This window comes from Cellvibrio sp. QJXJ, assembly GCF_024452345.1.
Classification (GTDB): domain Bacteria; phylum Pseudomonadota; class Gammaproteobacteria; order Pseudomonadales; family Cellvibrionaceae; genus Cellvibrio.
In genome coordinates this window covers 3,861,681-3,919,351 of the sequence record NZ_CP101662.1, presented here as the reverse complement: position 1 = coordinate 3,919,351, position 57,671 = coordinate 3,861,681, and the positions used below count along the sequence as shown (strand labels likewise).

The 57,671-nt window shown below is 49.6% G+C and carries 59 protein-coding genes and 1 pseudogene (2 of these 60 cut by a window edge); 24 read left to right on the top strand and 36 right to left on the bottom strand.

Translation table 11 applies throughout. The features are described from left to right. Window positions 1-290, bottom strand: partial view of an IS21 family transposase gene (gene istA / locus NNX04_RS16920; protein ID WP_261946239.1) — the start only. The gene continues 1,252 nt to the left of window position 1, outside the view; only the first 290 of its 1,542 coding nucleotides appear in the window; the start codon lies at window positions 288-290; its stop codon lies off the left edge, out of view. A 172-nt stretch (window positions 291-462) separates the two neighbouring features. Between istA and NNX04_RS16915 the strand changes: the two genes are divergently transcribed. The 3 genes from NNX04_RS16915 to NNX04_RS16905 are packed head-to-tail and all read left to right on the top strand — an operon-like array spanning window position 463 to window position 2,900. After that, window positions 463-822, top strand: coding sequence for a diacylglycerol kinase (locus NNX04_RS16915; protein ID WP_261946552.1), 360 nt, complete (start codon window positions 463-465; stop codon window positions 820-822). Between the two features lie 34 nt (window positions 823-856). Beyond that, entirely contained in the window at window positions 857-1,525 is a 669-nt protein-coding gene (locus tag NNX04_RS16910) for a response regulator (RefSeq protein WP_007645454.1), read from the top strand. Next, complete coding sequence (locus tag NNX04_RS16905; protein ID WP_261946551.1) at window positions 1,515-2,900, top strand: sensor histidine kinase; 1,386 nt, start codon at window positions 1,515-1,517, stop codon at window positions 2,898-2,900. Before NNX04_RS16910 ends, NNX04_RS16905 begins: the two co-directional genes overlap by 11 nt. Before the next feature lie 27 nt (window positions 2,901-2,927). Here NNX04_RS16905 and NNX04_RS16900 read toward each other — a convergent pair whose 3' ends face one another. The 12 genes from NNX04_RS16900 to dmeF form a co-directional block, all read right to left on the bottom strand. Then, the gene (locus tag NNX04_RS16900) at window positions 2,928-3,476 is read right to left on the bottom strand and encodes a hypothetical protein (protein ID WP_261946550.1); all 549 of its coding nucleotides are present in this window, start codon (window positions 3,474-3,476) and stop codon (window positions 2,928-2,930) included. A 28-nt stretch (window positions 3,477-3,504) separates the two neighbouring features. Next, window positions 3,505-4,047 (bottom strand): recombinase family protein, encoded by a 543-nt coding sequence (locus NNX04_RS16895; RefSeq protein WP_410004063.1) that lies wholly within the window; start codon window positions 4,045-4,047, stop codon window positions 3,505-3,507. A 400-nt stretch (window positions 4,048-4,447) separates the two neighbouring features. Further along, window positions 4,448-4,798, bottom strand: coding sequence for a DUF3147 family protein (locus tag NNX04_RS16890; RefSeq protein WP_261946548.1), 351 nt, complete (start codon window positions 4,796-4,798; stop codon window positions 4,448-4,450). A 687-nt stretch (window positions 4,799-5,485) separates the two neighbouring features. After that, the gene (locus NNX04_RS16885; RefSeq protein ID WP_261946547.1) at window positions 5,486-6,793 is read right to left on the bottom strand and encodes an MFS transporter; all 1,308 of its coding nucleotides are present in this window, start codon (window positions 6,791-6,793) and stop codon (window positions 5,486-5,488) included. A gap of 90 nt (window positions 6,794-6,883) precedes the next feature. After that, a complete protein-coding gene (locus tag NNX04_RS16880) occupies window positions 6,884-7,240 on the bottom strand; it encodes a DUF6488 family protein (RefSeq protein ID WP_261946546.1) in 357 nt (118 codons plus the stop codon). Between the two features lie 26 nt (window positions 7,241-7,266). After that, window positions 7,267-8,112 carry a HupE/UreJ family protein gene (locus tag NNX04_RS16875; protein ID WP_261946545.1) on the bottom strand — a complete coding sequence of 282 codons (846 nt, stop codon included), beginning with the start codon at window positions 8,110-8,112 and terminating at the stop codon, window positions 7,267-7,269. A 16-nt stretch (window positions 8,113-8,128) separates the two neighbouring features. Next, window positions 8,129-11,269 (bottom strand): efflux RND transporter permease subunit, encoded by a 3,141-nt coding sequence (locus tag NNX04_RS16870; RefSeq protein ID WP_261946544.1) that lies wholly within the window; start codon window positions 11,267-11,269, stop codon window positions 8,129-8,131. A 33-nt stretch (window positions 11,270-11,302) separates the two neighbouring features. Next, window positions 11,303-12,532, bottom strand: a complete 1,230-nt coding sequence (locus tag NNX04_RS16865) for an efflux RND transporter periplasmic adaptor subunit (RefSeq protein WP_261946543.1) — start codon at window positions 12,530-12,532, stop codon at window positions 11,303-11,305. 37 nt (window positions 12,533-12,569) lie between these two features. Then, on the bottom strand, window positions 12,570-13,781 hold the full coding sequence (locus NNX04_RS16860) for a TolC family protein (protein ID WP_261946542.1): 1,212 nt from the start codon (window positions 13,779-13,781) through the stop codon (window positions 12,570-12,572). Window positions 13,782-13,908: 127 nt separating this feature from the next. Then, on the bottom strand, window positions 13,909-14,904 hold the full coding sequence (locus NNX04_RS16855; protein WP_261946541.1) for a M56 family metallopeptidase: 996 nt from the start codon (window positions 14,902-14,904) through the stop codon (window positions 13,909-13,911). Between the two features lie 3 nt (window positions 14,905-14,907). Further along, window positions 14,908-15,285: a BlaI/MecI/CopY family transcriptional regulator gene (locus tag NNX04_RS16850; RefSeq protein WP_261946540.1), complete on the bottom strand. Its 378-nt coding sequence runs from the start codon at window positions 15,283-15,285 to the stop codon at window positions 14,908-14,910. Between the two features lie 56 nt (window positions 15,286-15,341). After that, window positions 15,342-16,295 (bottom strand): CDF family Co(II)/Ni(II) efflux transporter DmeF, encoded by a 954-nt coding sequence (dmeF, locus tag NNX04_RS16845; RefSeq protein WP_261946539.1) that lies wholly within the window; start codon window positions 16,293-16,295, stop codon window positions 15,342-15,344. 67 nt (window positions 16,296-16,362) lie between these two features. Here dmeF and NNX04_RS16840 point away from each other — a divergent pair, with 67 nt between their 5' ends. The 11 genes and pseudogenes from NNX04_RS16840 (at window position 16,363) to NNX04_RS16790 (ending at window position 24,763) form a co-directional block, all read left to right on the top strand. Beyond that, window positions 16,363-16,638, top strand: coding sequence for a metal/formaldehyde-sensitive transcriptional repressor (locus NNX04_RS16840; RefSeq protein WP_261946538.1), 276 nt, complete (start codon window positions 16,363-16,365; stop codon window positions 16,636-16,638). Between the two features lie 26 nt (window positions 16,639-16,664). Beyond that, the gene (locus NNX04_RS16835; protein WP_261946537.1) at window positions 16,665-17,189 is read left to right on the top strand and encodes a nucleotidyltransferase family protein; all 525 of its coding nucleotides are present in this window, start codon (window positions 16,665-16,667) and stop codon (window positions 17,187-17,189) included. A gap of 16 nt (window positions 17,190-17,205) precedes the next feature. Further along, window positions 17,206-17,823 (top strand): class I SAM-dependent methyltransferase, encoded by a 618-nt coding sequence (locus NNX04_RS16830; protein ID WP_261946536.1) that lies wholly within the window; start codon window positions 17,206-17,208, stop codon window positions 17,821-17,823. A gap of 38 nt (window positions 17,824-17,861) precedes the next feature. After that, on the top strand, window positions 17,862-18,365 hold the full coding sequence (locus NNX04_RS16825; RefSeq protein WP_261946535.1) for a GNAT family N-acetyltransferase: 504 nt from the start codon (window positions 17,862-17,864) through the stop codon (window positions 18,363-18,365). 38 nt (window positions 18,366-18,403) lie between these two features. After that, window positions 18,404-18,778, top strand: coding sequence for a VOC family protein (locus tag NNX04_RS16820; RefSeq protein WP_261946534.1), 375 nt, complete (start codon window positions 18,404-18,406; stop codon window positions 18,776-18,778). Window positions 18,779-18,970: 192 nt separating this feature from the next. Next, the gene (locus NNX04_RS16815; protein WP_261946533.1) at window positions 18,971-20,332 is read left to right on the top strand and encodes a DUF4041 domain-containing protein; all 1,362 of its coding nucleotides are present in this window, start codon (window positions 18,971-18,973) and stop codon (window positions 20,330-20,332) included. Window positions 20,333-20,527: 195 nt separating this feature from the next. Next, entirely contained in the window at window positions 20,528-20,803 is a 276-nt protein-coding gene (locus tag NNX04_RS16810) for a hypothetical protein (protein ID WP_261946532.1), read from the top strand. A 569-nt stretch (window positions 20,804-21,372) separates the two neighbouring features. Beyond that, a pseudogene (locus tag NNX04_RS16805) lies at window positions 21,373-22,251 on the top strand (serine/threonine protein kinase); the annotation flags it as partial. A gap of 81 nt (window positions 22,252-22,332) precedes the next feature. Next, window positions 22,333-23,142 carry a serine O-acetyltransferase gene (gene cysE / locus NNX04_RS16800; protein WP_007638205.1) on the top strand — a complete coding sequence of 270 codons (810 nt, stop codon included), beginning with the start codon at window positions 22,333-22,335 and terminating at the stop codon, window positions 23,140-23,142. A 231-nt stretch (window positions 23,143-23,373) separates the two neighbouring features. Further along, on the top strand, window positions 23,374-23,772 hold the full coding sequence (locus NNX04_RS16795) for a hypothetical protein (RefSeq protein WP_007638206.1): 399 nt from the start codon (window positions 23,374-23,376) through the stop codon (window positions 23,770-23,772). Window positions 23,773-23,866: 94 nt separating this feature from the next. Continuing rightward, window positions 23,867-24,763: a hypothetical protein gene (locus tag NNX04_RS16790; RefSeq protein WP_261946531.1), complete on the top strand. Its 897-nt coding sequence runs from the start codon at window positions 23,867-23,869 to the stop codon at window positions 24,761-24,763. 99 nt (window positions 24,764-24,862) lie between these two features. On the opposite strand, the gene mscL is transcribed toward NNX04_RS16790, so the two are convergent. The 7 genes from mscL to NNX04_RS16755 all read right to left on the bottom strand — a co-directional run bounded on the left by mscL (window position 24,863) and on the right by NNX04_RS16755 (window position 32,229). Continuing rightward, window positions 24,863-25,270 (bottom strand): large-conductance mechanosensitive channel protein MscL, encoded by a 408-nt coding sequence (mscL, locus tag NNX04_RS16785; RefSeq protein WP_007638209.1) that lies wholly within the window; start codon window positions 25,268-25,270, stop codon window positions 24,863-24,865. 110 nt (window positions 25,271-25,380) lie between these two features. Then, the gene (locus NNX04_RS16780; protein ID WP_007638210.1) at window positions 25,381-25,572 is read right to left on the bottom strand and encodes a CPXCG motif-containing cysteine-rich protein; all 192 of its coding nucleotides are present in this window, start codon (window positions 25,570-25,572) and stop codon (window positions 25,381-25,383) included. A 15-nt stretch (window positions 25,573-25,587) separates the two neighbouring features. Further along, window positions 25,588-27,069 carry a 4-hydroxy-3-polyprenylbenzoate decarboxylase gene (gene ubiD, locus NNX04_RS16775; RefSeq protein ID WP_040391213.1) on the bottom strand — a complete coding sequence of 494 codons (1,482 nt, stop codon included), beginning with the start codon at window positions 27,067-27,069 and terminating at the stop codon, window positions 25,588-25,590. Between the two features lie 227 nt (window positions 27,070-27,296). Continuing rightward, a complete protein-coding gene (gene rho, locus NNX04_RS16770; RefSeq protein WP_007638212.1) occupies window positions 27,297-28,556 on the bottom strand; it encodes a transcription termination factor Rho in 1,260 nt (419 codons plus the stop codon). A gap of 404 nt (window positions 28,557-28,960) precedes the next feature. Further along, the gene (trxA, locus tag NNX04_RS16765; protein WP_040390936.1) at window positions 28,961-29,290 is read right to left on the bottom strand and encodes a thioredoxin TrxA; all 330 of its coding nucleotides are present in this window, start codon (window positions 29,288-29,290) and stop codon (window positions 28,961-28,963) included. Between the two features lie 119 nt (window positions 29,291-29,409). Beyond that, window positions 29,410-31,848, bottom strand: coding sequence for a response regulator (locus tag NNX04_RS16760; RefSeq protein WP_261946530.1), 2,439 nt, complete (start codon window positions 31,846-31,848; stop codon window positions 29,410-29,412). 84 nt (window positions 31,849-31,932) lie between these two features. Continuing rightward, window positions 31,933-32,229 carry a hypothetical protein gene (locus tag NNX04_RS16755; RefSeq protein WP_007638217.1) on the bottom strand — a complete coding sequence of 99 codons (297 nt, stop codon included), beginning with the start codon at window positions 32,227-32,229 and terminating at the stop codon, window positions 31,933-31,935. A gap of 340 nt (window positions 32,230-32,569) precedes the next feature. Here NNX04_RS16755 and NNX04_RS16750 point away from each other — a divergent pair, with 340 nt between their 5' ends. The 8 genes from NNX04_RS16750 to NNX04_RS16715 all read left to right on the top strand — a co-directional run bounded on the left by NNX04_RS16750 (window position 32,570) and on the right by NNX04_RS16715 (window position 40,748). Next, window positions 32,570-34,207 carry a glucan biosynthesis protein gene (locus tag NNX04_RS16750; protein WP_261946529.1) on the top strand — a complete coding sequence of 546 codons (1,638 nt, stop codon included), beginning with the start codon at window positions 32,570-32,572 and terminating at the stop codon, window positions 34,205-34,207. After that, on the top strand, window positions 34,182-36,137 hold the full coding sequence (mdoH, locus tag NNX04_RS16745) for a glucans biosynthesis glucosyltransferase MdoH (RefSeq protein ID WP_261946528.1): 1,956 nt from the start codon (window positions 34,182-34,184) through the stop codon (window positions 36,135-36,137). The genes NNX04_RS16750 and mdoH overlap by 26 nt, the downstream gene beginning before the upstream one ends. 95 nt (window positions 36,138-36,232) lie before the next feature. Then, window positions 36,233-36,823 carry a hypothetical protein gene (locus tag NNX04_RS16740; protein WP_261946527.1) on the top strand — a complete coding sequence of 197 codons (591 nt, stop codon included), beginning with the start codon at window positions 36,233-36,235 and terminating at the stop codon, window positions 36,821-36,823. 77 nt (window positions 36,824-36,900) lie between these two features. Beyond that, window positions 36,901-37,314, top strand: a complete 414-nt coding sequence (locus NNX04_RS16735) for an ApeI family dehydratase (protein WP_261946526.1) — start codon at window positions 36,901-36,903, stop codon at window positions 37,312-37,314. 6 nt (window positions 37,315-37,320) lie between these two features. Beyond that, entirely contained in the window at window positions 37,321-38,058 is a 738-nt protein-coding gene (locus NNX04_RS16730) for a glycosyltransferase family 2 protein (RefSeq protein ID WP_261946525.1), read from the top strand. Then, on the top strand, window positions 38,058-39,053 hold the full coding sequence (locus NNX04_RS16725) for an LpxL/LpxP family acyltransferase (protein WP_261946524.1): 996 nt from the start codon (window positions 38,058-38,060) through the stop codon (window positions 39,051-39,053). Before NNX04_RS16730 ends, NNX04_RS16725 begins: the two co-directional genes overlap by 1 nt. After that, window positions 39,046-39,525, top strand: a complete 480-nt coding sequence (locus NNX04_RS16720; protein WP_261946523.1) for an ApeP family dehydratase — start codon at window positions 39,046-39,048, stop codon at window positions 39,523-39,525. The genes NNX04_RS16725 and NNX04_RS16720 overlap by 8 nt, the downstream gene beginning before the upstream one ends. Next, window positions 39,522-40,748 carry a beta-ketoacyl-ACP synthase gene (locus tag NNX04_RS16715; RefSeq protein WP_261946522.1) on the top strand — a complete coding sequence of 409 codons (1,227 nt, stop codon included), beginning with the start codon at window positions 39,522-39,524 and terminating at the stop codon, window positions 40,746-40,748. The genes NNX04_RS16720 and NNX04_RS16715 overlap by 4 nt, the downstream gene beginning before the upstream one ends. 37 nt (window positions 40,749-40,785) lie before the next feature. Here NNX04_RS16715 and NNX04_RS16710 read toward each other — a convergent pair whose 3' ends face one another. The 7 genes from NNX04_RS16710 to NNX04_RS16680 all read right to left on the bottom strand — a co-directional run bounded on the left by NNX04_RS16710 (window position 40,786) and on the right by NNX04_RS16680 (window position 47,168). Continuing rightward, window positions 40,786-41,514 carry a 3-ketoacyl-ACP reductase FabG2 gene (locus NNX04_RS16710; RefSeq protein WP_261946521.1) on the bottom strand — a complete coding sequence of 243 codons (729 nt, stop codon included), beginning with the start codon at window positions 41,512-41,514 and terminating at the stop codon, window positions 40,786-40,788. Window positions 41,515-41,562: 48 nt separating this feature from the next. After that, on the bottom strand, window positions 41,563-43,884 hold the full coding sequence (locus NNX04_RS16705) for an MMPL family transporter (protein ID WP_261946520.1): 2,322 nt from the start codon (window positions 43,882-43,884) through the stop codon (window positions 41,563-41,565). 22 nt (window positions 43,885-43,906) lie between these two features. After that, a complete protein-coding gene (locus NNX04_RS16700) occupies window positions 43,907-44,575 on the bottom strand; it encodes a hypothetical protein (RefSeq protein ID WP_261946519.1) in 669 nt (222 codons plus the stop codon). Between the two features lie 20 nt (window positions 44,576-44,595). Beyond that, window positions 44,596-45,033, bottom strand: coding sequence for an acyl-CoA thioesterase (locus NNX04_RS16695; RefSeq protein ID WP_151055836.1), 438 nt, complete (start codon window positions 45,031-45,033; stop codon window positions 44,596-44,598). After that, entirely contained in the window at window positions 45,033-45,311 is a 279-nt protein-coding gene (locus tag NNX04_RS16690) for an acyl carrier protein (RefSeq protein WP_151055834.1), read from the bottom strand. The genes NNX04_RS16695 and NNX04_RS16690 overlap by 1 nt, the downstream gene beginning before the upstream one ends. Window positions 45,312-45,408: 97 nt before the next feature. Then, window positions 45,409-46,203, bottom strand: a complete 795-nt coding sequence (locus NNX04_RS16685; protein WP_261946518.1) for a lysophospholipid acyltransferase family protein — start codon at window positions 46,201-46,203, stop codon at window positions 45,409-45,411. After that, window positions 46,200-47,168 (bottom strand): chorismate transformation enzyme, FkbO/Hyg5 family, encoded by a 969-nt coding sequence (locus tag NNX04_RS16680; RefSeq protein WP_157152419.1) that lies wholly within the window; start codon window positions 47,166-47,168, stop codon window positions 46,200-46,202. The genes NNX04_RS16685 and NNX04_RS16680 overlap by 4 nt, the downstream gene beginning before the upstream one ends. 186 nt (window positions 47,169-47,354) lie before the next feature. Between NNX04_RS16680 and NNX04_RS16675 the strand changes: the two genes are divergently transcribed. Then, the gene (locus NNX04_RS16675) at window positions 47,355-47,624 is read left to right on the top strand and encodes a phosphopantetheine-binding protein (protein WP_007638238.1); all 270 of its coding nucleotides are present in this window, start codon (window positions 47,355-47,357) and stop codon (window positions 47,622-47,624) included. Window positions 47,625-47,641: 17 nt separating this feature from the next. Beyond that, window positions 47,642-49,036 (top strand): AMP-binding protein, encoded by a 1,395-nt coding sequence (locus tag NNX04_RS16670; RefSeq protein WP_261946517.1) that lies wholly within the window; start codon window positions 47,642-47,644, stop codon window positions 49,034-49,036. 63 nt (window positions 49,037-49,099) lie between these two features. Here NNX04_RS16670 and NNX04_RS16665 read toward each other — a convergent pair whose 3' ends face one another. The 9 genes from NNX04_RS16665 to NNX04_RS16625 all read right to left on the bottom strand — a co-directional run. Next, the gene (locus tag NNX04_RS16665) at window positions 49,100-50,740 is read right to left on the bottom strand and encodes an NAD(P)/FAD-dependent oxidoreductase (RefSeq protein ID WP_261946516.1); all 1,641 of its coding nucleotides are present in this window, start codon (window positions 50,738-50,740) and stop codon (window positions 49,100-49,102) included. 3 nt (window positions 50,741-50,743) lie between these two features. After that, a complete protein-coding gene (locus tag NNX04_RS16660) occupies window positions 50,744-51,577 on the bottom strand; it encodes a beta-ketoacyl synthase chain length factor (protein WP_261946515.1) in 834 nt (277 codons plus the stop codon). Next, complete coding sequence (locus tag NNX04_RS16655) at window positions 51,574-52,725, bottom strand: beta-ketoacyl-ACP synthase (protein ID WP_410004062.1); 1,152 nt, start codon at window positions 52,723-52,725, stop codon at window positions 51,574-51,576. The genes NNX04_RS16660 and NNX04_RS16655 overlap by 4 nt, the downstream gene beginning before the upstream one ends. Window positions 52,726-52,929: 204 nt before the next feature. Beyond that, entirely contained in the window at window positions 52,930-54,090 is a 1,161-nt protein-coding gene (locus NNX04_RS16650) for a DUF3570 domain-containing protein (protein ID WP_261946513.1), read from the bottom strand. Continuing rightward, window positions 54,077-54,301, bottom strand: coding sequence for a DUF4266 domain-containing protein (locus NNX04_RS16645; RefSeq protein ID WP_007638246.1), 225 nt, complete (start codon window positions 54,299-54,301; stop codon window positions 54,077-54,079). The genes NNX04_RS16650 and NNX04_RS16645 overlap by 14 nt, the downstream gene beginning before the upstream one ends. Continuing rightward, window positions 54,298-54,813, bottom strand: a complete 516-nt coding sequence (locus tag NNX04_RS16640; RefSeq protein WP_261946512.1) for a TlpA family protein disulfide reductase — start codon at window positions 54,811-54,813, stop codon at window positions 54,298-54,300. The genes NNX04_RS16645 and NNX04_RS16640 overlap by 4 nt, the downstream gene beginning before the upstream one ends. A gap of 34 nt (window positions 54,814-54,847) precedes the next feature. Further along, a complete protein-coding gene (locus NNX04_RS16635; protein ID WP_040390941.1) occupies window positions 54,848-55,510 on the bottom strand; it encodes an outer membrane beta-barrel domain-containing protein in 663 nt (220 codons plus the stop codon). Beyond that, on the bottom strand, window positions 55,480-56,262 hold the full coding sequence (locus tag NNX04_RS16630; RefSeq protein WP_261946511.1) for an SH3 domain-containing protein: 783 nt from the start codon (window positions 56,260-56,262) through the stop codon (window positions 55,480-55,482). The genes NNX04_RS16635 and NNX04_RS16630 overlap by 31 nt, the downstream gene beginning before the upstream one ends. A gap of 83 nt (window positions 56,263-56,345) precedes the next feature. Next, on the bottom strand, window positions 56,346-57,671 hold the end of the coding sequence (locus tag NNX04_RS16625; RefSeq protein WP_261946510.1) for a hypothetical protein. 1,566 nt of this gene lie beyond the right edge of the window; only the last 1,326 of its 2,892 coding nucleotides appear in the window; its start codon lies beyond the right edge, outside the window; the stop codon is at window positions 56,346-56,348.

Below are 57,671 nucleotides of genomic sequence, written 5' to 3'. Positions count from 1 at the left end.
GAGCCTTCAAACCCCAACGCACGTAAATCAGCGTGCATCTGTTTGAGTGAACGACGCTGCTTGCGGGAGGTGCGTGCAGCATCGACCAACCACTGCCGCAACTTATCGGCAAAGGCATCAAGCTTACTGGGTGTTTGTCGCTTGGGATAAACCGGTTCGCTGATCTCATTGCGCAGGTAGCGGCGAACGGTGTTGCGGGAAAATCCGGTACGTCGTGCAATCTCCCGTAACGAGAGTTTGTCACGGAAATACCAACGTCTGATCTTGCTCAAAATGGCCACGTTAATCACTCCTATCTCCCGCTCAAAAAACAAGCAGGATAGTCGGTTACGTGGGTCAATTTTCGACGCAAATATGCGGGTTTAGTGGGTCAGTTTTAAACGCAAATCAACACTTAAGGCTCCCTTAAGTAAAAGGCGGTAATGTGTAAGTAGTTAGATTTATCAATTGAAGAGGTAATGGATGAAATCCAGCGCACAAGGTTTCAAGCGACTATATTTGGCCGCGCGTTATTCATGGCAAGGGTTTAAAAGTGGTTGGCGATCTGAGGCGGCGATCCGGCAAGAAGTTGTAGCAGCATGCATTCTTGTCCCATCGGTATTTTTTCTGGATATAACCAATGTTGAACGTGCCGTGCTAATGCTAAGCGTCCTGATGGTTTTGATTGTCGAACTATTGAATACCGGCATTGAGATGGTTGTTGATCGTATAGGCAGTGAATTTCACGAGCTCAGTGGAAAAGCCAAAGATTTAGGTTCATGTGCTGTGTTGATGAGTCTCTTGGCCGGTACCGCCACATGGGCAGTAATTTTATGGCCGTAGAAATTATACGCAATGATGAGGTGACGGAAGCACCATGAGAATTCTGTTAGTAGAGGATGATCAGCTCTTGGCGGATGGGTTGATTACTGCCCTGACTCGAATGAACTACCGAGTGGAGCACTGTACGACAGGGGGACAGGCTATAAGGGCCGTTGCCGGTAGTATATTTGAGGTGATGATATTGGATCTGGGCTTGCCAGACGGATTGGCATTGCATGTTATTAAATCATTACGTAACAATAAGCGCGCAGTCCCCATTCTTGTCTTGACTGCATGGGATCATCTTGAAACCAAAATAGAAGCTCTGAATGCAGGGGCTGATGATTACGTATTAAAACCCTGTGATGTGCGAGAGTTGGAGGCCCGCATTAGAGTTGTCGTTCGTCGTCATCAGGATCGCCGTATAGATCAGCTTCGGTGTGGCGATTTATTATTGGATTTATCCACTCACGAGTGTATTTATGATGAAAGCAAAGTCAATCTTACCAATCGGGAATTCTTGATCCTCAAAGAATTTATTCTGCACCGCAACAAAATTCTAACAAGGCAGCACCTTGATGAGCTCAGCCTGGGTTGGTCAGGTGAAGCTGAGAGTAATTCCGTTGAGGTTCATATTCATAACATCCGTAAAAAAATTTCGTCAGAAATAATAAAAACCGTGCGCGGTGTTGGGTACCTAATGGTGAGTGACTATGAGAATTAACAGCATTCGCCAAATGATTTTTATTGGTGTGAACACTGTTGTTATTGTGTTGCTGGGCATAACTGGTTTTATTACCTACTCAAGCACGCACCATGAATTGGATGAATTATTCGACGCTCAGCTTGCGCAGTACACTCGTTTAATTAATCAGCTAGTTGTCCAGACCCTCAGCAAACCAAGCGGTGAATTACCGGTTATTGTAAGTATTGCAGACATTAAAGAAGACAATATTGAACGCACATCTGCTGAAGAGCGCAGAGTTGAGGGGCATAAATACGAAGAAAAATTGGCGTTTCAAGTGTGGACTACCAAAGGAAACCTACTGTTGCGCTCTAGTAATGCCGGGACGGAGCCATTGGCTCCGCTCAAGGCCGGTTATCATGACGTATTTATTAGCCCTCATAAGTGGATATTTTACAGCTTATACAACTCGGGAAACCAAACCTGGACAATGACCGGGCAGCGAGAGGATGTGCGCGGTGAGCTAAGTTTGTATTTAACATTTGACCAGTTGATCCCACTCGGAATATCGTTGTTGCCCGTTACCGTCCTCATCTGGCTATCGGTATACTGGGGAATAAAACCTATTCGTGACCTTTCTAAGGCATTATCAAGGTCACAACCTTCGCTCCTTACACCCCTGGATATTGAGCTGCCAGTTGAACTAAAACCATTCCAAATTGCAATAAACCAACTTCTGGATGATTTGAAGCGTCATATTGAAAATGAAAAACGTTTTGTCGCAAATGCCTCGCACGAATTACGCACACCATTGAGTATTTTATTGGTGCACGCAGACAATATAAGAAATGCTAAAACAAATGATGATTGCACCTCCGCAGCAGAAGCTATTATGGTCAGCACTAAACGATTGACTCATCTAGTGACACAGTTAATGGAGATTGAAAAATTGGAGCACGGCGGGGGGGGTACGACATCCAGCATAAATCTATCGCAATTGATTAGAGACAGTTTGGCACTGGTAGAATCAAGTTTGTTGAGCAATGTTAATTGGGCAATTAGTATTGATTCACAGATAAATATTTTAGGTGATAAAAATTTATTACAGGTCGTATTTCGCAACTTGCTTGATAATGCAGCCAAATATTCTTTACCGCTAAGTGAAGTGAATATATCAGCACAGGATAAAGATTGTTGCATTACCATAACAATCATTAATCAAATACCCAAAGAAATTCAACTGAATACAGGGCGCATGGGTGAGCGATTTTATCGACACGTAAGAAGCCAAGGAGTTTCAGGTTCGGGGCTTGGATTATCAATCGTTACAAAAATACTCTCCATGCATGATGCAAAAATATCCTATGAGCCTATCGAGCAAAACTATTTAAAAATCGTCGTTGACTTTGCATAGATAATACTTTTTTATTAAATAAGTCCTTCATATCGTATTTTTATACACCTCCAATGTTTGCTCGATGGCTGACGTGTGTGTTCGGCGTCGAGCTTCTTTAATTTTACCGCTGCTTTTGCGATGAAATTCTCCAATGATCTGACCAACCAAATCGGTGTCGGCGAGCTGGGACTCCTCCAGTATTCCATCTTCCAGGTAGGTGCGCAGTACCTGCTGCCGATACTTTGGCGAGTTGAAAAATTTAACCCGCAAGCGCTTGTGGCGAATATCTAAAGCGGCTTCATCACCATAGAACCATTCAAAGCAGTTGATTGGGTCTTTACTCGGTTTATCGTTTTTCGAGAGAGCATCCAGCTTGTTGAGAAAATCCATAGGTTCCAGATCTGTAGCTGTGTTGAGCGCAATCACTTTCTCGCATTGCTTGTCTGCAAGACGTGCCTTGCGCTCGATCTCAGACTCTTCAAAAATCTCGAACTCAGGTGCATCCAGTGCGAGCGCCTTTCCCTTGTAAGCCATAAACATACTTTCAGCCAAGCCGCCGGAAAGGCCGCGCTCCTCGTAAATGGTTTTGCTCACAATCACATATTCATTTTGGCTTAGCGGTCTATAAGACATGTTCATCACCCGACTGTTGTTTTGCGGCATGAGCAGCGATAGCGCGGTAAATGGTGGCCTGGCTAAGACCGTAGCGCTGCTTAAGCTCCTTCATGGGTAGGCCAGCATTTTTATCAGTAACAATTTTACCGATGAGCTCGTCATTCAACCTTGATCGTCTACCAAATTTCACTTTATTGGCTTTGGCTCTCTCGATACCTTCTTGCTGCCTTTCGCGGCGCAGTGCATTCTCAAACTCCGCAACTGCGGCAAGCATATTGAATAGCAGCTTTCCGCTAGACGTGGCTGTGTCGATGCTTTGGTCAATCACAAGTAAGTTAATACCTTCTTGCTCAAATCGAGCAAGTATTTTGGCCAGATCAAGCACCGACCTGGCAAGTCGATCGAGCCGGGTAATGACCAGGTAATCGCCTTCCCGTAGATACTCCATACATGCCTTGTATTGTGGGCGTTGCGCTGTGGAACCACTTAACTTCTCGTGGAAGACTTTATCGCAACCAGCCCCTTTTAGCTTATCAAGCTGAAGCTCCAAGCTCTGTCCTATGCTACTAACGCGGGCATATCCAACTCTAGGCATTGCTCTCAATAACTCTTAATGAATTTGATAATCTAATTATGAGGGTAGTTTTGAGAGTGTCAAATGCATATTCTCAAAATGTATACTTTTTGATGCTTTTCGTAATCCACTTGTCGGTAGGTGAGGGTGTGTAATGCTCTATTCAGATGCACCCGCAAGCCGCTAGTATTTGACTCAATTAAAGGCTTAAACAGGGGAGTTAAGATATCCGAGGCGTTAAAGAGATTGTGTATCATCAGAGCTAGGCTGTTATGCCACGTAATTGACTTAACAATTGAATGGAAAAAGCGTGGATGTCGCCTACGTGCCCAAAGCGGTCATTCAGACTGTGTAACAAATACGATGTGGAATATTGTTACAGCAATTCAATTCCAAACCGCTTCACGACAAATGCAAAAATACCGAAGCAAAAAACCGTAATAACTACACAGGCACCCAGCGTTGGCCAGAATCCCCAGCGAGACAACAACTTGGGGAATACCAAAAACATGGGTAGCGTCGGCACTACATACCAGAAGGTGTACCAAGCGTGATTGGCTATTTTTTCGGTAGATTGATTTTCTACATACAACCAAATTAACGCCAGTATCGTGACCAACGGTAATGCTGCAATAAACCCGCCTAACTTGTCACTACGCTTTGCTGCTTCGGTCACCAATACAACGACTGCTGCGGTAATAAGATATTTAGTGATGATCCAATACATACATCCACCTTGATTATTAATGTTGGAAAACTTTTTGACATTCAATACCAATCTTGAGCTTTTACTTTTTGTGATAAGTCACTTTCAAGATTAACGGTTGTTGGTGAATGCCTGGGATTGCTATAGAGAAACGTCCCGCTCGGCGGGTATTAAATTGATAGTGAAGATCACAGGGAGAATAGTCTGTATTAAGGATATTTAACAGAATTCCCTGGGTGTCAAACACCTGTATTTGTAACTGACCACAATTAACATGATAACGTTTTTGTGTTGGATAAACGCTGCCACTGAAGGAAAACGAATTGTTTATGAAACTTGTTTCAGCTCGTATCAGCTTAAGGTTATAACTGCTTAGCGCTTCCGCATCAATACTAACCAAAGGATTAGACGGTTTACTGGATTGGCAACCATTTAGACCGATAAATAGTAGTGTGCAGATAAGGATGTGGGAAACACGCATAATCAAATTCCTACCTGATGCCAGTACTGCTTTGCTGCACAGAAGATGAAGTCTGACTTTGGGTATCTTTGCCCTTATGTTTTACAGCCGCGATGAAGTAAAGATCCACCGCAATCAAGATTGCGATGAAGGCTATTATAAAAATAAACGCAGGTGTTGACCTGAGTGGTTTTTTCTTTGGCGATTTCATTACATTTTCTCAAGAGCGTTGCCAATGGATATCAACATTATCGAGGCCATTTTTGATGGTATTCATCGATTAGATAATCATGGCTGTGATTACCTTTCTCATCCTTTAATAATAAGTGTTCATGATCTGGCGATAATTTATCGTGATGGTGTGAAACCTGAGGGGCGTCGTTTTTGGGCCATATGCTGTAAGCAATAACAATGGCGATAGTAGCGATAACGGCCATTGGGATAAAAACAAACATGATGCCGATATTGCTGCTTAGCCATCCCACTAATGGATAGGTTAAAAGCCAACACGCGTGTGAATAGGTGAATTGTGCCGCGAATAATGCGGTGCGATCTTCCGGGCGTGCTGATTTGCGAATGAGACGACCAGTCGGAGTTTGCGCAACTGAATAACCAACACCCATGATGAGCCACAGTGCCAACAATAAAGAATAGTTACTGATAAACGTGCCAAGAAATAAACAGACGCAGAGCAGTGTTGCGCCAGTGAGCATGACGGTTTTATCAGGTCTCTGTTCCAATACTCGTGGCAAATAAAGTGCCGCCAACATCGATCCCAAACCGAATGCACCAAAGGCAAAGGTTGTCGCATGTTCAGATAATTGAAAAACGGTTTGAACAATCACAACGGTATTGACGATCACCATTGCACTGACAGAAGCGATTGCCAAATTCAGTGCAAACAATGCTTTCAGGCGAGGGGTATGGAAATAAATTCGTGAGCCTTGTTTGATTCGGTTTAACACGCCTTTGAATGGAGGAGCCTTGCCAACCGGTAGCGTTGTTTTCATTACAAAGAATGCTGAAAACACAAACCCTAAACAGGTGCCCACAAAAAGATTGTTATAGCTAATAAGGGTAAGTAATAAACCTGCGAGTATGGGACTTATAATATTTTCGAGATCGTAGGCTAACCGCGATAATGACAATGCTTTTGTGTATTGCTTTTCTTCAGGCAATACATCAGGAATTACTGCCTGAAATGTTGGTGTGAATGCGGCAGAGGCTGATTGTAAAACAAAAATCAGGATATAGATTTGCCAAAGCTCTGTGACAAACGGCAAACATAGCGCTGTGAGGGCCCTGATAACATCAAGAGTGATTAATACGGTTTTCCGTGGTAAGCGCTCTGCAAAGGCAGAGGCAACGGGTGCTACGGTAATATAAGCGATCATCTTGATCGCGAGGGCAATACCAAGTACTTGTGCAGCCTGGTCTTTTGCAAGATCATATGCCAACAATGCAAGGGCAATGGTGATTAATCCTGTGCCCAGCAATGCAATCACTTGCGCTAAATACAAATTCTTGTAAGTGGGATTTTTCAGAACATCAAGCATAGGAAATCCCCTGACTCTATTTCATCAGTACAGCGACATATGTGGCAGTTGATAGGAACCCTGGAGTTCCTATCAACTGATATCCATCAGTTACTCTTTCAGGTTTTTAAATTCACCAGTAAAGTTCGCGTCGTAAACTTCACCGTCTTCTGATGAGAGAAGAATGTATAACGTCTTTCCTTCTGTTTCATTTGCTGCTGAAACAATGTAGTAACCAGTGCCGTTTTTCTTGAGTTTTACTTTGTCAGCAGGCAACGAAGCCCAGCTGGCTGGCAATTTTCCGAATCCCAGACCGGCATCTTTTTGCGTTAAGGATTTAACCGTTTTTTGTGCTACTTCAACGGCGGCAGTTTCGGTAATGTACGTGTGCTCGTGATCAGCATGAGCCATCACTTGATTGGTACATGCCAGCAAACCAGCTAATACGAATGGTGCAATTTTTTTCATGGTTTTTTCCTCTGTTATATCAATGGTTAATCAATGTGAAAATTTTTGCCATCGTGCGAATGCACACTGGGTCCTTCGGTTGAATCACCAGGTTCTTCGTTTAAATTTAAGCGCCTAGGGTAATTGGACAGCGCCGATTCTGATTTCTTCATATCTTCATGAACGTGGGAGTGATCATCTTTATTCAATGGGAAGTCATCCGGATAAGCACTGTGCTGATAGCCGTGTAATTGCATGAGCAACAACAGGCCACCCACAAACATCAGCAAGACGTTTGCAGCTGCGCTGAATTTTTGGAATGACGCTGTCTTGCGCCAACCCGCCAACAACACAAAAATGATGCTCAGCGCAATAATCTGCCCAACTTCCACACCAACGTTGAACGCCAGTATCTTCAATACAATGCCGTCTTCGCCCAACGGCAATTGTTGCAAGCGAGTTGATAATCCGAAACCGTGGATAAGACCAAAGATAAATACCATCCAAGCCAAGCTTGGTGAACTCACTTGTAAGTATTTTTTAAAGCCATCCAGGTTTTCGAATGCTTTGTAGCACACGGTCAAGGCAATAACGGCATCAATCAAGTAGTAGTTAGCGGTAATTCCCGCAATTGTTGCAAACACCAATGTGATTGAGTGGCCGATGGTAAAGGCGGTAATCAACACCAGGATATCTTTGAAGCGAGTCAGGAAAAACAGTACACCAAACAGGAACAGCAGGTGGTCGTAACCACTCAGCATGTGTGTAGCACCCAGACGGATAAACTCAAAGTAACCCGCATTTAAAATGCGAGCCTGATCTTCGGCGGACATGCCGTGAGCGAGCGCAAAGTTGCTCGCGAGTGTTAAAAAAACTAATAAGAAAAATTTCACTGTGAATTCCTTAGGTTCATGAATGTTGAATAGTCGGTTGCGGATTGTTGTTGTGCTTTATTGAATCTTTATGAAGTAAGCGATACAGCGCTGGCAGTACAACCAACGTTAACAGCGTTGAAGAAATAATTCCGCCGATAACCACCGTTGCCAATGGGCGTTGTACTTCGGAACCAATACCGGTGTTGAATGCCATGGGAACAAATCCCAAACCAGCAACCAGCGCGGTGGTCAGTACCGGACGCAAGCGGGTGACAGCGCCCTGGATAATTGCATCTTCCAATGCATGGCCATGCTGACGAAGGTCACGGATAAATGACACCATTACCAATCCGTTCAATACGGCAATTCCCGAGAGCGCGATAAATCCAACCGCAGCGGAAATTGAAAACGGAATGTCACGTAGTAATAACGCCAGCAGGCCACCGGTTAATGCAAGAGGCACGCCGGTAAAAATAATGAAGGCATCTTTCCAGGAACCGAGTGCCATGACTAGCAAGCCGAGAATCAACACCAGCGTCATTGGAACTACCCATGACAAACGCTCGGATGCGGATTGCAATTGTTGATAAGTACCACCGTATTCAACCCAATAGCCTGACGGCAGCTTCACCTGAGTTTCAACTTTCTCGCGCACAGCATCCACAAATGATCCCAAATCCGTACCGCGAACGTTGGCAGTAATCACCATGCGGCGCTTTCCATTTTCGCGATACACCTGGTTGTAGCCGGTTGTCTTTTCGAAGGTTACCAACTCACTCAATGGCACATAGGAATTGTTTGGCAGACTGATAGGAAGATTACCCATCGTATCCATATTGGTACGTGCCGATTCCGGTAAACGTACAACAATGTCCGCACGTCTATCGCCTTCGTAAAATTGTGCCGCTGTTTCACCACCAAATGCTGTTGCTACAGTATCTTGCAAATATTCCAGCGTGACACCGTAACGCGCCATCACTTCCAGATTGGGTTGCATAGTGAGCACGGGTAAACCTGTAGCCTGTTCAAGTGCGACGTCCGCTGCACCGGGAACTGTTTTTACCACGGCTTCAATTGCTTCACCGGCAGCAACCAGCTCTTCAAAATTATCGCCGAATACTTTGATGGCCAGTTCAGCACGCACACCGGCAAGAAGCTCGTTAAAACGCATTTGGATCGGCTGTAAAAACTCGTAGCGATTGCCGGGTACCGGATTAACCAAGGCTTCAAGGTCAGCAACGACTTCTGTTTTTGGTTTGGATGGATCTGGCCATTCACTGCGCGGCTTTAACATAATGAAGTTGTCAGCAACACTCGGTGGCATTGGGTCGGTTGCGACTTCAGCCGTACCGATTTTTGCAAATACACGCTCAACTTCCGGCATCGTTTTAATTTTGGATTCCAATTCTTTTTGGAACTCCAATGCTTGCGTCAGCGATGTACCGGGAATACGCAAGGCGTGCATCGCGATATCACCCTCATCCAGATTGGGAATAAATTCACTACCCAATCGAGTGGCGGCCACGCTACAAATAACAACCAACGCTACAGCCCCACCCACAATCCATACGCGCAGTTCCAGTGAGCGTTTCAACAAAGGCTCATAGAATGCCTGGCTACGTTGTGCAACAGGACTCGCATGTTCTTTAACCGGTTTGTTAAACAAAAATGCGATTGCAGCAGGTACGAAAGTAATGGAAAGAATGATCGCACTGACCAATGCAATAATTACCGTCAACGCCATTGGGTGGAACATTTTTCCTTCCACACCACTGAGTGCAAATATCGGTAGATAAACCGCCGTGATAATAAATACACCAAATAGTGCCGGACGAATTACCTCGCGGGTTGCATCAAATACCAATGCAAGGCGCTCGTTGAGTGAGAGTGCATTTTGACGTTGAGCTTCACCAAGACGGCGTAAACAGTTTTCCACGATGATAACGGCACCGTCCACAATCAATCCGAAGTCGAGCGCCCCCAAACTCATCAGGTTGGCACTGACGCGGGTTTGTACCATGCCCGTAATCGTCATCAGCATTGCAATAGGGATTACAGCGGCGGTAATCAAAGCAGCGCGCAAATTACCCAGCAATACGAACAAAATTACAATGACCAGTAACGCACCTTCCAACAAATTTTTCTGAACAGTTTCCAGGGTTTTATTCACCAGACCGGTGCGGTCATAAACAGCTGTCGCAGTGATACCTTCGGGCAGAGTGGATTTTACTTCTTCCAATTTTTTACTCACGTCCATGGCGACTTTACGGCTGTTTTCTCCCATCAACATGAACACGGTACTCATCACGACTTCATGGCCGTTTTGCGATGCAGCACCTGAACGCAATTCGAGACCTTCTTCAACGCTCGCTACATCTTTCACCCGAATAGGAACACCGTCAGATTCATACAACAATGTGTTTTCTATATCAGAGAAATTTTGTGCTTGGCCGGGCACCCGAATTAACCACTGCGCACCGCTGTATTCAACGTATCCAGCGCCCCGGTTTTGTGAGCTGCTTTCAAGTGCAGCGATAATTTGTTCCTGGGTAACATTTCTCGCCAACATTTTTGCTGAATCAAGTGCAACAAGGACCTCGCGTTTATGACCACCAATCGGATTAACTTCAACTACACCAGGTACACGCAATAGCTGCGGGCGAATAATCCAGTCATGGATCGAGCGTAGATCTGTTAGCGTATAGTCTTTGCCGTCTTTGTTTTTTGCTCCGGGCTCTGCATCTACAGTGAACATAAAAATTTCACCGAGACCGGTTGAAACCGGACCAAGCTTTGGTGTCAATCCTGCGGGCAATTGATCGCTGGCAGACAGCAAGCGTTCTGCCACTTGCTGGCGAGCAAAATAAATGTCGGTTCCATCCTGAAAGATTAATGTGATTTGCGATAACCCATAACGCGATAATGAACGGGTGTAACTCAAGCCTTTAATACCGGTCATGGTATTTTCCAGCGCAAAAGTTACGCGCTGTTCAACTTCGAGCGGGGTATAGCCAGGTGCAGCGGTGTTAACGACCACCTGCACATTGGTGATATCGGGCACGGCATCAATCGGCAAGCGATTGAAATTCCATAGCCCGATTGCGCACACTAAAAGCACAGCACCCAACACCAGGGCGCGGCGGCGCAACGAGAAATTAATTAAAAATTCCAACATGGTTAGTTCCTGTGGCCTGGTTAATACGAGGCATTAGTGATCATGGGATGCGCCGGATTTTTCGATATCAGATTTGATGACGTAGCTGTTATCCGTAACATAGTGAGTACCAGGTTCCAGTCCACCCAATACTTCTACCCATTCACCTGCTTCACGACCTAACTCCAACATCCGCACTTCGTATTCTTCACCCACTTGCGCGTACACCACGGTGAAATCGCGGAAGGCTTGCAAGCCTATGCGTTTTACAGCGATGGGCACTTCGTATTCATCAACCTGAACACGTGCAGTAATTTGTGCACCTAGTGGTATTGGTTTATTGAGCGATACACGCGCCGTTACCGATTGGTTTGGATTGGTTTCCAACGCAAGCTGATCAATGGTTCCGGTTAGTCCTTCACCTTGATAATTCACCGTAACTGCTGCCCCGGTTTTTACGCGGGCAAGTTGTGCAGGGAATATCGCGAGTTCTGCTGTCGTGCGTGAGTTATCAACGATTTTTACTAACGCATTGCCACGTGTTTGCTGACCCGCTTTTGCATCCAAGCGAGTGACCACACCGGCAATCGGCGCTTTAATGTCATAGCTACGCAGGCTCTCATTGCTTTCAACGGTCAGTAGTGATTGGCCAGCGGTAACGGTTTGACCTAACACCACTTGCACGCCTGTGATCACACCATCAAAGCGCGCATTAATTTCACGTTCACGTGACGGGTCTGCTGCAATTTTTCCAAATACATCGATGGTTTCTTTCAAAGTTGCCGGGCCTGCTGTTTCAGTAACTATCTCCAGTGCTTTTGCTACTGCCGGTTCGATACGGGTGCGGCCTTCGAAGTTATCAAACTTCCAGCGATGAACAGTGCCTTTGTGATTCGCTTCGATAGAAACTACAAAAGAGTGCGGCTCGTAAATAACGGAGTTGCCGCGCAAGAAGTCGCTCTGCGGTGCAAAATCGATAACGTCCACTTTATTGCCCAAACGGGTGAGGCGAACTTGTAATTTCACTTCATTCGGCTTCAATAGTTTTCCATCCAGATATACCCACGCGCGGTATTCAGGTGGCACACCAGTTTCAAAAATGGCGAGTTCCAGTGTGAAATTTTTATCTTTTAACAAGCGACCATTGTGTTCGCCTTTTTCCACCACTGGCTCAGCGGCTCCATGGCCACCACCTTCACTTTTAGGCGCTTCACCGCAAGCGATCAGAGTGGTAAGTACAGCCAGCAGCACCATGTGCCAGCGGTGTTTCATTATTAACTTCATAACAAGCCTCATTGTTTATCAGTTTCGCGACTGCTGATCAGTTCCGTATTGCTACGCCGGTCAAACGTTCAATTTCAATTGCGTTGAGATGCGCAGTGACACTGGCATCAATCAACAGTGTTCGTGCTGCAAGGTAATCGCGTTGAACGCTTTGCCATTCCAGATAGCTGTAGCGACCAACGTCATAAGCGCGGCGAGTTTCCGCCAGGCTTTGTTCCAGTGCGGGCAATATGTCTTTGCGGTAGGTGTTCACAACGTGCAGGCTGTGCAATAGCTCCTGGTGAACATCAAAGAGGGCTGCATCCAGACGGAAGGTTTCTGCATCGCGTTGCGCGCGATTTAATTCCATCAATGCGCGCGCTTCAGCAACGCGGCCTTGTTGTCGATCAAATACACCAAGAGGAACGGAGATACCGGCTACTAATGCCTGGTCATTGGTTGCAGCTAAACTTTTCACACCGGCAGACACTCGCCACTGCGGTCTTGCTTGCGCTTGTGCGAGTGCTAATTGCGATTCCTCCACGCGCGCTTTAGTACCGAAATATTCGAGACGCGGGTTTTGACGAAGACGCTCTTGCAACTCAGTGAAGCCTGCAATAACTGGCAACTCATCAAGGTTGCCTTGCACACGGGAAAATTCAGGTTGGGAGCTGCCCCATTGCGCGGCGAGCAGTCGATAGTTCACCAGTAACTGGTGCTCGATATCTTCTTCTTCCAATGACAGCCGCGATAATTCCACGCGCGCGCGCGCCGCTTCTGCCGCCGGAGAATTACCGGCATTCACACGTTTTTGAATTACTTCTACTGCTTGTTTAGCAAAGCCAACCGCTTGCTTTGCTTCTTGCTGGCGAACTTGGAGTGACAGTGCAGTGATATACAAACGCGCGGTATCGGCTGCTGCATCGAGACGACCAATATCCCGTTCTACTTCAATAACTGCCGACTGTGCTTTTGCGGAATTCACGCGCTCGCGACGTTGCTTACCATCCAGCAACCAGCTAATGCTAAGAGTGCTTTCAGCGGAATCCATACTTTTGTAGTTGCCGCTACCAAATGCATCATCAACGGTGACGGCCAATTCCGGATTGGAGCGCAAACCGGCTTGAAGTAAACGACCTTCTTGCGCCGTCAGTTGATAACCAAATGCGGCAAGCGACGGGTTGCGTTCCATCGTTAATGACATGGCTTGTTGCCAGGTTAATGCGTTGCCCGTTGTTTCAACGGCATAACTCATTAGCGGGGCAGACAATAACAAGCCACCAAAAACTATTCGCCGAAAGCTGCTGAGCGGCGCCTCAAAAAACCGATTGATGATCGGTTTTAAACATGTGCGTTGTCGAAAAATGGACAGCATTTTGATGAATCTCGGTCAGTGTTTAGGGATGATTGTGTAGAAAGGTCTCGACCACGTGATGAAGGCCATCTGCGTAATAAACCGCAGCTGCCATCACAATAGCGAGTGATACAAGAAAGCTGCCCCAAGGGAAGCGGCGGCCTTTATTGGTCTTGAGTAATTGTTGAATCCGTTCTTCAACAGCTGCTGCGACAAACGAACACATCGCTGCGTCAGCATGTTGTTGCTTCAAGTATCGCAGGTTAAGTCGGTTCACTTTTACCAGAGTAGTTGCGACCGTTGCAGGATCATCAAACTTCGCAACTTCCGCATCGACCGTTTGCTCCATGCTTAATTCCAACGCGTTGTACAAATCACGACGCGCAGCGGGCAAGAACACACTGATCAGTAAATTAAAAATCCATAATTTCAATGGATCGCGACGTTGTTGATGTACTTGCTCATGCCGCTGAACAATACGCAATTCCTGCTCATTTAATGCCGTTACTAATGATTTGCTGAGCAGAATTTTTGGAGCTACTAAACCGGCAGTAAATGCACTTGGAATTTTGCTATCCAGGATATAGCTACCATCACTTTCACGATCAGCAAATGCGAGCAACGCACGTAAATGGTTGCGTTGCTTCCACAACCGAATCGAACTGGTCGTTGCTTTCCAAGCGGTAATACCAATAAGCATTACTGCGCATAATCCTTTCCAGCTAATCCACACAAATTCCGGTGGATGGAACCAGCATAAATGACCATGTAAATTGCCGTGAGTATGGCAATGATCAGCAACAACCCCCAAGGCATGACCTACAGAAGGAACCAGTGTTAACAGCGCGGCAATTAAACCCAGCATCCAAGGTAGTGCGGCAATGAACCAGACAAAACGTTGGCGTGCGGCGGGCCCAAAGCAGGATAAAATGGATAACAGGTAGCGACGAGCCATAGTCGTCAACAAAGCAGTAACGATAAGCGTGCCTCCGGCGATAACCCAGAGATGCAACATCAAACCGCCAATGCCTGTCGTCATGGCTTAGTTATCCTTCTTTTGTTCGCGGGAATCGCGAATCAACGCTTCAAGACGATCCAGATGGGCTTCATCCAGATCGGCAGATAAGCTGACGAACGCGGCCAACAGATGATCGTGGTCATCGGAAAAATCCTGGGTGACATTGCGAATCAATTGACCCAAAAAGGCTTCTTTTTCCATACCGGCACGATACTGGTAGGCATGACCTTGTTTCTCACGCTTAAGGATGCCTTTCTTGTGTAAGCGATCAAGGGTGCTTTGAATCGTATTCAAACTACCACCCCGACTTTTCTTGAAATGGTCGAACACCTGCTTGGCATCGGCACTGCCGACATCCCACAAGTGGTTCAGAACCAGTTTTTCCAATTCTCCGAGCTGCACGGTAAATTCTCTTAGTTTTGTATGTTGTCAAAGCTTAGCTGCTTAAAAACCGATTATCAATCGGTTTTTATATTTTTGGCGTTCGTAATAGAGCCGGGGTTAACTTCAACAGTGATATGCACAAGCTCTTCATGAATACCTATCTGCCGCTTGAAATAGTCCGGTTTTACGTCATCAGCAACTGACAGCGCTACGATGCAGGCATATTCTCCTTTACCAACTCGCCACACATGCAGATCGGTGATAGTTGCGGGGATAGGGCTTGCATCAATTACTTCCCGAATCTCTGCTACAACAGGTGCATCCATTTCCGCATCTAGCAGTACCCGGCTAGTGTCGCGGATAAGTCCAAATGCCCAGATCGTAATCAGTGTTGCACCAACAATTCCCATCACCGGGTCAAGCCATGCTGCTCCCCAAAGCTTGCCACCTATCAGCGCGAAAATTGCCAGGACAGATGTCGCGGCATCAGCAATAACATGTAGGTAGGCTGAGCGCAGATTCATATCGTGATGATGGTGGCCATGATGCGCATGATCGCCATGATCATGCGTATGTCCGTCTTTGAGTAACCATGCACAGGCCAGATTCACCACCAGACCGACGATTGCGATCATGATGGCTTCATCGTAATGGATAGGGGTTGGTGACAGCAGTCGCTCAACTGATTGGAATAGCATGAGCGCTGCCACGCCGATAAGCATTAACGCGCTTGTGTATCCACCCAGAACTTCTATCTTCCAAGTCCCGAACGCAAATCGATTATCATGTGCCAAGCGTCTGGCTGTGGCATAGGCAAACACTGAAAGGCCAAGTGCCAGCGAGTGGGAGCTCATATGCCAGCCATCAGCAAGTAATGCCATTGAGTTGTAAATCCAGCCACCCGCAATTTCGATGATCATCATTGCGGTGGTGAGTACAAGCGCCCATCGAGTATTACGCTCTGCGAGCGGATTACCCTCATTAAAGACATGGGAGTGGCACGGGTTAGTGGTGGTGGGCAAAGGCATAATGGTGTCTCATGGCAGGAATTAATATACTATACCCCAGTATAGTAGCTATCAATCAGAGGTGTAAATGTCACATACAATCGAAGGTAAGAAAAAGCTGCTAACCCGTGTGCGCCGAATCAAGGGGCAGTCGGAGGCATTGGAGAAATCACTGGAGAGTGGAACTGAGTGCTTGGCTGTTCTTCAGCAGATTGCAGCAATCAGGGGCGCGGTCAATGGATTGATGGCTGAGGTGCTGGAGGATCATATCCGCGAGCACTTGGGTGTTGACGATATTCCTTCCCAACAGCGCAGCAAAGATCTTGATGATGTTATTGCAGTGTTGCGTTCTTATCTTAAGTAAAAGTACAAATGGCTCCAGACCAATCGATGATGAAGTTAATTGAGTTAATGCAGCGCGATAGCTTAAGAATGGACTTGCTCTCTGCTGTTGCCTCTGTTGATCTTCCAGATTGGTACATTGCTGCCGGTTTCGTGCGAAATCTTGTGTGGGATCATCTTCACGGTTTTTCCAGTACTCCTCTGAATGATGTTGATGTAATTTATTTTTCTCACATAGCGATAGATGAAAATGCAGTTCTTGGGCAGTTGCTGATATCCCATCCTGACATTAATTGGCAGGTAAAGAATCAGGCGTTTATGCATATCAGAAACGGTGATCCGCCTTATAAAAATAGTGTCCATGCCATGGAGTTTTGGCCCGAAATTGAAACGGCACTCGGAGCGAAGCTGAATTCAAAATCAGAGCTTGTGTTTGCATCTCCATTTGATATTTCGACTATATTCGAAGGATATGTCACCCATAACCCACGTCGAGAAAAAGCGATTTTTCTGAAGCGTATTGAAGATAAATCTTGGCTAACGATGTGGTCAAAACTACAGATAAGAGTATAAATTCAAGTAAGGTTTTATGGCGATGACAGAGGGAACCAAAGGTTATGAGAGGTTTATTCCTCTTTTTATAGAGAGCGCTCAAACTCTGGATTTTCATCAATCTTGTAAAGACTATCTACATTTTCTACCCGCTGTGCCCGCCAGTATATTAGATATCGGTTCAGGTGCTGGCCAAAACGCGGCTGCCCTTGCTCATCTTGGATATGATGTGGCCGCAGTAGAGCCAATGCCTGAGTTCATGCATGCAGCGATGTATAAGTATGAGGCGCTACCCGTGCTGTGGATGCAAGGAAGTCTTCCCGAACTTGCCTGTTTGGAATCGCAAGATACATTGTTCGACTTCATTCTAATTGAGGGGGTGTGGCACCACCTTAATGAGCAAGAACGTGCTATCTCCGTTGCTCGCCTTTCAGCAATTCTGAAGCTTGGTGGCAGATGTGCAATTTCATTGAGGAATGGTCCCGCAGGAATGGGTACAAGAGTTTATCCAACAGATGTGTTTTCCACTATAAAAGCATTTGAGTGCTTTGGGTTTGAGGTTCTCTTCTGTGTCGAAAACCAGCCAAGTATTTTTAGTTTTAAGGAAAATGTAACTTGGTCGCGCGTTGTATTGCAACGAGAGGCTTCCAAGTAAATATTGCTACTACCCAATCGCTAGGCAGGTAATGCTCAATGAATGAGAGTAAAAACATTAAAATAAGACAAGCAAAAATTGAAGATATCGAGAAATTGTGTAATGCAAGAAACAATGAAGCGTTATTTTTAAAATACCTTGATGAGTGCGATGGGGATAAGGCTCATTTTTTAGTGGCGGAAGTAGCAGAAAAAATAGTCGGATTTGGTCTTGTTTATTTGGATGTAACGAAAACTGGTAAGAAAAAGTCACACTTACCAAAACTAAGTGATCTATATGTTATCGAGCAGTACAGAAGAAAAGGTGTTGCGACAGCTCTGATTAAGGCCAGAGAGGCTCTTGCCAAGAGTTATGGGTATTCACAAATTTACGTCAGCATAGATCCTTTTGAAAGTATTGACATGCTGTCTTTAGCAAAGAAGCTTTCTTATGCTCCATTGCAATTTCAACCATATCTAACTTCAGCTTTGCATTATGATGCTCAGGGAAATAGCTACGAAAAACAGTACTCCAGGCTGGATTTTAAGAAAGGCCTAATCTGAGAAATGTCAAAGTGTTATTTATGACTTAGGGAGGGGGTATGAATATGTTTAAAGTTTCAAAAACTCAACATATATTAGCCGTAAACGACTTTGATTTGGCATTGAAGTTTTTTACCGAGAAATTAGGTTTTACGGTAGAGAATATAATTGGTGGTTGGGCATTTTTACACCTCGGAGATTTCTATTTGATGGTTGGAGATTGCCGAGGTGAAGTTCCTGCCAGGGATACCAATAATCATGCACTCTTTGCTTATGTGAACTGCGATGGAATTGATGATTTGTATAGTCAATATCAGGCACGTGGAGTTGCTTTTAAACAATTAATTGCTGATAAGCCTTGGGGCTTAAGAGAGTTCGAGGTCGAGACTCCAGAGGGGCATAGAATTTTGTTTGGGCAAGACATCAAAATGTAAGATCTGTAAGAATGGTGAAATAGTCGTTCTGCTGCATTTTCTAAGTGTATACATATGGGAATGACCGCTATTGGCCGTTATGGGATGTAATTGACCTGAGCCACATTTTCAATGTATTCAGATCGACTCAGTTGTGCCCAAAGCGGAAGTTTAATTTTGCGCTGATTTAAAATTAAGTTAGGAGAATTATGGATGGCTTTACGTGATTATTTAAATGGACCAAAACATTTACAGCGCGCTCAAGAGCTGGAGAAAAATCTTACTGAAATGGAAAAACGTTATGCGCAAGTGCAGGCTCTTGCCGATAAGTTCAGAGTCATGGAAGCTGTGCAAATTCAAGATTTAATTGATAAGGAAAACTCCAAGCTGAATGATATCCGTAAGGCAGTAATTGAGGCTAAGCGTGAATCAGCAGAAGCGTCAGCTAAAACTAATGAGTTACGCGGTCAAGTTCTTGTGCTAGAGGAAACCTTACTCCTAGAAAGTTTTGCACTCTACGAGCCAAAGTTTAAGCTTACTGCGAGCCAGGAATATAAAGCTCGATTGGATTCGGTTCGTGAGGATCAAAAGGCTTTAATTAAAAATGGCCAGGCTGCTACCGGAAACATGGATTGGCAAGTAAATGGAAGTAAAGCAGAAGGTCGAAAGTTGGTCAACGATATGATCAAATTGGTAATTCGCTCATTTAATAACGAAGCTGACTACTGCGTAGATAACGTAAAATTCGACAATATTGAACTAGGCGAGAAAAGGATAAGAAAGTCATTTGAAACCTGCAACAAGTTAGGCCGTGTAATGACTGTAAGCCTGTCAAACAAGTACCTTAACCTTAAACTTGATGAATTACATCTTGCCCATGAATTTCAAATTAAGAAACAAGAGGAAAAAGAAGAAGCTAAACGAGCAAGAGAAGAATTGCGAGAGCAACAAAAACTCGAGCAAGAAATACGTGCGGCACGTGATAAAATTGCAAAGGAGCGCAAGCATTTCACCGCAGCACTTAAGGATCTTCAGTCTCGTCTGGAAAAAGCTAATGATGATGAATCTCGGACACTCCTACTTACCAAAATTGCAGAGATAGAAGCGAGCAAGGAAAACCTTGAAAACGAAGAGAAGTTAATCGACTATCGTGAAAATAACGCAAAGGCTGGTTATGTTTACGTAATTTCAAATATAGGTGCATTCGGAGAGGGTGTATATAAAATTGGAATGACTCGCCGTCTTGATCCTATGGAGCGAATTGACGAACTAGGAGATGCTTCTGTTCCATTTTGGTTTGATGTGCATGCCATGATTTTTTCCGATAATGCACCTGCACTAGAGGCTAAATTACATGAAAGGTTTGCAACAGGTAGGTTGAATAAAGTGAATGGTCGCAAAGAGTTCTTTCGCGCAGATTTAACTGTAATAGAATCTATAATTCGCGAACACTATGATGCTGCAGTCGAAGTAACTCATGATGCACCTGCTGAGCAGTATCGAGAAAGCTTGCGTATGTCCATGCCTGTCGCCTCTATTCAGCAAACTGAACATAGTGTGGCCAGCACTATTTAAACAGAAAATTTGGATTAAATATGCTTGAGGTTTGACGTCCGGTTTTGGCCGTTATGCGATGCAATTGAACTACTCCAACTATTAATGTATTCAGGCTGGCTCACCCAGCACGAAAAATATAAATAGAATTGACAACTAGGTATCTCACTGGACAAGCCGGTGAGCACCGAGTTACACGAAAATAGAGGTGGATCCATGACTGTAATTGATATGTACAAATGTACTGACAGTGTAAGCGATATGGTGCAAAGTTTAATTGATGACGGTCTGATCGGAATTTCAGGTGGAAGAGTCAATGTTAGGAAGGTTTTAGATGAACTTATATCCGGTCTCAATCGTGAAAACAATGATAATGAAGGCTATATGAGCACTACTTATAATCACCCTGGTACGGAGCTCGGTTATGCATGGGATACCGCTAGATTTTCATTAAGCGAAGCAAAATCAATTGTTCTAAAAAATTACAGTTAATAACCGTATAACTGTTTATTTGCACTTTCTACGAAGCATATCACTGGCTGGCACAGTGGGGACTTTTCTTCGATTGAGAGAAAACCAAAATGTCATACGCAAAAAATACCCAGATTTCACTTTCTCAAATATGAAAAAACCACCCTAAGGTGGTTTTTCCGTCCCAGACAAAAATCAATTAAATGATGCTTGCTAGGGATGAGTTGTGAATGGAGCTTACACGACATTTTTTCTCGTGCACAGAGTTACACGTCAACCATAGCCACCTGAAGCAACATTCCTGATTTGCGAACAGCCAACGATCAGAATCCCGTTTACTCCGTCTAGTAAGTTGTACCCAAAACCTCAGATCTATTGAGAAAATGCGGGAGGATATTTTTGGGCAAAAAATGTCTGAAAACGCCAAATTTAAAATGAGTTTTTTAAGACTTGATCTTCACTACCCATTTACGACCTACTTTGTACATATCTACCCAAAAAAGATGTATACACATGAATTTTTTTGTCAAAAAAAACACCTTTATTAACAGTAAGTTACCGGTGCACATGTATAATTGCGTTAAGGTTGGCACCAGAACCGCGTTTATCAAGTGGGCATTGAAGGCGCGAGCCCCTTGATCGCCAAGTTTTATCGCCCCGAGCGCTGGACCAATGCACAGATTATTGAAGAGCATGAGTTCACCCAGGCGCTAAAGGACTTGGAGATTTCGGTAGTGCCGCCCATGGCCGACGATGAAGGTAATACCCTGCGCGAATTTCAGGGCTTTCGTTTTGCGCTCTACTTACGTCAAGGCGGCCACGCACCCAATCTGGATGACTTTGATGCGCTGCTCTCACTCGGCCGCACCCTCGGGCGCATCCACGCCTTGGGGCAGGCGCGCCCGTTTGTGCATCGCCCGGCGCTCAATATCCAAACCTTTGGGCGCGACAGTTACGACTTTTTGCTGGCGAACGATTTTATCCCCGCCAGCCTGCGCGAGTCTTATCGCACCTTAGGCGCCGATTTATTAGCGCGCTGCGAAACGCTATTCGCACGCGTGGACTACACGCCCATTCGCCTGCATGGCGACTGTCACCCAGGCAATATTTTGTGGCGCGAAGAGGTGCCCCACTTCGTCGACTTTGACGATGCACGCATGGGCCCGGCGATTCAGGATTTGTGGATGCTGCTCTCCGGCGAACGCGAGCAGCAGACCTTGCAACTGGCGGAAGTGCTGGAAGGCTACCGCGAGTTTTGCGATTTTGATTTGGCCGAGCTGGCCTTGATCGAAGCGCTGCGCAGCCTGCGTATCATGCACTACAGTGCGTGGCTGGCGAGGCGCTGGACCGACCCGGCCTTTCCCCGTCACTTCCCCTGGTTTAACACCGAACGCTATTGGGGCGAGCATATTCTGGAGTTGCGCGAGCAGCTGGCCGCGATGAACGAACCACCGCTGGTCATTTATTAAACGTATCGAGCTGCTGGCGCTGGAATTATTCGCCTATGCCCCCAATAATGGTTTTTTATTTCTCCGAATAAGGATCTGGCCATGAATGCCACCGTCACCGCCGCCACCAGCGCCCTTGTCATCGACAGTTTGTGGGAATCGATTCGCGTGCAAACCCGCAAACAAGCCGAGGCCGAACCGGTACTCGCCAGCTTCCTTTATTCCACCATCCTCAATCACGACACCTTGGAAGCGGCACTCAGCTTCCACCTCGCCAATAAACTCGATAGCCCCGCGCTGCCTGCGATGTTAATTCGCGAAGTCATCGAAGAGGCCATGGCAAAAGACCAGAGCATTGTGGAGTCGGTGCGTGCGGATTTACTCGCGGTTAGCGAGCGCGACTCCGCCTGCTGCTCGCTGGTAACGCCGCTGCTTTACTTCAAAGGCTTTCACGCACTGCAGGCTTATCGCATTGCGCATTGGCTGTGGAATCAGGGGCGCAATTCACTTGCGCTGTTTTTGCAGAACAGAATTTCGGCGGTGTTTGCGGTAGATATCCACCCCGCTGCGCGTATCGGCAAGGGCATTATGTTTGATCACGCCACCGGCATTGTGATTGGCGAGACAGCGGTGATTGAGGACATGGTATCCATCATGCAGTCGGTCACCCTGGGCGGCACGGGTAAAGAAGCCGGCGATAGACACCCCAAAGTGCGCAAAGGCGTGTTAATTGGCGCCGGCGCCAAGATTCTGGGCAATATCACCGTGGGCGAATGCGCCAAAATTGGTGCAGGCAGTGTAGTGATTAAAGACGTACCTGCGCGCGCGACTGTGGCAGGCGTACCAGCGCAAGTGATCGGGGAGACACAGTGTTCACAACCCGCCCGTGAAATGGATCACCTTATTCGCTGAACTTACCAACTGAACATACAAACTGACCAACTGAACATATCATCTGAACCGGCGCACAGTTAAGCGGCATGGCGCCGCACCAGAAAAATCTAACCGCACCAAAAAGAAACAGCCGATAGTAGTAATCGCAATAAAAACCGGTAAGAAAGCCGCCTTCTGGCCTTGGTCTGATTTTTGCTCAACTCATAGCCTGGGATCACGATTCCCACCCGAGACTGAGGAGAGCGGAGCATGCAATACACTAAGCCCATGGTCGATTTGGTGTACGAAATTCGGCGCCGGGTTGACGCGGCCATGAAGCCCAGCGTCAAAATGGCCAACCCGGATGTGCTGAAAGAGTTAGCCGACTATCACCAGCACAGCAAAGACACTATCACTAAAGCCTTGATTAAAGAGCTGCTGTTTATGGCGGGGCCGGAATGGGCCAGCCTGTTGGAACCAGTGGTTAGTGAGAACACCAAAGAAATACCGCGCCAGGTGGTGAAGGTATATCGCGGCCAAACCGTACTGGAAGATGCAACCCAGGAAACACCCGGCGGTGACAACATAGTGCGCAGTGAAATTCTGGCTCCCAGCGTGCCCGTGGCTGAAAAGCCTGTGCGCATGTACCGCGGCCAGCCCATACTCTGAAACTGGACGATTGGCCAAATGGCGCCCACACTAAAACGGGTATGTACATCACCAGGCCATGGCTCATTCACAGCATTTTCAGATACTGACCTTTATGCGAATCAATACTTCCCTAGGCTGTTGGCTCTCCGCTTGCTTGATTCTGTTGGCAAGTTTTTTTGTCAGTGCCCCGCTCTCGGCTCAACCCAAAGCCACTATTGCCGCACTGCCCGATATCCATCGCGATTACACCCAATTTTTAGCCGGGCGCGATGTACAGGAAATTAGCTTTTATGGCGGCAACTACGCACGCCGCGATGTAATTGAATTAGTGTTGATGCAGCAAGCACTCGCACTGGGAGGTTTTGAGCAGCCCATAGAGTTTGCCGATGAGGAAAATTATTTTCGCAGTATTCGCAATGTGATCGATGGTAAAACGCTCAGCATTGGCGGAACGATTTGGTATCAGGATTTAATTGGCCAACAGGATCAATTGCACATTTCCGCACCCATCGTAAAAGAGGGGCAATTTGTTGTGGGGCTTTATACCTCCCCCAACAATCAGCGCGCCCTTAACAGCAAAACCCTTGCGCAACTCACCCAACTCAAAGTCGCCACCAGCCGCCAGTGGAAACCCGATTTGGATACCCTGCAACAATTGGGTTTCGACAAAATTATGTACACGCCTAACTGGATCAACATCGCACGGATGATCAACGCCGGGCGTGTGGATTTTACGCTCTCGCCGGTGGCGAATAATCCCGGCAAAGAAATTCAGGTGGATAACATCAAGCTCGTGCCCATCGAGGGAATAAAAATTGCCATCAGCGGTAGCCGCCACTGGCCAGTCAGCAAAAAACACCCTTTGGCTGCGGAGTTTTACCGCGCCTTGAGTCTGGGCGTGGCGCAGCTGCGACGCACGGGCACCATCGAGCGAGCCTATCGCGAGTGTGGATTTTTTCATCCGGAATTGGAAAGCTGGGTGTTATTAAATCCCCCCACTGAAGAATAGTTGACAGTAGTTGCCAAAAAAATAGGGCGACCCTGTTTAACGGGATCGCCCTATTTTTTTATCGCACTGGCAGAGATTATTATCTGCCAGCCGTCACTTTTATTTTTGCTGCTGTTTTAATAAATCGCGAATTTCGGTCAGCAATAACTCTTCATTGCTGGGTGGTGGGGGAGCAGCAGGAGCCTCCTCTTCCTTTTTCTTTAAGCGATTGATCACTTTAATAACCATAAAAATAACAAACGCAATAATGGTGAAATCAATCAGCGTTTGCAGGAATTTACCGTAGGCCACCAAAACCGGAGTTTGCCCCTCCAGCAACGCGGGTAAAGTAAATGCCAGGTCAGAAAAATTAACCCCACCAATTAAGTAACCAATTGGCGGCATAACCACATCACCCACCAATGACGACACAATTTTGCCGAAGGCGGTGCCGATAATCACACCCACGGCTAAATCCACCACATTACCTTTGATAGCAAAGGCTTTGAATTCTTTTACGATGCTCATGTTAAAACCCCTTTTTTGAATGGAATGAGTCAGCTACCGACAGACACACCAAAAGTTTTATAACCCATAAACCGCTTAAAACCAAGGTTATCGATTACAGATACTAGCAGCTATTCATCCTCACGCTGGGCGTAAACACTTGCTATACCCTCTTCATCAACTGTCACCTGTAACACCATTGGCTGGCAGCAGACCTGGCAATCTTCCACATAGGTTTGCTGCTCCAGCGAGCAGTCCACCAGCACACTGATCGGCTCGCCGCAGTAGGGGCAATCGAGAAAACACTCTTCTTGCAAACTCATCGCACACTCCGGTTATTAATAGGCGGATGGCAAATCTATGCCCAATTCATTCCAGATCTCATCAACCCGCGCTTTTACCTGTTCATCCATCACAATAGGTGTGCCCCATTCACGCACAGTTTCACCGGGCCATTTGTTAGTGGCATCAAAACCAATTTTGGAACCCAAACCGGAAACCGGCGAGGCAAAATCGAGATAATCAATCGGCGTATTTTCAATCATCACTGTGTCGCGCGCCGGGTCCATGCGCGTGGTCATCGCCCAGATCACATCATTCCAATCGCGCGCATTAATATCATCGTCAGTGACAATCACAAATTTGGTGTACATAAATTGCCGCAGAAAACTCCACACCCCCATCATCACCCGCTTGGCGTGACCGGGATATTGTTTTTTCATAGTGACGACGGCCATGCGATAAGAACAGCCTTCGGGTGGCAAATAAAAATCCACAATTTCCGGAAATTGTTTTTGCAAAATCGGCACAAACACTTCGTTGAGTGCCACACCGAGAATAGCGGGTTCATCCGGCGGACGACCGGTATAGGTGCTGTGATAAATAGGATCGCGGCGATGGGTAATACGTTCGACGGTAAATACCGGAAAATTATCCACTTCGTTGTAATAACCGGTGTGATCGCCAAATGGCCCCTCGGGCGCCAAATCATTGGGTGCGATATAGCCTTCCAAAATAAATTCGGCCGATGCGGGTACTTGTAAATCGTTGCCGATACATTTCACCACTTCGGTTTTATCGCCGCGCAACAATCCGGCAAAACCGTATTCAGACAAAGTATCCGGCACTGGTGTTACCGCTCCAAGAATAGTTGCGGGATCAGCACCGAGAGCAACTGCAACGGGATAATTTTTGCCGGGGTTTTGAATTTGAAATTCGCGAAAATCCAACGCACCGCCGCGATGGGAAAGCCAGCGCATAATCAGCCGGTTTTTACCGATTTTTTGCATGCGGTAAATACCCAGGTTCTGCCGCTCTTTGTGCGGCCCACGGGTAACAACAAGCGGCCAAGTCACCAAGGGCCCGGCATCACCCGGCCAACAAGTTTGAATTGGCAACAGATCCAAATTGACGGCATCGCCTTCCAGCACCACATCCTGACACTGGGCTTTGCCCAATACTTTGGGAGCCAGATTTAATACCTGTTTAAATAAAGGCAATTTATCCCAGGCATCTTTAAAACCTTTAGGTGGTTCCGGCTCTTTTAAAAAGGCGAGCAACTTGCCCACCTCGCGCAGCGCACTTACCGACTCCTGCCCCATGCCCAAAGCCACTCGCTCGGGGGTGCCAAATAAGTTGGCCAGCACCGGAATGGTATAACCTTTGGGATTTTCAAACAGCAACGCTGGGCCACCGGCGCGCAGCGTGCGGTCGCAAATTTCAGTCATTTCAAGGTTGGGGTCGATTTCTTGCTTGATGCGTTTTAATAAACCGCGCGCCTCCAGCAAATCGATAAAATCCCTTAGGTCTTTGTATTTCATATTCTTGACAACCCGAGTCGTAAAGCCAAAGTTAAAAAAATCGAAATTATAAAAACTGTTAAAAAATAAAAGTAAAAAAGAACACTGTAAAAAAAGAAAAACCCGTATCGAGTGCAGTAAATACGGGTTTGAATTTCCCGCATTACGCTGCGCTCCATACGGGCTACAAGCTACAACTTTAAATCAACACACAACCTCCCCCTATTCAAGGGGGAGGCTGGGAGGGATTACTTGCGTTTCATCGACATAAAGAATTCGTCGTTGGTTTTGAAATCTTTCAACTTATCGAGTAAAAATTCTGTTGCGGCAACGTCTTCCATATCGTTCAACAAACGACGCAGAATCCAGGCGCGCTGCAACTCATCTTCTTTCATCAATAAGTCTTCGCGGCGAGTACCGGAGCGACGCACGTTGATTGCGGGATAAATACGTTTTTCCGCAATTTTGCGATCAAGATGCAATTCCAGGTTGCCGGTACCTTTAAATTCTTCGTAAATTACTTCGTCCATCTTGGAGCCAGTATCAACCAGTGCAGTGGCGATAATACTCAAGCTGCCGCCCTCTTCGATATTACGCGCAGCTCCAAAGAAACGCTTTGGACGTTCGAGTGCGTGCGCATCCACACCACCGGTCAATACTTTACCGGATGAAGGAATCACAGTGTTGTAAGCGCGCGCCAAACGGGTGATAGAGTCGAGCAGAATCACTACGTCTTTTTTGTGTTCAACCAAACGCTTGGCTTTCTCGATCACCATGTCGGCCACTTGTACGTGACGTGCAGGTGGCTCATCAAAAGTAGAAGCAACCACTTCGCCGCGCACTGAGCGCTGCATTTCAGTTACTTCTTCCGGGCGTTCGTCGATCAGCAATACAATCAAATGACACTCGGGATTATTGCGCGTAATCGCCTGCGCAATATTTTGCATCATGATGGTTTTACCGGCTTTCGGTGGCGCCACGATCAAACCGCGCTGACCTTTACCAATGGGAGCAATCAAATCGATGATACGACCGGTGAGGTCTTCGGTAGAACCATTGCCCGCTTCAAGCGGCAGACGAATATTGGGGAACAGCGGCGTGAGGTTTTCAAACAGAATTTTATTGCGGGAGTTTTCTGGTTTGTCGAAGTTAATATCGTTAACTTTCAACAGGGCAAAATAGCGTTCACCTTCTTTGGGGGGGCGAATTTTGCCAGAGATGGTATCGCCAGTGCGCAGGTTAAAGCGGCGAATCTGACTGGGTGAAACATAAATATCGTCGGGACCTGCAAGATACGAACTGTCGGCTGAGCGTAAAAATCCGAATCCATCCACCAAAATTTCCAAAACCCCGTCCCCGTAAATATCCTCTCCGCCTTTGGCGTGGCGCTTGAGGATATTAAAAATAATGTCCTGTTTGCGCGAGCGGGCGATATTTTCCAATCCCATTTCATGGGCGATATCAATTAATTCTTCAATCGGTTTCTTTTTAAGGTCGGTTAGATTCATAGGAAAGACTTTATAGATGGATGTAGGTTTATTGCAGATGATCGCGAGAGCGATATTGTTTTTAGAAAATTAAACGTTTGTAGAAAACTAAACACATTTATGCTGCGCGGTTTGCAAGGGAATCTGACGAGAATTCTGCGGATAGTTAGTTAACCAGCTTTGATTCCATGATGGACATAGGTAAGTCCATTCATTTGTTGTTAGCAGAAAACTGGTCGATTGGTTTATTCGCGTGTCAGATACCGGGGCAAGAACAACAGCAGGGAATTTAGAGTTTGTTCGTCTGTGTTTTTAGAATCGGGAAGGAGATTCGGAGAGGAACAAACATTGGATGTTCGGAGTATAGCGATAAAAATCTGTAAGTGCAAAAACAAATTGGGCCATCTTGCGATGGCCCGGAGCAATTAGATGGATGAATTAATAAAATCAACCAATTGTGGTTTGCTCAGTGCACCAACTTTGGTCGCGTGAGCCGCGCCGTTCTTGAAAATAATCAGCGTAGGAATACCGCGAATACCAAATTTAGCCGGGGTATCTTTGTTGGCATCTACGTCCATTTTGGCGATTTTGATTTTGCCTTCGAATTGCTCAGCCAAATCATCAAGAATAGGAGCGATCATTTTACAAGGGCCGCACCAAGCTGCCCAAAAGTCTACCAGCACAGGCAAATCTGCTGTTAATACATCCTGCTCGAAGCTGGCATCACTAACATGAACGATTGCATCACTACTCATAAATAACTCCAAACCTATAGGTTAGCTGGTGGTGGGCGTACCCAATTAGTGATCGCCATCATAAGGATTGACCCGAACACAGGCAAGGAGAAAAAACCAATCACCACTATAGGGGCGCCCTATGTGGGCGGCGATAAAAGTCCTGCAGCGTCAAATGCAGCATAGAGTGTATCCAGCGTGATGGGCTTGGATAAGTAGTAGTTCATGCCACAGGCGAATACTGCTTCGCGATGTTCCTGCAGGGCATGGGCAGTGAGGGCGATAATGGGAATGGGCGTTAATCCCTCGCGCCGCTCATAATCGCGAATGCTGCGAGTCGCTTCAAAGCCGTCCATTTCCGGCATTTCACAATCCATCAAAACCAGGTTAAACCGATTTTTTTGCTGCTGTGCAGCATCGCAAGCTTCAACACCATTTTCCGCGAATACAGGAACTATGCTGAGCTTGCCCAGCAGCCCTTTAATCACCATGCGATTCACCGGATTATCCTCGGCAACCAATACCCGCAAATGGGAGAACTTGGCCAGATCCTGCTGTTTATTGCGCTCACTGGGTAATTCCGGGGCGGCTTCGTGACCTGACAGGGCGATCAGCTCGCGCTGTAAAAGCTTCATTGAAATGGGCTTGCGCACCACGGAGTGAACAGCCAGGCGACGCAATTGCAGTTGGTCGTGATACACATCGCCGGGGCTAAACATAAATAGCGGCAGTTCGCTAAATTCCGGTACATCTCGCAGTAATTGGGCAAATTCCAGGCCGCTGGCATCCGGCAGGGAATAATCGACACCCACAAAATCAAATGGCTCACCGGAGTGCATGGCATGTTTAAGTTGTGCCAATGCTGTTTTTGCCGAGCGTGCAGCCTCTACATTTACCCCCCAATCTTTGCAGCAGCGGGCGATAAACTCAGCGAGCATCACGCCGCCTTCGACTAACAAAAGTTTTTTATTACGCAGCAAATGCTCGCTTTTTTCAGGGGGTGCGCTCGTCAAATCGCAGACCGATTCCTGCGCCAACCTGACCGTGAACCAAAAGGTTGAGCCCCGGCCTTTTTCGCTCTCGACACCAATTTTGCCACCCATCAACTCCGCGAGGCTTTTACAAATCGCCAAACCTAACCCGGTGCCACCGTATTTGCGCGTAGTGGATGCATCGGCTTGATTGAAAGAGTCGAACAAATTGCCGGCGCTGGACATATCTATACCTATGCCACTGTCTTGCACCGCGAAGTGCAGCTCTACCCGATCATTATCCAACTGCTGCAAAACACTGACCTGCAGTGAAATAAAACCTTCACTGGTGAACTTAAAGGCGTTACCCAGCAGATTGATAATAATTTGACGCAAGCGTGTTGGGTCGCCGCGCAACCAACGCGGCACACCGGGCAATAGGCCACCAAAGAGTTCTATTTGCCGTTTATTGGCCGTAGCCCCAAATAATTGAACGCAGTTTTCGACCAATTCATCGAGTTCAAAGGTGGTCTCCTCCAACTCCATTTTGCCGGCTTCAATTTTGGAGTAATCAAGAATGTCATTAATGATGGTGAGCAAGGTTTCACCCGAGCGGTGAATAACATCGATGTAATGTTTTTGATTGTCATCCAGCGGCGTATCGCGCAGCATTTCCAGCATGCCAATTACACCGTTCATAGGCGTGCGAATTTCATGGCTCATAGTAGCGAGGAACTGGCTCTTGGCGCGACTGGCATCTTCCGCTGCATTTTTTTGGCGACGGGTTTCTAGCTTTTCTTCTTTCTCGGTTAACAGCGCGATTTCAATTGCATGGCGCTGCTCGATATCGTCAAGTAATGTCTCGCGCATGTGGTTGATCGCACTGACCACATTATCCAGTTCATCGGGCGCAGAATTTACTTTCAGGCGTTTTAGTTTTAGCGGTTTGGTGAGTGTTTCCAAATTGAGGTTGCGCGCATAGTTGGCAACCGCCTTCATATGGCGAGTGAGCAGGGTGTGCACTAACCAGACGATAAACAGCGCAATAACCAGGGTTTTGGTGCCCTGTACCAAAGCGATAAATACAGCGCGCTGCCACAACTTGTCATAAATACTATTGAGGCTGGCCGTAACCGTGAGCACTCCCAGCTGCTGCTGTGGGGTACTGGCATCTTCGTAGATAAGCGGATAACTGCGCACCAGAAACTGACTGCGTTTGGTTTCAAGGTCTTTGGGATCGTAAATATTATTGCTGGCAACCAGCGTCTGTTCAGCGTTGTTCCAATCGTGCCAAATAACCCGAACCTGCACTACATCATCCACCGCGAGCACACTGTGGATTTGGATATTCAGCTGCTCCTGGTCAAACCCCCACAAACTTTTGGTAATACTCGCGAGAGTGCTAATCCGCACCTGATCGATACGTTTTTCCAGCGCGGCGATATCGTCATTAAAATTGCTGTGCAGCTGCAGCAAAACGGCAACCAACGTGATAATAGAACTGCTGATAATAATGAGCCCTAACAGCCGTGCTGCTATGGGATTTTCGCGCATGTAGCGTCTTATGCTTGGCATTTCACTCATCGCACCAACACAAAAAAGAGTCATGCTTTGGAGTGTAGCACCTCAACGTAAACAACCGGCTATCTCTGGCTGCGAGATAAACCGGTTTATACAAAAAATACTGGCTTGTCAGTTGGCATAACCCGACTGCAAATGAATCAACACCCGCTCTGCCGCTTCGGCAAATACCGTGCGGGAATCCTCATCCCCCAGCTGCGCACCCAAGGCCTGTACGTAGTAGCGCAATCCCGATGGCCCGGTTCGCCCCCCAGCCAGCCAATGCGAGTAGACATCGGCCAGCTGACTTTTGGCCTTAACACTACCGGCACTTTCCATATAGAGCGCATCCAACTGCTCAATAACCCGCCGCACAACAGGCAAGAGCTTGGGTTGGGGTGCAACTGTTTGTTCCGCTAAATTTGGCATCACTTACCTCCTTTCTACTGCTCTATGATTGAGTTAAGTTGATGGCAAACCAAGCGCAAAGACTATTTAGCAATAATACGATTTTTTGAAACAGCCATAGGCCACGAGCGAAGCACCACGCCGATTTATCCCGAGCGCAAAAAAAGCCTTGAGCTGTGCGTGAAAGCCGCTATTTTTAGTAACAGATGGTTTACAATGCGCCGCGCTTAATAACCTCTCGTGTCATTGATCAATGGCGATGCATTATTCCCCTTTTTTTCAATACCCGCCCCCGGCATCAAGACAGGGCAGACAAACTTTTCTACGATTAACTTTAAAAATCCAATGCGGAGTAAACTGGATGAGCATCTTGTGTAACGACAAAAAAACCGAGACTGGGCCCAGCGCACGTGCGCGCCTGTTCGGGTTGGTGGTCAGCTGTACACTGGGTTTGGGGAGCGGGTTGGCTGCGGCACAAACTGCCCCGGTGCAGGCACCGGCGATAGCACCTGCTGCCGCAAGCGATATAGCCGCCCCTGCGTTATTCGATGCCATTGCAACGCGCGCACAAAAGTTGGCCAAACGTGACTACGCACCCATCGAGGCCAATATTCCCGATGCGCTGGCCAACATGGATTACGATCAGTACCGCGCGATCCGCTTCCGTCCTGAAGCCGCCATCTGGCACAAGGAGTCGCTGTTTGAGTTGCAGCTGTTTCACCCCGGCTTCCTCTATCGCGAACCTATAATCCTGCATATGGCCAATGACACGCCGGATTCATTTGTGCAGTTCAAACAAGAATTTTTCAGTTACGACGGCCCCGCCGCACCACTTGCCGGCGTGGCGCCAAACAATATCGGCTTTGCCGGATTCCGCATTCACTACCCACTCAATAGCAATGATTACAAAGATGAGTTTGTGGTGTTCCAGGGTGCCTCCTACTTTCGCATGGTAGGCCCGGGCCTCGCCTATGGTTTATCAGCGCGCGGGCTGGCGATAGATACCGCCGAACCCAAAGGTGAAGAATTTCCGGTGTTCCGCGAGTTCTGGTTAATAAAACCCGCGCCCACGGACACCCGCGTGGTGATCTACGCCCTGCTCGACAGCCCATCCATCACTGGCGCCTATCGCTTTGAAATCATGCCGGGTGCGCCCACAGAAATGGCCGTTGAAGCGCGCCTGTTTGCGCGCAAAGACATCCAAAAATTAGGCGTTGCCCCACTCACCAGCATGTATATGTGGGGTGAAAACCACACGCGCTTTGTGGATGACTTCCGCCCCGAAGTTCACGATTCCGACGGTCTGTTGATGGCAGCATCGAACGGTGAGTGGATCTGGCGCCCAATCAGCAACCATCGCCAATTGCGGGTTTCCTCCATGCTGGATGAGAACCCACGCGGGTTTGGCCTGTTGCAGCGCGACCGCGATTTTGATCACTACATGGATATGGAAGCGCGCTACGAGAAGCGTCCCAGCATGTGGATTATGCCCGAAGGGGACTGGGGTAAAGGTCGCGCCGAGTTGGTGGAGATCCCCAGCGACAGTGAAACTAACGATAACGTAGTTGCCTACTGGGTGCCTGCCAAAAAAATGAAAGCCGGTAGCAGCGCCACCTATAAATATCGCCTGCGCAGCTTTGACGATCATCTTCCGGAAAATGTTGGCGCCAAAGTAATCCGCACCCGTATCGGCTGGGGCGCCAACCCGGGTCAGGCCAATCCACCGCCCGTGAGCAAACGCAAATTTGTAATTGACTTCCGCGGCGGCGAATTGGAAAACCTCTCTACCGATTCACCGCTGGTGGCTGAGCTGCAGAAATCGTCCGGCACCATTAGCGAACTGAGTGTGCGCCAATTGCCCGATGGCCGTACCTGGCGCGCCTCATTCAAGCTGGAACCAGAGGGTAACAACGTCGCCGACATGCGCCTCTACCTGAAGTTGCGCGACCAGCGCCTGAGTGAAGTATGGAGTTATGTCTGGTATCCGGATGCCATTTAATATGACCGAAAACCTGCGCTCACCCGCCGACCTGACACAAGTGCCTGCGGATGCCATTCGCATCCCGGGCAAATCGCTGCGCCGCTATATCTATGTGATCCTGAGCCTGCTGACTGCTGTCAGCGGGGTTTACATCATGTTTGATATCCTCAGCGCCAACGAACTCAACACCCTGGAAACTATTATTCTGGTGCTGTTTGGGATCAGCTTTACCTGGCTCAGCCTGGCCTTCTGGAGCGGTGCGTTTGGATTTGTGCTGCAGATGCTGCGCATCGACCCGCTCAGCCTTAAATCCACCAGAAACCTCGCTGCCGATGACGCGCCCATCATCACCCGTACCGCCGTCGTCATGCCGGTTTACAACGAAGATACCCATCGCGTGATTGCCGGTTTTGAGGCGACGCTGCGCTCGCTGGAAAAAACGGGTGAGATAGCCAAGTTCGATTTTTTCCTGCTCAGCGACACCACCAACCTGAACATCGCCCAAGCCGAACGCGATGCCTGGCAACTGCTGCAGGAGCGTCTGGGCGATTTAGGCCAGCAGGTGTTTTATCGCCGCCGCGAAAAAAATATTGGCCGCAAAGTGGGCAACCTCGCCGAGTTCTGCCAGCGCTGGGGCGCCAACTACGAGCAGATGATTGTGCTCGATGCCGACAGTATTATGGCCGGTGACTGCCTGCTGAAAATGGTGCGCGCCATGCAGGCCAACCCGCGCTGCGGCTTGATTCAAACCATTCCTATCCCTGTGCGCCAAACCACCTTTTTTGGTCGTTTCGTGCAGTTTGCCGCCGTGCTCTACAGCCCCATGCTCGCCACCGGCCTCGCCTTCTGGCAGACCGATGCCGCCAACTATTGGGGCCACAACGCCATCATCCGCATGTGCGCCTTTATCGATCACTGCGGTCTCCCGACGCTGGCAGGTAAAGCCCCCTTTGGTGGCGATATTCTCAGTCACGATTTTGTCGAGGCTGCCATGCTGCGCCGCGCAGGCTGGGATGTGTTCCTGTTGGCGGATCTGGAGGGCAGCTACGAGGAAGTGCCGTGCAATATTATCGACTACGCCAAACGCGACCGCCGCTGGGTACAGGGCAACATCCAGCATCTGGGCATTATCGACACCAAAGACCTGCACCCCATTAGCCGCCTGCACTTTTTATTGGGCGCCGTGGCCTACATCACATCACTGATTTGGATGTTGATGCTGGTGCTAAGTACCGCCGACGCCGTAGTACGCGCCATTAACGCCAATGTCTACTTTACCGATATTCACCAGCTTTACCCCAACTGGCCAATCGCCAAAACCGAGCTAATTATTGCGCTGATTTTGCTCACTACCCTGCTGTTGATGGGACCAAAGTTGCTCGGGGTCATAGTTACCCTCACCCACCGCCGCAAACAATTTGGCGGGGCGCGGGCGATCATTAAAGGCACCATTATCGAGACAATTTTTGCGGTATTAATCGCCCCGATCATGATGATCTATCACGCCTATTTTGTGATTTCAGTGCTGCTCGGTTTTAAAGTGAACTGGGATTCACAGGAGCGCGAAGGCCGCCTGCTCCCCTGGGGGGAATGTATCGCACGCACCTCCAAAATGACCTTCGCCGCCTTGCTCTGGGGTTGCGTGACTTACATCTATGCGCCTATTTTTTTCTGGTGGCTGTTACCAGTGCTCACGGGGCTGGTCCTCTCGGCGCCGCTGGTGCGCTATTCCAGCAGCCTGGATTGGGGGCGCGGCGCGCGCGCGCATAAAATTTTCGTAACCCCGAACGAAACCAGCGAAGACCCGGTGTTAACCCACATGAACCAGCTGCTTGCGCAGGAACAACCAGCGCTGCCAAGCCCGGCACCAATTCCACCCGTTCCGGCCGATAACTGGACGCCCATGCCCCACCGGGAGATGGACGACTACCGCCCGATTACGCGTTAATCACAATCGCTCACCAACCCTGCTACGGCAGGGTTTTTTATTCTTGCGCCCACCCTATACTGCTGATCGGATTGCCAGAGGAAAAAATTGCCACCATGAAACCCCTGCTCAGCTTAATACTGGTGCTTGTCTCCATCGCCTACCCGCTGCTGGTTTATCTGGGCATACAACACATCAGCCCCGCGTTATTTGCACTGGTACTGGCGGTGCTGGCACTGGCCAAATTCGGCGCCGCACGCCGTCAGGGGCAGGCGCAAACCCATGTTGAGCTAGGCTTGCTGTTGGTGGCACTCGCCTACAGCCTGGCGCTATTAATTGCCAACAGCGAACTGCTGCTAAAACTCTACCCGGTATTAATCAGCCTCTGTATGGCACTGTTTTTTGCGCTCAGTTTGCGCGCCCCGGAAAGCCTGATTGAGCGCCTCGCACGCCTTGCCGGTGAAACTATCACCCCCCGCGCCAAAGCCTATACCCGGGTGTTAACCGCGATATGGGCAGTGCTATTGGTGGGCAATGCCCTGGTTGCACTTTACCTCGCCTTTTTTGCCAGCCTGAAAAGCTGGGCGCTCTACAGCGGCCTGCTCTCCTATGTTTTTTTCGCGGTATTTTTTGCGCTGGAATACAGCTATCGCCGCTACTACATCCACAAATACCGCGATCAGGCGGCGGGCAACACCGAGTTATAACAATTGGGTTAGCTCCGGTGCTGGAGTATCATGGCGCCCATAATTACACCGCAAGACAACTCAATCGATAATAACCCATGAGCAATCCAAGCCCCCTTGCCCAGCTGCGCACCGCCTTTGCAACAGCGCACTGGCCGCAGTTTGACGGCATCAATCGCACGGAAAACCAGTGTGTTATAGATATAACGATTAACCACGCAATGCTCTGGCTGGAAGGTCACTTTCCCCAGCAACCAGTAGTCGCAGGAGTCGTACAAACCCACTGGGCTGGCGAATTGGCCCAATACCTATTTCCACTGGGCGATAATTTTATCCGCATCGACAATTTGAAATTCCAGCAGGTAATACTGCCCGGGCAGAGTTTGCAATTAAGTCTCGACTACAGTGTTGCAGCAGACAGCAGCGCGGTGAAATTTCGCTATCATCAGGGCGACAGCATTTTTTCCGAAGGCAAACTGGTGTTTCGCACCCAGGCCTCCCCAGCGCAGTAAACCACTATGAGTTATTGTTTATTAATTCCGCACTACAACCACGAGCGCCAATTTATCGCGTTTTTGCCGCAGTTGGTTGCCAGTGGTTTGCCGCTGGTGATTGTCGATGACGGCAGCAGCGCTGAAAGCTGCGCGCAGGTAGCCGCCGCCAGCGCAACATATTCCAACGTGCATTTTTATGCGCTGCGCCGCAACCGCGGCAAAGGTGGGGCGGTAAAAGCGGGTTTGGTATTTGCGCGCAGTTTGGGTTTCACTCACGCCCTGCAAATTGATGCCGACGGCCAACACAATGTCGCCGACATTGAAAAATTTGTGCAGCTTTCGCAGCAGCAGCCCGAGGCGATTATTTGCGGTAAACCGGTGTTTGATGCATCCGCCCCCAAGGCGCGAGTGTACGGGCGCAAGGTCACAGATTTTTGGGTGGCAGTGGAAACCCTGTCGCTCAAAATTAAAGATGGCCTGTGCGGTTTTCGCGTTTACCCGCTAACGCAAATTGAACAGGTGCTCGACCATTATTTTGTTGGCAACCGCATGGATTTTGATACTGAACTGCTGGTGAAAGCGGTGTGGCTAAACACGGAATTAATCTTTATTAATACCCAGGTGATCTACCCGGAGCAGAGTGTGTCGCACTTTAATTACCTGCGCGATAACTTGCTGTTAATTAAATTGCACAGCCGGTTAATGCTCGGCATGTTAGTGCGCCTGCCATTGCTGTTATGGCAGCGACTGCGGGGCAATTAATGACAAACACGACTGCCGAAAAACAGGCGCACTGGTCCACACTGCAAGAGTCAGGCACCATTCGCGGCATTTTATTGTTGCTCTGGTTGCAGCGAGTATTTGGCCGCCGGTTTTTTAATATTCTGCTCTACCCCATCATGGCTTATTTTTTTCTGCTCAATCGCCGTGCGCGCGCAGCATCACTCGAATTTTTACGCACCCACGCACAGAAATATCCCGCCTACTGGCAAGGTAAAATTCCGGGTTATAGCGATGTATTTCGCCATATGTACGCATTTGGCCAATGTATTCTGGATAAACTCCTGGCTTGGAGCACACCGATTAATGAACAGGATTTTGAAATCGTCAACGAGCCATTACTCGCACAATTTATGGCCAAAACCAAGGGCCAATTAATTATCGGCTCCCACTTGGGCAATCTGGAATACTGTCGCGGCTTTGTGCAGCGCTATAAAGCGCGCACGATTAATGCCTTGGTTTACGACCAGCACTCGGCCAATTTTGTGATGGCGATGCAAAAAATTAATCCGCAATCGCGCATTCATATTTATCAAGTGAATGAATTGGATATTCCACTTATCCTGCAACTCAAAGCCAAAATTGATAATGGCGAATGGTTATTTATCGCCGGCGACCGCATTCCCTTAAGCGGCGAAGCGCGCACGGTGACGGTGGATTTTTTAGGTCGCCCGGCGCAATTGCCCATTGGCCCCTACATGCTCGCCAAAGTATTGCAATGTGAAGTGCAATTAATGTTTTCCTACCGCCAGGCGCACAAGATTTATTTTGAATTGGTGCCTTTTGCCGAACAGGTAACCCTGCCGCGCAAAGACGGCGGCGCACAATTACACGCCTACGCGCAACAATACGCCAGCGCCCTGGAGCAGCAGGCGGCGCGTGCACCGCTGCAGTGGTTTAATTTTTATCCCTACTGGGCCAGCAGCCAATCGGCAACAGAGTCGGTAGCAAAAGCAGAGGCAGCCGCGCATGATTGATGGTCGCATTTACGAGTTAATTCCCCATCGCGAACCCATGCTGTTAATTAATCGCGTGATTGAATTGGGGCAGAATTTTTCCTGCGCGGAAATTACCATCAGCGAACGTTCGTCATTTTTTATTGCAGGCAAAGGTGTACCCAGCTGGATTGGTGTGGAATACATGGGGCAGACCGCCGCATTGATTGCCGGTTATCAATCGCAGCAGGGCACAGTGGCGCCGCATTTAGGTTTGTTATTGGGCACGCGCAAATACGAAGCGTTTGTACCTTATTTTCGCGCCGGTGATCTATTGCAAGTACGCTGCAGCGAAGTCGCGGTGGTGGGCGATAGCCTCGCCAATTTCCAGTGCGAGATTATCAACCTGCGCGATCACAGCCGCTGCGCGTCCGCCAAATTATCGGTATTTCGCAAGCCGCTCACCGACCAGGAACAGCAGGAAATTCCATCAACAACAGGAGCAAGTGCGTGACAAAACGTGTCGCAATTACCGGCGCCGGTGCTATTTCCGCACTGGGTCACGAGTGGAAAACTATCCGCGCCAATATTTTGCAATTAAAAAATCGCGTGCGTTACATGCACGAGTGGGATCAATACCCGGAATTGCAAACCCGCCTTGCATCGCCCGTGGATGATTTTATTTTGCCCGCCCATTACACCCAGAAAAAAAAGCGCGGCATGGGCCGAGTGGCGCAAATGGCGGTGGCCGCAACCGAACAGGCATTAATTCACGCAGGCTTATTTAAAGATCCGCTTATCAGCAGTGACGCGACCGGCGTAGCTTACGGCTCTGCCACTGGCAGTAGCGACGCAGCGATGGAATTTTTTGGCCTGCTTGAACACAAATCCATGGCCAAATTAAATGGCACCACGTATTTGCGCATGATGAGCCACTCGGCGGCAGTCAACATCAGCGTGCTGTTTGGCACCTGCGGGCGCATGTACACCACCAGCAGCGCCTGTACCGCAGGCAGCCAAGGCATTGGTTTTGCCTATGAAGCGATTCGCAGCGGCCAGCAGACCATTATGATCGCCGGCGGCGCCGAAGAACTCTGCCCCACCCAAGCCGCGGTGTTTGATACGGTTTATTCCGCGAGTTTAAAAAATGCCACGCCGGAATTATCGCCGCGCGCGTTTGACCCGCAGCGCGATGGCTTGGTGTTAGGTGAAGGCGCCTGCACCTTAATTTTGGAAGACTGGGACCACGCCGTTGCGCGCGGTGCAAATATCCTGGCGGAAATTGTCGGTTTTGCCACCAATTGCGACGGCAATCATTTAGTGCGCCCCAATCAGGCAACCATGGCAAAAGTCTTGCAAAAAAGTTTGCAGGACGCACAGTTAAATGCCGAACAAATCCACTACATTTCCGGCCACGGCACTGCCACAGTACACGGCGATATCGCCGAATCACTCGCCACCCAACAAGTCATGGGCAGCCATATTCCCTTTAGCAGTTTAAAAAGTTATATCGGCCACAGCCTCGGCGCCTGCGGCTCATTAGAGGCCTGGCTCGGCATAGAAATGATGAATGAAAACTGGTTCTCGCCCAATTTAAATTTGGATGATGTGGATGAAAACTGCGGCCAGCTGGATTACATCAGAAATGAAGTGCGCGAATTACAAGCGCAGTATTTTATGAGTAATAACTTCGCCTTCGGTGGCGTTAATACCTCGCTGATTTTTAAGCGGGTATAAAAAATCCCCCTTGAAAAAAGGGGGATTCGTTTTTACCTTAACACATGCCCCCATTCACACTAATCACCTGCCGGGTAATATAACCCGCTGCATCGGACATTAAAAAACTCACTGTGGCGGCCACATCATCCACTTTGCCGAAGCGTTGCATGGGAATTAATTTCATCGCTTCACCGTGATAAATGCCTTCGATCATATCGGTTTCAATTACGCCGGGTGCAACGCAGTTAACGGTGATATTGCGTTTGGCCAGTTCAATGGCCAGCGCTTTAGTCGCGCCGATAATGCCCGCTTTGGCGGCGCTGTAATTGGTTTGGCCGCGATTGCCAATCACACCAGACACCGATGACAAGGTAACAATGCGGCCGCCTTTGCGCAGGCGAATCATCGGCATTACCAGCGGATACAACACGTTGTAAAACGCATCGAGATTGGTGTGAATGACTGAATCCCACTGCTCGCCGGTAAGCGCAGGAAAGGCGTTGTCGGCGGCGATACCGGCGTTGCACACCACGCCGTAAAAGGCGCCGTTTCCTTCAATATCCGCGAGCAAAGTCTCGCTCACTTTTTCGCGCTCGCACACATCAAACTGAATCAAACTGGCGCTACCGCCAGTGGCAATAATTTCTGCGACCACCGCTTCGGCTTCAGTTTTACCGGAGCGATAATGCACACACACATCAAACCCATCGGCGCCGAGTTTTAAGGCGCAGGCTTTGCCTATGCCACGGCTGGCACCAGTCACCAGAACACGTTGTTTACTCATTATTTCAGCCCCTAGTTGATGTACAAAAAAGAAAACAGGGTGAGCGCGCTATTGTTTACTTGCCGACCACTTGCGACTGGCCAGCATTAACGCACCCAGCAAGTTAAAACAGCTGCCCATAAACAGCGCAATACCAAAGGCGCTTACCGCCGGCAAAATACTCAAGCCCAATAAGCCGAAAGATAAAAGATTAGTAGTCGACGAAATTGCCACAGCCGATAAAGTTTCTACGGTATTGTCAGCCATTTCGGCGATAAAAATAACATAATCCATACCCAGCCCAACCACCAAAAACAAGGCCATCACATGAAACAATGTGAGCGGAATATCCAACAGTGCCAACAAAATCAAACTGGCTGCCACCGCAAATAACGGAATGGCAATTAGCTGTAACATTTTTTTCCAGTGATAGCGGGTGAGCAACAACAGCGCCATTAACAATAAGGCCAATAACAACAATTCCATTGAGGAATGGCGCAGCAGTTTCATGGACATCTCCGAGTCCTGCATGGCGCTGAAAAAAAATGCTCCTTCAAACGCAGCGAGTTTTTCCGCTATCACATCGGTATCCATACCTTTGGGAATTAACAGAAATGCATTTAATGCAGTGTCATTCTGAATCCACAGCGGTGGCAACGCGGCTTCATGATCGGTAAAAAAATCGGCCGGATTCAATAGATTATTTTCCTGCTGGGCATAGGCGAGTGATAAATTGGCTGCCGATATTTCGTTGAGTTCATGACGATTAATAAATTGCTGTGCGAGTGGGTTCGCACCATAAAGCTGTTGATTAAGCTGATAATTGGCTTGCTGCTCACGGGGGGAAGGAAAAAATTGCTGCACTCCTAATAACTGCCCCTGCTCGCCCAACAACCCTTGAACAGCGGCGATACGATCATAGATCTGCTGTGCACTGTCGCCCTGCACTACAATAAAACTGGCTGGCTCGTGGCTGGCAACCCAGGCGCTGACCTGTTTCTCCTGCTCAATTAACTGAGGGTTGGCTGCAAAAAAACTGCGCGGATTGTCACTAACAGGCCATTCAAAATCGTTTACGAAAAAACCACTCAGCAAAAATACAGCGATTAGCGGCGCAATCCCACGCGAGGGAAATTTTCCGAACAAGCGCAACAACCCCTTAACTATTTTCTGCAAACTTGAATCGTATACTTTTACGCCCTTGGTTAAGTAATGTCCCAGGGCAATTACCATCAACCAGGCATATACCAACCCTAACACGGCAAATACCGCCACCTGTTGCAGTGCCGCCAAACCCGACCAAGCCAGCGCACTAAAACCAATCACACTGGTGAGTAAACTTAAAAATAAAGCGCGGTAAAGCGGCAGGCGATTTTCACTTTGCGGATGGTGTGCCTGAAAATAATAAAAATGCAGTGCGTAATCCACCACTACACCAATCAAACTGGAACCAAATACCAGAGTGAGTACATGAATCGAACCAAACCAGAAATGACAGACAGCAAATGCAAACGCCAAGCCCATGCCAATCGACAACGCAGGCAAGAGCAGTGCACGCGGACCGCGAAATACCCAGAGGATTAACAGCAGCACACCAATCATCGAACCCGTGCTAATAGTATCTATATCGGCGCGGGCCGACTGCGCAGCATCGGCGGCAAAAAATAAAATGCCCGATTGAATAATTTCCACGTCGGGATATTCATTTTTTAACTGCGCCATAAATTGCTTGATACTCAGCAGCGCCAGATCCTGCTGATTCATTTCCAATGCGTCGCTGTTTATTTGCAACTGATGTGCAGCAATAAAAAGTGTTTTTTGACCGCGTATTACTGCGTGTATTTCATCGCTATTGTTTAAGGCCAGACGATCCAATAAACCCAGCGCATATTCATTGGCAAAGCCCAACGGGTCAGTGGTGAGTGGCAATAAACGCACTGCGCCGCCCGCCCCATACAAATTAGTTTGCGCCAAGGCGAGTATTTTTTCGGCATCGCCCTCGGCCAATGTCGCCTGCGCCTCGGAACCGAGAATATGAAAGGGATGCATTTGCAGCTGATTTATGTAGCGCTCGACCAACTCGCTGCGATCAACATAGGCGATAGTACCGGCATCGGTTTCGATCATCGCGCGCAGCGCATCGCTGGCGTCGGCGAGCCGCTCTTCATCCGGGTGGGCCAATACCAATATAAATTGTTGCGCCGCATCGGCCGACATTTTATTGAGCGCGTGATTGACGGCCGCGTCCAGGGTAAACGAAGGCGACAAGCTGCGCAGATTGGTATCTATCTGCAGGCCGCTGCGGTTGATTGCCCAAAAACAATACAGCGCCACCAGTGTTAGCAATAGCAGAGCCGCGCTGCACCAGCGGCGATAAAGTTGCTGCGTCATAACGCGTCCACTTAAATAAAAATCAGGGAGTTAATAATTGCGCGCAAGCTAATGCCACCGGCGCTGTGGCCAACAGTTGCACGCATTGATCGGCATTGAGTGATGGCAGAGGTTGCAACTCATACACACGAATTGCAGTGTATTCATCGCCCTGGTGTTGCAGGCGAATAGTGACTGCATCACTGCTGCGAGTAATGTGGATATGGCGCAAGAATTTTTCCATGCGCTTTTTGCGCGGTGTTAATTGAATACCTGTGTCGCTTGCCACTATGGCAAAGGTTTTTTCCAGGTAAGCACTATTACCGCCGAGCAAATGATTGAGCATTTGCCCCAGCTGACGTTGCACAGCGCCAGAGAGTTTTTGACTGCTGCCGTCAGCGCGCACCAAATGGGTTGTGCCCTGTAATTGATAGACCAGTGTTTCCTGCAGCGGCGCAGCGGTATGCCAGAGCAAACCTTTATCGCAAGCATATGCAAAACTGCCTTCGGTCTCCAACAATTTATTAATGCCGGCGATGGATTTTTGTTGCTTGTACAGACCGGTTTGATAACAACTTTCCGGTAAATAGTGTTTGAGTAATTCCGCAGGATTAACTTGCGCATTTGCAGCGCGGCCATCCGCCATCGCACTATTGGCAATGACGCTGAATAACAACAGGCAAGCCAGAGTGGGTCGCATCATTATTTTCATAGAAATTTGCGCCGCAAGGTTTAGGGTAACAGGGGCTTTACTTTTTCGAGTAACGCATCGGGGCTGCCGATGCGCAACAGCTTGGTCTTGGCATCCACCGCCGCTTGCACTGTGTGCGCTTTACTCAGGAGGGCACCACTTGCCGCGTCGCGAATTAGATAATGAATTTTCAGGCGATATTCCCACTCCACCAAATTCGCCGTCACTATCACTTGCTGCTCAAATACCAGTGGCTGCAAGTATTGGATTTGCATATCCACAATCGGGAACATAAAACCCGAATTTTTCATATCGGTATAGTTGTAACCGAGTTTATCGAGCAGATTGCAGCGCGCCACTTCCAGATATTTGCAGTAGTGGCCATGCCACACAATGTTCATGGAATCCACATCAAAAAACGGCACAGTGATGGCAGTATCCACACTGAGCAGTGCAGCGGGTTCGCGGCGGCGTGGCATTAGTGAGCGGCCTGACCTTGAGCGTTTTCCTGACTTAAAAACGCCAGAATGGCATCAATTAAATCGCCGATGGTTTTTACCTGGTGGAAATTTTCCAGGGTGATTTTTTTGGCGGTAATGGATTTTAATTCGATCATCAAATTCACCGCATCGATGCTGTCGATATCCAGATCTTCACGCAGGCGCGAGTCCAGGGTAATGGAGCCTGGCTCCACATCAAATTGCTCTTGCAGTATGTCGGCAATGCGCGTCAACAGGCTGTCACGGGTATGAATCATAGTGGGAATCTTTTGCTAACTCTTTTTTAGGGTGACGCGCTCGGGGCGGCGTCCATTAGGTAGCGCTGGGCGCGACCGGCGCGCGATTATACAAGCTTTAGCGCTGCTTCTGCAGTTCATCGCGCTGGCAGTTATTCAGCCCATCGCGCAAGCACTGGTACAGCCCAGCGGTAAGTGCACGGGCCTGCAGACCGGGCGGCTGACTGGGGTCAACCAGCGCCGCCAACTCCAGTGGCGGCAGTACCCGCAGGATAAAATGCGGCGGGCGATGGGGTATGTGATACCAGGGCTCCCGCTTGCGCAGGGTTAGCGGTTTACAATAAATCACCACCGGCAGCAATGGGCAAGCCGCCGCCAGCGCAATATTGGCGGCACCGCGTTTCAGTGTGAGTTCATCGCCCTCGGTGCGCGTGCCCTCGGGGAAAATCATCAGGGTTTCACCGGCGCGCAGGGCGGCAGCGGCTTTTTCCACCAGTTCCACGCCCACTTCGTCATTGGGAATATAACCGGCCAGCGCCACTATCCAGCAGGTAATGGGGTTGTGGGCCATCGCCGCTTTGACGATAAACGTCGCATTGGGCATCACCGACATCAGCAGTACCGCATCGAGCAGTGTGGGGTGATTAGCCACCACCAACACTCCCGGCTGGTTCAGCGCCGCGACCCCGTCAAACTCCACCGTGAGCAACCCCAGGCTGCGCATAATCGCCACATACAGCCGCACCCAGCGCTGGATGCTGTGGCGCGCCAGATGGCGGCGACGGGTTTCCGACCAAGGCAATAAGCGGATTAACGGCGCCAGCAGTAGCGCCAGTAGCAGGGCGCCAGCGGCAAACAGCGCGATGGAGAAAGCCGTTGCCAGCAGGCGCCAGAAGCGATTGAGCTGGCTCATACCCCGGGTGAAGCCAGGGCTTCAATTTCCACCAGCAGCTGGCTGCGGCAGATATCGGCGTGGATAAAATTGACAGCATCAGCAGGCAGGCGCGCGCCTAAAAAAGCCTGGGCCGCCGCCACATCCTGCGCGTGGCGCAGATAGACGCGGATCGCACTTAGCTTGGCATGCGCGTGCTCCACATGCCGCAGCAGGTGCTGGATATTGTCGAGGGTGATGGCCAGCTGCTGCTGCAAATCGCCCACCGCCTGGGTGTTATGGCCGATGATGCTGGCAGTGCCGGAAATAAATACCTGCTCCCGGCTGCGCAGCGCAAGGCTGGTGGCGCGGGCAAAACTGGGGCTGGTCGGGCCGTATTCGCGCGGGTAGTGATAGGCCGGTTGCTGGCGCGGGTTTTCGTGATGCACTCCGGAATTGCGCCCGGCGAGCAAATAGACAACCGCACCTTTGGTGTGATGGCCAAGCGCCGAGGCGGCGGGATACTCCTGCGGCGCGACATGGTAGTCATCAAACGCACGCTGGCGGCCAACGCAGAATTTTTTGTATTCCTCCCGATCGCCGTCCCCGCGATTGATATCGGGCATAAAGTTCCAGATGCGGAAGGGATAGGGAAAGCCCTTGGCCTGAATCACGCGAAACAGGCGGCCATAGGCCACTTCGGTAGCGGCCTCTATGTCGCTGCAATCCTCCGGTGCAATCCAGGTGGCGACGCAGAGTACATCCTCAATCAGGCTCCAGTGACAGTGTTCGTCCACCCCGCGCTGGGCGACTGAATCGCCGTAGCGAATCACCTCCCAAGGCTGATCGCTGAGCGAGGGCATACCCAGCGGGATAATGCCCGGCTGCGCGCCCGGCACACAGGCGTCGCCAAAGTTCACCAAGGCCAAAACACCCGGTTGGGTGAGCAGTTGGTTGGTGTCTGGCACCGCACTGGCGGGCAGATAGTGCTGGCGAAGCATAGGCATAACAGTGTCTTATGGTTGGGGGCTGAGTGACGTGAAAGGCCGCGAGTTTACCCAAAAACCCTCGTTAGGTTAAGGTAAGTCTCAGGCAGTGCGGGTGATTTTGGGGCACAAAGCCGCTAAACTGCGCCGCTTTTCATCGACGATTGGCCGATAACGCCGATCCATCACAATAACATCGAGGTATCTATGTCTGCGCAAACCGCTGCCCAATTGGAAATGGCCGAATTACTGGTAGAAGCACTGAATCTGGAAGATATAGCGGCGAGTGAGATAGCACCGGATGAATCCTTATTTGGCGATGGCCTGGGGCTGGATTCCATCGACGCACTCGAAATCGCCCTCGCCATTTCGCAAAAATACGGCGTGCAAATGCAAGCCGACGACGAGCGCACCCGCAAGGCCTTTGCCACCCTCGCCTCACTGGCCGAGTTTGTACAGACCAATAGCAATAAGTAAGCGCTAACCTTCGTGCTATGCCCATCGACTCCGCGATGACCGCCAAGCAACCCCCTGCCCGGCTGCCCTTACTGGAGCGCCGGGTGGAGGATTGTTTCGCCCATCTCAGCAGCGCCCTAAGCCCATTAGGCGGCGCGGCGGGCGAGATCAGTGTGGGCACTTTTATCGGCCAGGTATTGGCCTTGGCCAAACGCCTGCCCGAGGCTGGTTTTGCCATCAACCTGTGCGACAACCGCTATTTATTTACCCTCGGCTTTTGCGCCGCGCTGGTGCGCGGGCAGACGAACCTGCTGCCGCAGAACCGCGCCCCGGCCACCCAAGCGCTGCTGCGCGAGCAATATCCCGCTAGTTATGTGCTGCACGACGGCTTGGAAAACCTGCTCGACTCCTGCCCGCAGTTCAACCTTAACGAAACCGATTTACGCGCCGACGCTTGCCGCGACATTCCGCAGATATGCGCCGACCAACTTGCCGCCATCGCCTTTACCTCCGGCTCCACCGGCCAACCCAAAGCCAACCTCAAACCCTGGCACACCTTTGTCACCAGCAGCCACATGAACGCACAGGCAATGCTGGGCGATGACTACCGCGAACAGCTGCGCTTCGCCCTCGCCACTGTGCCCGCCCAACATATGTGGGGGCTGGAAACCTCCCTGCTACTGCCGCTGTTTAGCCGCCTGTGCATTAGCGATTCGCGCCCGCTGTTTCCGCTCGATGTCGCCCAGGCACTGCAACCATTACCGGCGCCGCGTTTGCTGATCAGCACCCCGGTTCACCTGCGTGCACTGGTGCACAGCGGTGTGGTCATGCCGCCCGTCAAACAAATACTCTGCGCCACCGCGCCGCTGTCGCAAGACTTGGCGCAGGCAGCAGAAAGCTGTTTTGCGGGTGAGTTAATTGAAGTTTACGGCTGCAGTGAAGTGGGTTCCATGGCGCGCCGCCGCAGCGCACAAACGGATCTGTGGCAGCTATTTGATGGCTTGGAATTGGCACAGGATTTATCGGTGATTCGCGGCAGCCACCTGCCGCAAGAGCAGCCGCTACAAGACCGGATTGAAACCGAGGATGGCCGCCACTTTCGCCTGCTCGGGCGCAGCGACGACATGATCGAAATCGCCGGCAAACGCGGCTCGCTAGTGGAGATGAACAAACTGCTGCTCGCCACCCCGGGCGTGGTAGATGGCGTGGTATTTATGCCGGACGCTGGTCAACAAACCGTGACCCGCCCGGTCGCTTTAGTGGTCGGTACAGACATCACCAAGCAACAACTCAGCGCCCGTTTTGCCGCGCACCTGGACCCGATATTTATGCCGCGCCCGCTGCTGATGGTGGATGCCCTACCGCGCGAAGATAACGGTAAATTGCCGCGCGGGAAGCTGTTGGCGTTTTATCACGAATTACGCAACAAATAAGCATCACTCGAGAATCTTAAGCCGCCATTTCCCAGTATTTTCAACCGGCATCCCCTAATATCTTCAACCGCCATTCCCTAATATCTTCAACCGATAGGCCCCCAGCAATTCGCGCTCAGCATCACTAATCCTAAGCTCAGGCGCATCACCCAACATATCCCGCACCGCTGCTGCCACCTGTTCTACCAGTGCCATATTGCGCGCCAATTCTTCCGGCAGCGGTAATACCGGCGCCTCCATCAACACCTTGTTAAAAAACTGCAGGCAGGGGATTTGGTATTGATCCATAAACACGCCGCGATTGGGCAGCTGTAAACGGCGCTCAGCGCGGGTGCGGAACAGGGCTTGAATGGATTGGTTGAGCTGCTGGGCTTTTTGCAATTCACCCGCCAGCGGGCGGATGCGCTCAAAGTCGCATAGGGCGCCGCGGAAATACAGCAGCGAGAGCACACCCCAGTAATAGCTGTAATCCCACAGGAGTTTTAACCCCATCATCACCCGGTCGCCAAAACCGCCGTACTGACCGGTGTAGAGCGACAGAGTGTTCTGGTAGATGGAGCGCAGCAGTTTTTCATACACCAGCGCCTGCACCCGAATATCCTGCCCACGGCGCTCGGCGGTGATCAGCGAACAGATAAAACCATTGGCAAAGGCGATAAAGTCGCTGCCGGGTGAATAAAAGGGGTCGGCAAACAGACCGGCCTCACCGGCAATTGCCCAGCGCTGGTCGCTGAACAGTTGTTTGCAGTCGTAGGAGTAGTCCTGCAGCAATACAAAATCGAGGAACCTGGCATCGCCAATCGCCGCCGCACAGCGCGGTTGATGTTGCGCCAACCAGGCCATAGCCGAGGTTTGATCCGCAATACCACTGGCGTCAAAGGCGATGTCGTCCATCACTATGCCGATGCTGGTCACACCCGAGGCGAGCGGGATAATCCACACCCAGTAACCCGGCCCCACCAAGTGATTGGTGCTCAACCAGCGGCGCCCTTCGGGCATACAGCGCGCCTGCCATTCGGGATTCTCGCACCAATCATCGAGGGTGATAGTGCGGTCAATACGGAACCAGACGGCGTTAGATTTGTGTTCGTTTTTGGCGGCGAGGTGCAGGTGATTTTTAAGCAAACTGGCGCGCCCGGCGGTGTCCACCAACCAGTGGCCGCGCAGGGTTTGTTCACCGGTTGCAGTGCGAATAACCAGCTGCTTGTCATAGGCAGTGCCAGTTTCAGCGCGCACATCCAACTGCAGAATATCGGCCTTATCGATCAAGGTGACACCCAGCGCCTGCAGCTCGGCGGCGAGGTGGTTTTCGATATCGCCGCGATCAATCTGATAGGTCGGAATACCAAAGGTTTGGCTGGCACCCAGCTCGTCCTGCCGGGAAAAATCATCGGCCGGTTCGCCAAAAAATATACGGATGCCGAATTTTTTGAGGTGTTTGTCTTTCAGGTGCTGCAGCAAACCCAAGTGATGCGACAGGTAATGGGAGCCTATTTCGACCGTGGATTCCCCCACCTTGGCGATGGCACGCGGGCGCGGAAAACCCTGCTTTTCCACTACCACAATCGATAACTCAGGATTGGCCTGTTTGAGCTGTTTAGCCAAACCCAAACCCGCCAGCCCGCCGCCCGCGATAATCACATCCCACAGGGTGATATGACCCGAGGCCAGCTCAGCAGCATCCAATATCTCAGGACTATTCATTGGCTAAAAACTCACAACAAGCTTGAGGGCGCGACGCGGGCTAAGCTCAAACACACAGTCACCACTGCGTTTGGCCGCCAGTTGCTGGAGCAAACCCAGCACCTTGGCGGCGGGATTATCGCGGTAGAGTTTGTCCAGCTGGTCGTGGGGTAAATCTGGCGCGATAACACTTGCAGCGGTTTCATCCGCCATCAGCAAGCGCGCTATTGGCGCATTGGCAGCACCAGCAGGAACGAGTAGCAGCGCGGCGGCAAAACTCTGCTCGCAGGCAAAAATCTGACGATAGGCATCGTGCGCGGCAGTATCAAACAGGGTCACCAATACCGGCTCATGGTGCTGCTGGCACTGGATCATCGCCTCAAGCAATGCCAAACCGGCGGTGTTTTGGTAGGCCGCAATCGAGTTGGCCGATTTCATACAGCCGCTGCTGATGGTCCAATAACCGGCGGCGGCGTTGTGCACCGAGTTGTGGAATTTGGTCGGCGATAGCTGCTTTTCGGCAGTGGTTAATACCCGGCACATATAATCGGTGATTTCGGTATCACCCAGCCCGGAGCCAAATACGCAGGCCACATCGCTGGATGCCAAGCCCGATTGCTGCAATGCCTGCCAGCTTACCTCAACGGCGGCGCGTACCGGCAAGGGCGCGCGCCGGCGTTCATTGGCGGGGATAATTTCCGGTTTGGGCACTGGTGTCGCCCACTGCAATGCTTCACCCAATGCGGGATTGGCAAACAGCGTTTGCAGCTCAGCCCAGTTGTTAAACGCGGGGCCCCAGGCGCCTATGCCCACCAAATCCACCGCAATCGGCGCTTTATTACTGAGCGGAGTACTCATGCTGCCACCTCCGCACGGCTGAAAATCAAACAGGCATTGTTGCCACCAAAACCGAAGGAGTTGCTCATCACATGAGTAAGTTTCGCGGTCTGATTGTCCGCACTCATGGTGATGGCAATTTCCGGGTCAACCTGCGCCAGGTTCAAGGTGCCCGGCACCAGCCCGCTGGTTAGGGCTTCCAGCGCAAAAATCGATTCGAGAATTCCCGCCGCGCCAAGCGTATGCCCCGTCCAGCCTTTGGTCGAACTGGCAAGCGTAGATGCTGGAAACATAGCGCCCACCAAGTTGCCTTCAATATGGTCATTGGCGCGGCTCGCTGTACCGTGCAGGTTGATATAGTCGATCTGCGCAGGCGCCAAACCCGCTTGCGCGAGCGCCTGCTCAATCGCCAGACGCGCGCCCTCACCTTCGGGGTGCGGGTGGGACATATGATGCGCATCCGAGCTTTCGCCGTAGCCACTCAGTTGAATACCAGTGTGCTCAATGTCTTGGGCGTCATCGCCACGTACCAACAACGCAAAACCGGCGGCCTCACCCAAATTGATGCCATCGCGCGCGCCGTCAAAGGGGCGACACTGGGACTCGGACACCAACTGTAATGAGTGAAAACCGTAGAGCACACTTTGGCACAGGGTATCAGCGCCCCCCACCAGCACCGCATCCACAATACCCGCACGCAGCCAACGCGCGCCGGTCGCAAAGACTTTGGCAGAGGAAGAGCAGGCCGTATTTACCGTCATATTGGGGCCATCAAGGCCGAGTAGTTGCGCCACAAACAAACCGGGGGCGTGGGGATTTAGTACATTTTCTTGCAGAAATTCTGCTGGCAACTGGCCTTGCTCGTCCAAATGGCGATAGGCCTCTTCCGAACGGTCGATACTGGAGGTGCTGGAACCCATCACCACACCGATGCGCGCCGAACCAAAACGTCCAACCAGTTGCGCCAGCGATTGCTGCAGTGTGCCCTGCTGTAAGCCCAAGGCGATCAGTGCATTGTTGCGGCTCTGCCACGCGGCCAATTCCGGCGCAAACACATAATCATCAATTGCCGGGACACGACCAATCCACGTAGGCAAATTGCAGCCGGGAAAATCGTTCGGGCGCAACCCGGAGCGCTGGGTCGCAAGCGCGGCGCGAAGCTCATCCATTCCGCTTCCTGCGGCGCAGGTCGCGTCATAATCGACAATCAATATCTGGTCAGGGGACACAGTGCTCTCACTTGTTATTAGCAGAAACGCAATGGCGGCAGCTGTGTGCAACCAATGAAAAGGCTCGGGATTATAGAGACCAAGGCGCAAAATATCACCCTTACGGGCGATAGCTTGCGCTGGATCAGGAAGGGAATAAGAGCGTTAAAACCAGAAAGACAAATAAAAGCGGATCACATCCGCATCCAAACTGTAGAGCGGTTCGCTACCAGCGGCGAATTCCGTGGGCGATACACGGGCATCGCGGAAGTCGTCATAGTCGATATTAAAGTGATCCCAGTAGAGATTGACCGTGCTTTTTTCAAACCAGGGAATAGTGCCCGCCGGAACTTTGTAGGTGACGCCCAACCCGAGCACGGTGGATGAAAAAGGACTCAATTCCTTATCGCGCGCCATAAAATTTTGTGCGTCGCGGAAGGGAAATAAATCCGCATAAAAATCTGCACCGGTTTGGTCATAAATACGGTATTTCACTTCAAACAAAAAGCGTTCGCCGTAAGGGTGCAAATAGCGCAGCTCCGCATTTTCCGACTCTATCCCCCAGCTATCGGAAAACTGGCGAAGCTCTGCGCGCAATGAAGCGCGATAGGGTAGAAAATACATCAGCCGCAAGCCAACGGCGTCGCTATTGCGGGTATGCGGATAAATCTCGCCCTGGTAAGCATAACCACCGGTGCCAGTAAGAAACCGCACCGAGCGATAGGGATTATTCAAACAGCTTTCGGTGTCCGCCAAATTCAAACATTGATCGCTGGCGCTATCAAAGCTGAGCGATGCCAATAAATTTTTAGTGATGATTTGCGAGGCGTTGATGCTGTATTTGCGTCGCTGTAAATCGCGCTTATAGGTCGGGTCAGTATTCTGCCCAACAATATCCTCACCAAAACTCACACCAAAACCAAGCGTAGTTAAATCGCCAAAAAAACTTTGGTCGATACCCAAACTATAAGTAGTGGCATCGTAGTCATTTTCTTTACTGCTGACATAGCCCACCGAAATGGTGGAGCGATCAACCATATATTGCGCACTCAAGCCCTGCTCTTTGCGCTCTTCGCTGTAGGGACTTGCAGTCGCCTCAACATCAATAGAGGCGCTGGTCACCATATCCACATAATAATTCGCGGCGACCGATACTGAACTGCCGATACTTTTGCGCACTAAAATGGAAGGGCCATCAATTTGCGCACCGCCACCGTCGTAGCCGTGGTAGAGAATATCGATGCGTTCATCGGGTAATACTGCCGCGTGCGCAACACTCGCCATGAACATTAAACCTAAAACCAGCAGGCGATTAATTACAACCACAGCCACCTCCCGATGCACCATCACCGCCGCGTGCCGCTTCGCGTGCGTCGTACACGTGATGCAAGTAACTGCCCGCAATCGGATCGCGATCAAAACTCATGATTTCGTCCGCAATTTTTTGCCGTTCATAGGGTTTAACCCAGGGCTTGATGGGACTACAGGCGGCGATGCACAGCAGCATCGCGAGCAGCAAGGAGAGGCGCGCTATCATTCTTTAATCAGCTCACGAATTTGGTCGCGGTATTTGTTTTCGTCGCCCGGTTTGTAACCGCGGTTGACGTAGCGAATTTCACCTTTTTTATCGATAAGCACCGTGGTTGGCATGGCATCTACATTGTAAAGGCTGCTCGCTTTGCTCTCGGCGTCGTACAAAATCGGGAAGGTCACGCCCAATTGCTGGATGAGTTTTTTTGCATCGGTATTATCCTCTTCCACATTCACGCCGTAGAGCACAAAACCGGCACTACTGTAACGCTTGGACATTTCATCCAACAATGGCATTTCCTGACGGCACGGGCCGCACCAGGAGGCCCAGAAGTTGAGCATCACCACTTGGCCACGCTGTTCCGCCAAACGCACATTTTCACCGCTGCTGCTGGGCAAGGTGAAATCCGGCGCGGGTTCCGCAAGCGCCAGCAATGAACTTAACCCCAGTGCAATTCCGGCGGTAATAGTTGCCAGCTTTTTGCGTAACGATTTATGCAACGACTTATACAACAACATAATCAACTCCACATCAATTCAAAAAAAATCTGGATTAAAAAAATACCGACACACCCAAACGCGATTCCAAATTGGTGATGCGTTTTGCCTCACCAAATAATTCATGTTCGAAGCTGTGGCCGCGCATGCTTAAATCAAGCGCCAACCAATCGGTAGTATAAAAACGCAACCCCGCGCCGATGGTGGTGGTGAAATAATCTTTTGCGGCAAAATCGGTATTGCCCGCACCCGCCATCAGATAAAAGTGATTGTTAAACGTCCACTTGTCCGACATAAAAATTTGGCCATGCAAAAAATTGTAGCCCAGCGATAAATTGTAATACGCCAGATCGCGCTGATCATCGGTCAAGAGTTCAACGCCACCGCTCAATAATTCATAACTGGTTTTTTGCGTTTTACTGGTGCCGTAAGCGGCCTCTACAAAAAAGCTTTCGGTGATGTGATAGGCGAGCGTCACCCCGGCCACGCCATTGGTGCCGAAATCCTCAATGGATAAAAAACCGTAAAACACCCCCAACTCAAAATTTTCCGTATCCAAATCATCTTCTTTGATTTGACGACGTTTAATGTCGGGCGTGATTACCTGTTCCAGTTCATCCTCATCACTGCCTTCATCTTGCGCGAACACCGGCTGGGTGATGCTGAAAATCCCAAGCAGCACTGCGCTTAGAAAAAGACGTTGAAACCGAGTTTCCATTCATTAACCTCTTCGTTGGTATTACGACTGGTGAGCACGTAATGATTGGTATAGTCCGCGCGCAAAAACAAACGCCCGGTGAGATGTACATAAGCGCCTAAACTGGCTTGCATTAAATTGTCTTCACGGTCTTCCGTTTGTACCAGCGTGGCGCTGGGAAAGGTTTTTATTTTGCCGCTGCCAATACTAAAAAACGGCGATACACGCCATTCGGGAAATGGTTGAAATAACACTGCCGCCGCAAGAATTTGGCTGTCAGAAAACTGGCCGGTGTTTTCCGCGTAGCGCACTTCGGCCGATAAATTTTTAGTAAAGCGATAGCCCAGGTTCATGGTCAAACTATCGGCGCCAGCAAAATCGCCGTAGGCCGCGCCCAACTCAAACCGATCCACCAAATAATCGGCTTGTTTGTTATCGGGAAAATCCGGTTTGCTGCCATCGGGCGACAGCGTGAGCTTCATGTCGTCGCGTTTTATCCAACCTTCCAGATTGCGTTTGGTTTTGATTTTGATCCAATCGGTACGGCTGTATAACAGGGTGATCACTTCTTCGCGCTCGACCACATGGAAAATCGGGTAGCCGCTACCGGGGCCTGCATACACATTGATAAACGCATCATCAATAACGACTTGCAGCGGTTCGTCGGGTGAAAACCAATTAAACCACTGCGCCTGCGTTGGCAGCGCCACGCAGAGCAACAAACTCATTATTAAATAGCGCCCTTTCAGGATTCTGCGTGCACTGGCAATCATGCCTTGCTTCCGTGTGTTGTTGTGATGATTGTTGTTGTCATTGTTATCTTGCTTATTTAGTTGGGCTTTTTTAGTTAGGCTATTTAGTTAGGGACAGCCAATTCAAAGGGATTGGTGTAATAGCGACCATTGGTGTCCAGCCATTCGGACAGGAGTTTTAACTCGGCCGCGTTCAAGAATCCCATATGAGTGCCATTGTTTTCAAATTTATCAAAGAAACGATTGCTGGCATTGGCACCGCCACGACTCATGGGCGGCGGCAAGAAGCCGGTGTTTTCCATACGCGGCACCGGGTTGCCTAAAGCATCTAACTGCAATTCACCGGTTTCTTCGTTGGCAAATTCAAAGGGGCAGTCGACTACTCCCTCACAGGTGGGTATGCCCTCTTCATCCAGCAATACTTCACACTGGGGAATAAAATTGTAGTTGTCTTCAAATTCACATACGGGCAACAACACTGCCAAACCGCCCTCATATAAGAATTGAATCTGGCGTTGATTACCGTTTAACAATTGCAGATAAGAGCGCATTTCGGTGTTGGCGTTTTCTTTGGCGCGCAGCAAATTCAATTGCATGGCTGGTACCTGCAAATTGCCGTCGGCATCGGCGGGAGAGTGGCAGGCAACACAGGTATTTGCCGTTCTGGCGATAGCCAACTCAGGATCAGTCACCGTCATAGGTTCACGCTCGCGCTCCCACAGCGGTTGGATGTGATATTCGTAATTAATCACTACCCGACAGTTAGCATTCCAGCTGGCTTCCTCGCGGCAAGCAGCCGGTGTTGGTGCAAGGATTTGGTCGGCGGTGGCGCCGGGAACCAAATCGTTATAGCGATAGGAAAACGCCTCTGCCGGGGTCAGACCGGGCGCCGTCCACAGATCGCGGAACAGTAAATCTACTGTTGGATTACGCAAATTTTGATCCTGAGCCGGGCCAGCCATAGGCCCGCACACCTGACCATTGACCGTTTCCTCACAAAAGGTAGAACGCGCCGCAAACTCCGCCATGGTTTCGCCCATCTCAGGGGCAATCGGTACACCCAAACGCTCGTAACGCTGGGTATTGGGGAAGTTGATGGCACTCAATGCGCCTGGGTTAATCGACGCAGGTGATTCAGGTAAATCGTTACGTCCATGCACCGCCGTTTCATTATTGGCGGCGTGGCAACCGTTACAGGTCATTTGCTCACCGGGGCGCAATTGCAAATAGGTATTGTGGTTGGCGCTGATTTGGCGGCCATCGCGATCCAGAATTTCCAGGGAAAATGCGACATCGGCAGGCACTGTCACCATCACCGAGCCATCCGCTTCCACCGGCGCGTAACCGAGAATCTCCTGAATACCGTTATTGCCGTTAAAGAGGTTGCCGTAAATATTGTCGTCCTGATCGTCGAGGGTATCGTCATCAAT

Coding starts and splice junctions, on each gene's coding strand:
- NNX04_RS16915 (WP_261946552.1), top strand. CDS start 463: ATGAAATCCAGCGCACAAGGTTTCAAGCGACTATATTTGGCCGCGCGT.
- NNX04_RS16910 (WP_007645454.1), top strand. CDS start 857: ATGAGAATTCTGTTAGTAGAGGATGATCAGCTCTTGGCGGATGGGTTG.
- NNX04_RS16905 (WP_261946551.1), top strand. CDS start 1,515: ATGAGAATTAACAGCATTCGCCAAATGATTTTTATTGGTGTGAACACT.
- NNX04_RS16890 (WP_261946548.1), bottom strand. CDS start 4,798: ATGTATTGGATCATCACTAAATATCTTATTACCGCAGCAGTCGTTGTA.
- NNX04_RS16885 (WP_261946547.1), bottom strand. CDS start 6,793: ATGCTTGATGTTCTGAAAAATCCCACTTACAAGAATTTGTATTTAGCG.
- NNX04_RS16880 (WP_261946546.1), bottom strand. CDS start 7,240: ATGAAAAAAATTGCACCATTCGTATTAGCTGGTTTGCTGGCATGTACC.
- NNX04_RS16870 (WP_261946544.1), bottom strand. CDS start 11,269: ATGTTGGAATTTTTAATTAATTTCTCGTTGCGCCGCCGCGCCCTGGTG.
- NNX04_RS16865 (WP_261946543.1), bottom strand. CDS start 12,532: ATGAAGTTAATAATGAAACACCGCTGGCACATGGTGCTGCTGGCTGTA.
- NNX04_RS16855 (WP_261946541.1), bottom strand. CDS start 14,904: ATGACGACAGGCATTGGCGGTTTGATGTTGCATCTCTGGGTTATCGCC.
- dmeF (WP_261946539.1), bottom strand. CDS start 16,295: ATGCCTTTGCCCACCACCACTAACCCGTGCCACTCCCATGTCTTTAAT.
- NNX04_RS16840 (WP_261946538.1), top strand. CDS start 16,363: ATGTCACATACAATCGAAGGTAAGAAAAAGCTGCTAACCCGTGTGCGC.
- NNX04_RS16835 (WP_261946537.1), top strand. CDS start 16,665: ATGATGAAGTTAATTGAGTTAATGCAGCGCGATAGCTTAAGAATGGAC.
- NNX04_RS16830 (WP_261946536.1), top strand. CDS start 17,206: ATGGCGATGACAGAGGGAACCAAAGGTTATGAGAGGTTTATTCCTCTT.
- NNX04_RS16825 (WP_261946535.1), top strand. CDS start 17,862: ATGAATGAGAGTAAAAACATTAAAATAAGACAAGCAAAAATTGAAGAT.
- NNX04_RS16820 (WP_261946534.1), top strand. CDS start 18,404: ATGAATATGTTTAAAGTTTCAAAAACTCAACATATATTAGCCGTAAAC.
- NNX04_RS16815 (WP_261946533.1), top strand. CDS start 18,971: ATGGCTTTACGTGATTATTTAAATGGACCAAAACATTTACAGCGCGCT.
- NNX04_RS16810 (WP_261946532.1), top strand. CDS start 20,528: ATGACTGTAATTGATATGTACAAATGTACTGACAGTGTAAGCGATATG.
- cysE (WP_007638205.1), top strand. CDS start 22,333: ATGAATGCCACCGTCACCGCCGCCACCAGCGCCCTTGTCATCGACAGT.
- NNX04_RS16795 (WP_007638206.1), top strand. CDS start 23,374: ATGCAATACACTAAGCCCATGGTCGATTTGGTGTACGAAATTCGGCGC.
- NNX04_RS16790 (WP_261946531.1), top strand. CDS start 23,867: ATGCGAATCAATACTTCCCTAGGCTGTTGGCTCTCCGCTTGCTTGATT.
- mscL (WP_007638209.1), bottom strand. CDS start 25,270: ATGAGCATCGTAAAAGAATTCAAAGCCTTTGCTATCAAAGGTAATGTG.
- NNX04_RS16780 (WP_007638210.1), bottom strand. CDS start 25,572: ATGAGTTTGCAAGAAGAGTGTTTTCTCGATTGCCCCTACTGCGGCGAG.
- ubiD (WP_040391213.1), bottom strand. CDS start 27,069: ATGAAATACAAAGACCTAAGGGATTTTATCGATTTGCTGGAGGCGCGC.
- rho (WP_007638212.1), bottom strand. CDS start 28,556: ATGAATCTAACCGACCTTAAAAAGAAACCGATTGAAGAATTAATTGAT.
- trxA (WP_040390936.1), bottom strand. CDS start 29,290: ATGAGTAGTGATGCAATCGTTCATGTTAGTGATGCCAGCTTCGAGCAG.
- NNX04_RS16760 (WP_261946530.1), bottom strand. CDS start 31,848: ATGACTCTTTTTTGTGTTGGTGCGATGAGTGAAATGCCAAGCATAAGA.
- NNX04_RS16755 (WP_007638217.1), bottom strand. CDS start 32,229: ATGCCAAATTTAGCGGAACAAACAGTTGCACCCCAACCCAAGCTCTTG.
- NNX04_RS16750 (WP_261946529.1), top strand. CDS start 32,570: ATGAGCATCTTGTGTAACGACAAAAAAACCGAGACTGGGCCCAGCGCA.
- mdoH (WP_261946528.1), top strand. CDS start 34,182: ATGTCTGGTATCCGGATGCCATTTAATATGACCGAAAACCTGCGCTCA.
- NNX04_RS16740 (WP_261946527.1), top strand. CDS start 36,233: ATGAAACCCCTGCTCAGCTTAATACTGGTGCTTGTCTCCATCGCCTAC.
- NNX04_RS16735 (WP_261946526.1), top strand. CDS start 36,901: ATGAGCAATCCAAGCCCCCTTGCCCAGCTGCGCACCGCCTTTGCAACA.
- NNX04_RS16730 (WP_261946525.1), top strand. CDS start 37,321: ATGAGTTATTGTTTATTAATTCCGCACTACAACCACGAGCGCCAATTT.
- NNX04_RS16725 (WP_261946524.1), top strand. CDS start 38,058: ATGACAAACACGACTGCCGAAAAACAGGCGCACTGGTCCACACTGCAA.
- NNX04_RS16720 (WP_261946523.1), top strand. CDS start 39,046: ATGATTGATGGTCGCATTTACGAGTTAATTCCCCATCGCGAACCCATG.
- NNX04_RS16710 (WP_261946521.1), bottom strand. CDS start 41,514: ATGAGTAAACAACGTGTTCTGGTGACTGGTGCCAGCCGTGGCATAGGC.
- NNX04_RS16705 (WP_261946520.1), bottom strand. CDS start 43,884: ATGACGCAGCAACTTTATCGCCGCTGGTGCAGCGCGGCTCTGCTATTG.
- NNX04_RS16700 (WP_261946519.1), bottom strand. CDS start 44,575: ATGAAAATAATGATGCGACCCACTCTGGCTTGCCTGTTGTTATTCAGC.
- NNX04_RS16695 (WP_151055836.1), bottom strand. CDS start 45,033: ATGCCACGCCGCCGCGAACCCGCTGCACTGCTCAGTGTGGATACTGCC.
- NNX04_RS16690 (WP_151055834.1), bottom strand. CDS start 45,311: ATGATTCATACCCGTGACAGCCTGTTGACGCGCATTGCCGACATACTG.
- NNX04_RS16685 (WP_261946518.1), bottom strand. CDS start 46,203: ATGAGCCAGCTCAATCGCTTCTGGCGCCTGCTGGCAACGGCTTTCTCC.
- NNX04_RS16680 (WP_157152419.1), bottom strand. CDS start 47,168: ATGCCTATGCTTCGCCAGCACTATCTGCCCGCCAGTGCGGTGCCAGAC.
- NNX04_RS16675 (WP_007638238.1), top strand. CDS start 47,355: ATGTCTGCGCAAACCGCTGCCCAATTGGAAATGGCCGAATTACTGGTA.
- NNX04_RS16670 (WP_261946517.1), top strand. CDS start 47,642: ATGCCCATCGACTCCGCGATGACCGCCAAGCAACCCCCTGCCCGGCTG.
- NNX04_RS16665 (WP_261946516.1), bottom strand. CDS start 50,740: ATGAATAGTCCTGAGATATTGGATGCTGCTGAGCTGGCCTCGGGTCAT.
- NNX04_RS16660 (WP_261946515.1), bottom strand. CDS start 51,577: ATGAGTACTCCGCTCAGTAATAAAGCGCCGATTGCGGTGGATTTGGTG.
- NNX04_RS16655 (WP_410004062.1), bottom strand. CDS start 52,725: ATGGATGAGCTTCGCGCCGCGCTTGCGACCCAGCGCTCCGGGTTGCGC.
- NNX04_RS16645 (WP_007638246.1), bottom strand. CDS start 54,301: ATGATAGCGCGCCTCTCCTTGCTGCTCGCGATGCTGCTGTGCATCGCC.
- NNX04_RS16640 (WP_261946512.1), bottom strand. CDS start 54,813: ATGTTGTTGTATAAGTCGTTGCATAAATCGTTACGCAAAAAGCTGGCA.
- NNX04_RS16635 (WP_040390941.1), bottom strand. CDS start 55,510: ATGGAAACTCGGTTTCAACGTCTTTTTCTAAGCGCAGTGCTGCTTGGG.
- NNX04_RS16630 (WP_261946511.1), bottom strand. CDS start 56,262: ATGATTGCCAGTGCACGCAGAATCCTGAAAGGGCGCTATTTAATAATG.